At 55.9% G+C, this 57671-nt stretch carries 54 protein-coding genes, 1 tRNA gene and 1 riboswitch (2 of these 56 running past the window's edge); of the genes, 32 read left to right on the top strand and 23 right to left on the bottom strand.

Annotated elements, in window-relative coordinates; genetic code table 11:
- The 17 genes from AC0V61_RS09690 to AC0V61_RS09770 all read left to right on the top strand — a co-directional run.
- Positions 1–1037: the 3' portion of a homocysteine S-methyltransferase family protein gene (locus AC0V61_RS09690; protein ID WP_486157042.1), read on the top strand. It extends 10 nt beyond the left edge of the window; the window shows 1037 of its 1047 coding nt (coding positions 11–1047); its start codon lies beyond the left edge, outside the window; its stop codon occupies positions 1035–1037.
- Complete coding sequence (locus AC0V61_RS09695; protein ID WP_486157043.1) at positions 1034–1573, top strand: GNAT family N-acetyltransferase; 540 nt, start codon at positions 1034–1036, stop codon at positions 1571–1573. Before AC0V61_RS09690 ends, AC0V61_RS09695 begins: the two co-directional genes overlap by 4 nt.
- On the top strand, positions 1570–4212 hold the full coding sequence (metH, locus tag AC0V61_RS09700) for a methionine synthase (protein WP_486157044.1): 2643 nt from the start codon (positions 1570–1572) through the stop codon (positions 4210–4212). The genes AC0V61_RS09695 and metH overlap by 4 nt, the downstream gene beginning before the upstream one ends.
- 247 nt (positions 4213–4459) lie before the next feature.
- Positions 4460–4894 (top strand): curli assembly protein CsgF, encoded by a 435-nt coding sequence (locus tag AC0V61_RS09705; RefSeq protein WP_486157045.1) that lies wholly within the window; start codon positions 4460–4462, stop codon positions 4892–4894.
- Entirely contained in the window at positions 4894–5862 is a 969-nt protein-coding gene (locus AC0V61_RS09710) for a CsgG/HfaB family protein (protein WP_486157046.1), read from the top strand. The genes AC0V61_RS09705 and AC0V61_RS09710 overlap by 1 nt, the downstream gene beginning before the upstream one ends.
- Before the next feature lie 371 nt (positions 5863–6233).
- Positions 6234–7886, top strand: coding sequence for a beta strand repeat-containing protein (locus tag AC0V61_RS09715; protein WP_486157047.1), 1653 nt, complete (start codon positions 6234–6236; stop codon positions 7884–7886).
- Positions 7887–7993: 107 nt separating this feature from the next.
- Entirely contained in the window at positions 7994–9721 is a 1728-nt protein-coding gene (locus AC0V61_RS09720; RefSeq protein WP_486157048.1) for a beta strand repeat-containing protein, read from the top strand.
- A gap of 111 nt (positions 9722–9832) precedes the next feature.
- Positions 9833–10849: a hypothetical protein gene (locus AC0V61_RS09725; protein WP_486157049.1), complete on the top strand. Its 1017-nt coding sequence runs from the start codon at positions 9833–9835 to the stop codon at positions 10847–10849.
- A 116-nt stretch (positions 10850–10965) separates the two neighbouring features.
- A complete protein-coding gene (locus tag AC0V61_RS09730; RefSeq protein WP_486157050.1) occupies positions 10966–13458 on the top strand; it encodes a beta strand repeat-containing protein in 2493 nt (830 codons plus the stop codon).
- 128 nt (positions 13459–13586) lie between these two features.
- Positions 13587–14195 carry a hypothetical protein gene (locus tag AC0V61_RS09735; protein WP_486157051.1) on the top strand — a complete coding sequence of 203 codons (609 nt, stop codon included), beginning with the start codon at positions 13587–13589 and terminating at the stop codon, positions 14193–14195.
- A gap of 10 nt (positions 14196–14205) precedes the next feature.
- Entirely contained in the window at positions 14206–14970 is a 765-nt protein-coding gene (locus AC0V61_RS09740) for a hypothetical protein (RefSeq protein ID WP_486157052.1), read from the top strand.
- Between the two features lie 12 nt (positions 14971–14982).
- On the top strand, positions 14983–15348 hold the full coding sequence (locus AC0V61_RS09745; RefSeq protein WP_486157053.1) for a hypothetical protein: 366 nt from the start codon (positions 14983–14985) through the stop codon (positions 15346–15348).
- A 138-nt stretch (positions 15349–15486) separates the two neighbouring features.
- A riboswitch (glycine riboswitch) is annotated at positions 15487–15584 on the top strand.
- Positions 15585–15753: 169 nt separating this feature from the next.
- Positions 15754–16905 (top strand): glycine cleavage system aminomethyltransferase GcvT, encoded by a 1152-nt coding sequence (gene gcvT / locus AC0V61_RS09750; protein ID WP_486157054.1) that lies wholly within the window; start codon positions 15754–15756, stop codon positions 16903–16905.
- Positions 16906–16908: 3 nt separating this feature from the next.
- Positions 16909–17280, top strand: coding sequence for a glycine cleavage system protein GcvH (gene gcvH / locus AC0V61_RS09755; protein ID WP_486157055.1), 372 nt, complete (start codon positions 16909–16911; stop codon positions 17278–17280).
- 33 nt (positions 17281–17313) lie between these two features.
- Positions 17314–18690, top strand: coding sequence for an aminomethyl-transferring glycine dehydrogenase subunit GcvPA (gene gcvPA, locus AC0V61_RS09760; RefSeq protein WP_486157056.1), 1377 nt, complete (start codon positions 17314–17316; stop codon positions 18688–18690).
- Positions 18687–20270: an aminomethyl-transferring glycine dehydrogenase subunit GcvPB gene (gene gcvPB / locus AC0V61_RS09765; protein ID WP_486157057.1), complete on the top strand. Its 1584-nt coding sequence runs from the start codon at positions 18687–18689 to the stop codon at positions 20268–20270. The genes gcvPA and gcvPB overlap by 4 nt, the downstream gene beginning before the upstream one ends.
- Complete coding sequence (locus tag AC0V61_RS09770; protein WP_486157058.1) at positions 20267–21415, top strand: DUF6624 domain-containing protein; 1149 nt, start codon at positions 20267–20269, stop codon at positions 21413–21415. Before gcvPB ends, AC0V61_RS09770 begins: the two co-directional genes overlap by 4 nt.
- Here the strand turns inward: AC0V61_RS09770 and AC0V61_RS09775 are convergent.
- A complete protein-coding gene (locus tag AC0V61_RS09775; protein WP_486157059.1) occupies positions 21412–22695 on the bottom strand; it encodes a lipopolysaccharide biosynthesis protein in 1284 nt (427 codons plus the stop codon). The genes AC0V61_RS09770 and AC0V61_RS09775 overlap by 4 nt on opposite strands.
- Positions 22696–22835: 140 nt before the next feature.
- Between AC0V61_RS09775 and AC0V61_RS09780 the strand changes: the two genes are divergently transcribed.
- Positions 22836–23561: an Nmad3 family putative nucleotide modification protein gene (locus AC0V61_RS09780; RefSeq protein ID WP_486157060.1), complete on the top strand. Its 726-nt coding sequence runs from the start codon at positions 22836–22838 to the stop codon at positions 23559–23561.
- Here AC0V61_RS09780 and mmsB read toward each other — a convergent pair.
- From mmsB to AC0V61_RS09810, 6 genes are all read right to left on the bottom strand, one after another.
- Positions 23558–24430 (bottom strand): 3-hydroxyisobutyrate dehydrogenase, encoded by an 873-nt coding sequence (gene mmsB / locus AC0V61_RS09785; RefSeq protein ID WP_486157061.1) that lies wholly within the window; start codon positions 24428–24430, stop codon positions 23558–23560. The genes AC0V61_RS09780 and mmsB overlap by 4 nt on opposite strands.
- A gap of 207 nt (positions 24431–24637) precedes the next feature.
- Positions 24638–25432: an enoyl-CoA hydratase-related protein gene (locus tag AC0V61_RS09790; RefSeq protein WP_486157062.1), complete on the bottom strand. Its 795-nt coding sequence runs from the start codon at positions 25430–25432 to the stop codon at positions 24638–24640.
- Positions 25429–26490 (bottom strand): enoyl-CoA hydratase/isomerase family protein, encoded by a 1062-nt coding sequence (locus tag AC0V61_RS09795; protein WP_486157063.1) that lies wholly within the window; start codon positions 26488–26490, stop codon positions 25429–25431. The genes AC0V61_RS09790 and AC0V61_RS09795 overlap by 4 nt, the downstream gene beginning before the upstream one ends.
- Positions 26491–26495: 5 nt before the next feature.
- The gene (locus AC0V61_RS09800; RefSeq protein WP_486157064.1) at positions 26496–26903 is read right to left on the bottom strand and encodes a VOC family protein; all 408 of its coding nucleotides are present in this window, start codon (positions 26901–26903) and stop codon (positions 26496–26498) included.
- Positions 26900–27310 carry a hypothetical protein gene (locus AC0V61_RS09805; RefSeq protein WP_486157065.1) on the bottom strand — a complete coding sequence of 137 codons (411 nt, stop codon included), beginning with the start codon at positions 27308–27310 and terminating at the stop codon, positions 26900–26902. Before AC0V61_RS09805 ends, AC0V61_RS09800 begins: the two co-directional genes overlap by 4 nt.
- Positions 27307–28452, bottom strand: a complete 1146-nt coding sequence (locus AC0V61_RS09810; RefSeq protein ID WP_486157066.1) for an acyl-CoA dehydrogenase family protein — start codon at positions 28450–28452, stop codon at positions 27307–27309. Before AC0V61_RS09810 ends, AC0V61_RS09805 begins: the two co-directional genes overlap by 4 nt.
- 131 nt (positions 28453–28583) lie before the next feature.
- Between AC0V61_RS09810 and AC0V61_RS09815 the strand changes: the two genes are divergently transcribed.
- Positions 28584–29012, top strand: coding sequence for a hypothetical protein (locus AC0V61_RS09815; RefSeq protein WP_486157067.1), 429 nt, complete (start codon positions 28584–28586; stop codon positions 29010–29012).
- Positions 29013–29058: 46 nt separating this feature from the next.
- Positions 29059–30039: a Kelch repeat-containing protein gene (locus AC0V61_RS09820; protein ID WP_486157068.1), complete on the top strand. Its 981-nt coding sequence runs from the start codon at positions 29059–29061 to the stop codon at positions 30037–30039.
- On the opposite strand, the gene AC0V61_RS09825 is transcribed toward AC0V61_RS09820, so the two are convergent.
- The 5 genes from AC0V61_RS09825 to AC0V61_RS09845 all read right to left on the bottom strand — a co-directional run bounded on the left by AC0V61_RS09825 (position 30029) and on the right by AC0V61_RS09845 (position 35219).
- On the bottom strand, positions 30029–30415 hold the full coding sequence (locus AC0V61_RS09825; RefSeq protein WP_486157069.1) for a RidA family protein: 387 nt from the start codon (positions 30413–30415) through the stop codon (positions 30029–30031). The two genes, AC0V61_RS09820 and AC0V61_RS09825, sit on opposite strands and share 11 nt — an antisense overlap.
- 3 nt (positions 30416–30418) lie before the next feature.
- Entirely contained in the window at positions 30419–31387 is a 969-nt protein-coding gene (locus tag AC0V61_RS09830) for a polysaccharide deacetylase family protein (RefSeq protein ID WP_486157070.1), read from the bottom strand.
- 34 nt (positions 31388–31421) lie between these two features.
- Positions 31422–32915: a CoA-acylating methylmalonate-semialdehyde dehydrogenase gene (locus AC0V61_RS09835; RefSeq protein ID WP_486157072.1), complete on the bottom strand. Its 1494-nt coding sequence runs from the start codon at positions 32913–32915 to the stop codon at positions 31422–31424.
- 77 nt (positions 32916–32992) lie between these two features.
- Positions 32993–34441 (bottom strand): methyl-accepting chemotaxis protein, encoded by a 1449-nt coding sequence (locus AC0V61_RS09840; RefSeq protein ID WP_486157074.1) that lies wholly within the window; start codon positions 34439–34441, stop codon positions 32993–32995.
- 160 nt (positions 34442–34601) lie between these two features.
- Entirely contained in the window at positions 34602–35219 is a 618-nt protein-coding gene (locus AC0V61_RS09845) for a TetR/AcrR family transcriptional regulator (protein ID WP_486157076.1), read from the bottom strand.
- A 72-nt stretch (positions 35220–35291) separates the two neighbouring features.
- Between AC0V61_RS09845 and AC0V61_RS09850 the strand changes: the two genes are divergently transcribed.
- Together AC0V61_RS09850 and AC0V61_RS09855 are read left to right on the top strand one after the other, a co-directional pair.
- Complete coding sequence (locus AC0V61_RS09850) at positions 35292–36452, top strand: aromatic ring-hydroxylating oxygenase subunit alpha (RefSeq protein WP_486157078.1); 1161 nt, start codon at positions 35292–35294, stop codon at positions 36450–36452.
- Positions 36453–37736: a DsbA family protein gene (locus AC0V61_RS09855; protein WP_486157080.1), complete on the top strand. Its 1284-nt coding sequence runs from the start codon at positions 36453–36455 to the stop codon at positions 37734–37736.
- A gap of 168 nt (positions 37737–37904) precedes the next feature.
- Here AC0V61_RS09855 and AC0V61_RS09860 read toward each other — a convergent pair whose 3' ends face one another.
- Both AC0V61_RS09860 and AC0V61_RS09865 read right to left on the bottom strand, forming a co-directional pair.
- Entirely contained in the window at positions 37905–39059 is a 1155-nt protein-coding gene (locus AC0V61_RS09860) for a YeeE/YedE family protein (protein WP_486157082.1), read from the bottom strand.
- A 13-nt stretch (positions 39060–39072) separates the two neighbouring features.
- The gene (locus AC0V61_RS09865; protein WP_486157084.1) at positions 39073–39504 is read right to left on the bottom strand and encodes a rhodanese-like domain-containing protein; all 432 of its coding nucleotides are present in this window, start codon (positions 39502–39504) and stop codon (positions 39073–39075) included.
- A gap of 215 nt (positions 39505–39719) precedes the next feature.
- On the opposite strand from AC0V61_RS09865, the gene AC0V61_RS09870 reads away from it, so the two are divergent.
- Together AC0V61_RS09870 and AC0V61_RS09875 are read left to right on the top strand one after the other, a co-directional pair.
- Positions 39720–39806, top strand: a tRNA-Leu gene (locus tag AC0V61_RS09870).
- 166 nt (positions 39807–39972) lie between these two features.
- Positions 39973–41172, top strand: coding sequence for a tyrosine-type recombinase/integrase (locus tag AC0V61_RS09875; RefSeq protein WP_486157085.1), 1200 nt, complete (start codon positions 39973–39975; stop codon positions 41170–41172).
- Positions 41173–41201: 29 nt separating this feature from the next.
- Here the strand turns inward: AC0V61_RS09875 and AC0V61_RS09880 are convergent, their stop codons facing one another.
- On the bottom strand, positions 41202–41792 hold the full coding sequence (locus AC0V61_RS09880; protein ID WP_486157087.1) for a lytic transglycosylase domain-containing protein: 591 nt from the start codon (positions 41790–41792) through the stop codon (positions 41202–41204).
- Positions 41793–41932: 140 nt separating this feature from the next.
- On the opposite strand from AC0V61_RS09880, the gene AC0V61_RS09885 reads away from it, so the two are divergent.
- Together AC0V61_RS09885 and AC0V61_RS09890 are read left to right on the top strand one after the other, a co-directional pair.
- The gene (locus AC0V61_RS09885; RefSeq protein ID WP_486157089.1) at positions 41933–42847 is read left to right on the top strand and encodes a DUF7146 domain-containing protein; all 915 of its coding nucleotides are present in this window, start codon (positions 41933–41935) and stop codon (positions 42845–42847) included.
- A gap of 69 nt (positions 42848–42916) precedes the next feature.
- A complete protein-coding gene (locus AC0V61_RS09890) occupies positions 42917–44863 on the top strand; it encodes a ParB/RepB/Spo0J family partition protein (protein WP_486157091.1) in 1947 nt (648 codons plus the stop codon).
- A gap of 142 nt (positions 44864–45005) precedes the next feature.
- Here the strand turns inward: AC0V61_RS09890 and AC0V61_RS09895 are convergent, their stop codons facing one another.
- Genes AC0V61_RS09895 through AC0V61_RS09930 form a run of 8 tightly spaced genes read right to left on the bottom strand, consistent with a single transcriptional unit; the run spans position 45006 to position 51222 of the window.
- On the bottom strand, positions 45006–45611 hold the full coding sequence (locus AC0V61_RS09895) for a 3'-5' exonuclease (protein ID WP_486157093.1): 606 nt from the start codon (positions 45609–45611) through the stop codon (positions 45006–45008).
- Between the two features lie 27 nt (positions 45612–45638).
- Positions 45639–46001, bottom strand: a complete 363-nt coding sequence (locus AC0V61_RS09900) for a hypothetical protein (RefSeq protein WP_486157095.1) — start codon at positions 45999–46001, stop codon at positions 45639–45641.
- Between the two features lies 1 nt (position 46002).
- Positions 46003–46278: a hypothetical protein gene (locus AC0V61_RS09905; protein ID WP_486157097.1), complete on the bottom strand. Its 276-nt coding sequence runs from the start codon at positions 46276–46278 to the stop codon at positions 46003–46005.
- 26 nt (positions 46279–46304) lie between these two features.
- Positions 46305–47357: a hypothetical protein gene (locus AC0V61_RS09910; RefSeq protein WP_486157098.1), complete on the bottom strand. Its 1053-nt coding sequence runs from the start codon at positions 47355–47357 to the stop codon at positions 46305–46307.
- A 2-nt stretch (positions 47358–47359) separates the two neighbouring features.
- The gene (locus AC0V61_RS09915; RefSeq protein ID WP_486157100.1) at positions 47360–48607 is read right to left on the bottom strand and encodes a DJ-1/PfpI family protein; all 1248 of its coding nucleotides are present in this window, start codon (positions 48605–48607) and stop codon (positions 47360–47362) included.
- 58 nt (positions 48608–48665) lie between these two features.
- The gene (locus AC0V61_RS09920) at positions 48666–49034 is read right to left on the bottom strand and encodes a Dabb family protein (RefSeq protein WP_486157102.1); all 369 of its coding nucleotides are present in this window, start codon (positions 49032–49034) and stop codon (positions 48666–48668) included.
- Positions 49031–49873 (bottom strand): hypothetical protein, encoded by an 843-nt coding sequence (locus AC0V61_RS09925; protein WP_486157104.1) that lies wholly within the window; start codon positions 49871–49873, stop codon positions 49031–49033. Before AC0V61_RS09925 ends, AC0V61_RS09920 begins: the two co-directional genes overlap by 4 nt.
- 14 nt (positions 49874–49887) lie before the next feature.
- Positions 49888–51222: a (5-formylfuran-3-yl)methyl phosphate synthase gene (locus AC0V61_RS09930; RefSeq protein ID WP_486157106.1), complete on the bottom strand. Its 1335-nt coding sequence runs from the start codon at positions 51220–51222 to the stop codon at positions 49888–49890.
- Positions 51223–51383: 161 nt separating this feature from the next.
- Here AC0V61_RS09930 and AC0V61_RS09935 point away from each other — a divergent pair, with 161 nt between their 5' ends.
- From AC0V61_RS09935 to AC0V61_RS09960, 6 genes are all read left to right on the top strand, one after another.
- Positions 51384–53522: an NAD(P)-binding protein gene (locus tag AC0V61_RS09935; protein WP_486157108.1), complete on the top strand. Its 2139-nt coding sequence runs from the start codon at positions 51384–51386 to the stop codon at positions 53520–53522.
- Between the two features lie 27 nt (positions 53523–53549).
- On the top strand, positions 53550–55514 hold the full coding sequence (locus AC0V61_RS09940) for a hypothetical protein (RefSeq protein WP_486157110.1): 1965 nt from the start codon (positions 53550–53552) through the stop codon (positions 55512–55514).
- A gap of 108 nt (positions 55515–55622) precedes the next feature.
- Positions 55623–56552, top strand: coding sequence for an ArdC family protein (locus AC0V61_RS09945; protein ID WP_486157112.1), 930 nt, complete (start codon positions 55623–55625; stop codon positions 56550–56552).
- A gap of 11 nt (positions 56553–56563) precedes the next feature.
- Positions 56564–56992 (top strand): hypothetical protein, encoded by a 429-nt coding sequence (locus AC0V61_RS09950; protein WP_486157114.1) that lies wholly within the window; start codon positions 56564–56566, stop codon positions 56990–56992.
- A 40-nt stretch (positions 56993–57032) separates the two neighbouring features.
- Positions 57033–57410, top strand: coding sequence for an MbcA/ParS/Xre antitoxin family protein (locus AC0V61_RS09955; RefSeq protein ID WP_486157116.1), 378 nt, complete (start codon positions 57033–57035; stop codon positions 57408–57410).
- Between the two features lie 218 nt (positions 57411–57628).
- A protein-coding gene (locus tag AC0V61_RS09960) for an RES family NAD+ phosphorylase (RefSeq protein WP_486157118.1) crosses the window boundary here: on the top strand, positions 57629–57671 show its 5' portion. Its footprint extends 440 nt past the window's final position; 43 of the gene's 483 nt are visible here — the first part of the coding sequence; the start codon lies at positions 57629–57631; its stop codon lies beyond the right edge, outside the window.

The raw sequence follows: 57671 nt of genomic DNA on the forward strand, positions 1-57671 counted from the left end.
GCACGAAACTCGAAGCCGCTGCCGCTGAACGGGTCCTGATCTTTGACGGCGCTTTCGGCACGCAAATTCAGAACCGTAAGCTTACCGAAGAGGACTATGCGGGCGAGCTTGGCCTTGGCGCGGATCAAAAGGGCAATAACGATATCCTTGCACTGACCCGGCCCGATGTAATCGCCGATATTACGCGCGCTTATCTCGATGCGGGCTCTGATGTTGTCTCGACCAACACGTTTAGCGCCAACCGCATTTCGCAGGCCGATTACGCCGCCGAAGATCAAGTGGCGGCGATCAACATCGCGTCTGGCAAAATCGCGCGCGCTTTGGCCGATGAGTATGAGGCGAAGGATGGTAAGCCCCGTTTTGTGGCTGGCGCAATTGGGCCGACCAATAAGACGCTGTCTCTTTCGCCCGATGTGGAAGACCCCGGCTACCGCGAAATCGACTTTGATGAGCTGACGGCGGTTTATAAGGAACAGGCCGCCGCGCTGATCGAAGGGGGATGTGATTTCATCCTGATTGAGACGGTGTTCGACACGCTGAACGCCAAGGCCGGGATTATGGCTGTGAAGCAGTTGGAGGCGGATTTGGGCCGCGAAGTGCCGGTGATGATCTCGATGACGCTCACCGATCTGTCGGGCCGCAATCTGTCGGGCCATACGGTGGAGGCGTTTTGGTACGCTGTGCGCCATGCAAAGCCGATCACCATTGGTCTCAATTGCAGCTTTGGCGCGGATCAATTGCGCCCGCATGTGCAATCGCTCTCCGGCCTCGCGGACACTCTGATCATGGCCTATCCCAATGCAGGCCTCCCCAATGAGCTGGGCGAATATGACGAGATGCCTGATACCACCGCTGGCCTTGTGAAGCAGTGGGCTGAGGGCGGTCAGGTCAATATTCTGGGCGGATGCTGTGGCTCTTCGCCAGCGCACATCAAGGCGATTGCGGATGCGGTGAAAGACTTGCCGCCGCGCACACTTCCAACGCCCGAAACAGCGATGCGCCTGTCTGGTCTTCAAGCTTTCACCTTTGCGGCATGAGCGACAACCACGCGACAAGAATTACCGTGCGCGAAGCGGGCGTTGAGGATGCCGAGCGCCTGTCGCTCGTCTCCGACGCGACGTTTTTGGAGACGTTTGCGCATGAAATTCCGGGTGAGGCGATGCTCGCCCATTGCCGGGAAAAACACGCGCCCGCGTTCCTGGCGAGCGTCATCGAAAGCGGCGCGCGCGCTTGGCTGGCTGAGATTGATGGGTCACCCATCGGTTATGCGATGCTGATCCCTTCGCCTGAACTTGATGCGGCGATCGAGGGGGATGTGGAGCTTAAGAAGATATACGTCCTCTCACGCTTTCAAGGCACCGGAACTGCGCAGCGCCTATTCGCTGAAGTGCTTTCTGCCGCGCAGGGCAACAAACGGCTCCTTCTCGGCGTCAAAGACGACAACCACCGCGCCATTTCATTCTACAAACGCCAAGGCTTTGAAATCATCGGCAACCGCCGCTTCAACGTTGGCGGGCAGCTCTACGACGACTTTGTATTCGCCCGCACCCTCTCTCTGGAAACCACCACATGACCGGCCCATCTGCCACGAATTTCATCAATATCGGTGAGCGCACCAATGTGACCGGCTCTGCTCGGTTTAAAAAGCTCATCATGGCGGATGATTACGCCGCTGCGGTTGAAGTCGCTCGCCAGCAGGTGGAGAACGGCGCGCAGGTGATCGACGTCAATATGGACGAAGGCCTGCTCGACGCGAAGCACGCGATGACGACCTTCCTCAAATTGATCGCAGCCGAGCCCGATATTGCGCGCGTGCCGGTCATGATTGACAGCTCCAAATGGGACGTGATCGAAGCTGGGCTCAAATGCGTCAGCGGCAAGCCAATCGTCAATTCGATCAGCATGAAAGAGGGCGAGGAGCAATTTCTCGAACAAGCGCGCAAATGCATGGATTACGGCGCTGCCGTCGTGGTCATGGCGTTCGATGAAGAAGGACAGGCCGACACCAAGGACCGCAAGGTCGAGATTTGCAAGCGCGCCTATGACCTGCTGGTTGGCATCGGATTTCCGCCCGAAGACATCATCTTTGACCCCAACGTCTTCGCGGTTGCGACGGGGATTGAAGACCATGACCGCTACGGCCTCGACTTCATTGAGGCGGTGAAGGAAATCAAAGAGCTTTGCCCCCATGTGAAGACCAGCGGCGGGCTTTCCAACCTCTCCTTCTCCTTTCGCGGGAATGAGACCGTGCGCCGCGCGATGCACTCGGTTTTCCTCTACCACGCCATCCCGGTTGGCTTTGACATGGCCATCGTCAACGCGGGTCAGCTTGATGTTTACGACACCATTGACCCCGTGTTGCGCGATGCCTGCGAAGACGTGATCCTGATGCGTCCCGTCGAGGGAGAGGAAACCGCGACCGAGCGGCTGATCAACTTGGCCGAAAGCTTCAAGGGCAAAAGCAAGGAAGACGACAAGCAGGCGGCAGAATGGCGCGGCTGGGAAGTTTCCAAACGCCTTGAACATGCGCTGGTTAAAGGCATCGACGCCCACATCGTCGATGATACCGAAATCATGCGCCAAGAGATTTTCGACGCCGGTGGCCGCCCTATTGAGGTGATCGAAGGGCCGTTGATGGACGGCATGAATGTCGTTGGCGACCTGTTTGGTTCGGGCAAAATGTTCCTGCCCCAAGTGGTCAAATCCGCGCGCGTTATGAAGAAAGCGGTCGCCCACCTCATTCCCTTCATCGAGAAGGAAAAAGAGCTGCTGCCAGAGGCCGAGCGTACGTCCAAAGGCACGATTATCATGGCCACGGTCAAAGGTGATGTGCACGATATCGGCAAGAATATCGTGGGCGTGGTGTTGCAGTGCAATGGCTATGAAGTGGTGGACCTTGGCGTCATGGTCCCGTGGCAAGATATCCTCAAAGCCGCGAATGAGCATAAGGCCGATATGATCGGTTTGTCGGGCCTCATCACGCCTTCGCTCGACGAGATGGTCACCGTTGCCGAAGAGATGCAGGCGGCTGAGATGACCATGCCGCTCCTCATCGGGGGTGCGACCACAAGCCGCGTGCACACTGCGCTTCGGATTGATCCGGCCTATGATGGTCCGGTGATCCATGTGCTGGACGCAAGCCGCGCGGTAGGCGTTGCCTCCAAACTGCTGTCCGACACATTGCGTGACGGCTTTGTTGAGGAAACCGCCGAGGAATATGAAAAGGTCCGCGTCGCGCGGGCTGGTAAAAGCGAAAAAGCGCTCCTGCCCATCAAAGAAGCGCGTGGCAATTTCTACGATGCATTCTTGAGCGATAAACCTGCGCCTCCACTGCAACCGGGTGACCACCTGTTTGAAGACTGGCCGCTCGAAGACCTGATCGAAACCTTCGACTGGACCCCCTTCTTTAGAGCTTGGGAGCTCCACGGTGTCTACCCGCGTATCCTCGAGGATGAAGTGGTGGGAGAAGCCGCGCGCAATCTCAAAGCTGATGCGGACGCGATGCTTGAGAAAATCGTTGCGGAGAAATGGCTTACGCCCAAGGCCGTCGTTGGCCTGTGGCCGTGCGCGCGGGCACATGATTGCCGCGATGATGTGATGATCCACCTTTCGGAGGACAATCACATCCGGATGCCGTTCCTGCGCCAACAGGTCATCAAAAGCCGCGACCGGGCGAATATGTGTTTGGCGGATTTCATCGATCCCGCAGGCGATTGGATGGGCGGCTTTGTCGTGGGCATTCACGGGATCGAACCCCACATCGTCCGCTTCCGCGAGGACAAGGACGACTATTCCGACATCCTTCTTAAGGCGCTGGCGGACCGGTTTGCCGAGGCCATGGCCGAACGCCTGCACCAATATGTGCGCACTGATCTTTGGGGCTATGCCCCCGGCGAGCAACTCGACAATCAGGCGCTCATTAAAGAGCAATATCGCGGCATTCGCCCGGCGCCAGGTTATCCAGCGGTGCCGGACCACTCATTGAAGCCGATTCTGTTCGATATGCTCGATGCGCAAGGCAAAATCGGCGTTTCGTTAACCGAAAGCTTTGCCATGTTGCCGACCGCTGCAGTCAGCGGGCTCTATTTCGGGCACCCTGAATCGCAATATTTTGGGGTGGCTAAGATCGGGCGGGACCAGCTTGAAGACTATGCCAAACGCCGCGAAGTTGATGTGGCAACGGCAGAGCGCTGGCTGCGTCCTAACCTCTAAGCATCTGGCACGGCGTCACAAAGTGTGGCCAATTGCACAGTCTTGCACTCTTGGACCTGTCTATAGGGGAGCGTTCACAGGGGGATGCGGGGCGTTGACCCAATACAATACAACTTGCTCAAACCCGGCTGCTCACCCGTTTGGGTGACACAAAATGCCTCGACACAATTGCTAAGATACGCAATAAACGAATGGTTAAAGTTGCGATGAGTTAGGACTATCCGATGGGTAGAGGGGAATTCTGTTTATGATCCGCAAGATTGCGATCGCGCTGGGGTTGGCGGGGGCTTTTGGGCTCACGATGACTGCGGCGCCCGTTATGGCTCAGGATCTGGTTCACACACCGATCAGCCCCACCTTTGGTGGTAACCCATTTAATTCAAACCATATTCTGGGCATTGCGAATGCGCAGAATGACACGACTGACCCTGATGCTGTGGATCGCAATGATCAGTCTAGCATCTTTGCCCGTCAGCTCGAATCACGGCTTTTGTCAGCGCTCTCCTCTCAGATCGTTGATGCGATCTTTGGTGAGAATCCACAGGAGCAGGGCACGATCACTTTTGGCGGTCAAACGATTGAGTTTTTCCGCAGTCTTGATGAAGTGACGTTAATTATCCGCGACGATAATTCAGGCGAAGAAACGCGCATCGTCATTCCTCTGTTCCTTGAGGTCAATTGATGAAAGCGTTGTTGAAATACGCAACTGCGGGCCTCGCCGCGCTTTCGCTGACCGGGTGCATGAGTATTGGTCAGGATGGCCGCGATTGGCTGCCTGAAACCACCAGCCTTGCCTATTTCCCCAAGAAAACTCAGACACAGAACCTGCTCAATCAGCTGCCAGCGCCACAGCGCCAGGTGGCAATTGCTGTTTATGGGTTCAGCGATCAAACCGGTCAGTTCCGTCCCACCAACAGCGGGCAAACGCTTAGCCGTGCGGTGACGCAAGGTGCGGGCTCTATTCTGGTGAAGGCTCTGCAGGATGCAGGCAATCGTCAGTGGTTTACTGTGGTGGAGCGCGAGCGTCTTGATAACCTCCTTAAAGAGCGTCAGATCATTGGCGAAATGCGCAAGCGTTATTTGGGTGAGCAACAGGTCGACCCGAACGCTTTGCCTGCGCTTTTGTTTGCAGGTGTTCTGCTTGAGGGTGGCATTGTCGGCTATGACACCAACACTGTCACAGGTGGTGCAGGTGCGGCGTTCCTCGGTATCGGAGCGCGCTCGGAATATCGCCAGGATACGGTGACCGTGTACTTACGCGCAGTTTCTGTGCGCACGGGCGAGGTTCTTGCCAATATTCAGACATCAAAAACCATCGCAAGTCAGGCGATCGGGGCAAGCGCGTATCGCTTTGTTGCTTTCCGCGAGTTGCTTGAAGCTGAGGCTGGCATCACGGCGAATGAGCCCGATCAGGTGGCTTTGCAGCAAGCGATTGAAAAGGCGGTTTACGGCCTTGTGCTTGAAGGTGTTGACTTGGGGCTTTGGCGTTTTGCCAATTCGGCAGAGGCCGAAGCTCTTATGAGTACATATCGCGCAGAACGTGACGGGGTTTATGATGCCTCTGATGTTCAGGCGGCGGTGAAGCGGGCTGGCTCGCTTACGGCGCTGACGGTCGTTGATCGCGGCGAAGAAGAGGAAGAAGGTTCTTAACTCGCAGACATTTGTTCAGCGGTTTGGGCGCGTCCCGCAAGGGCGCAAGTAGGGTGTAAATGACTGTTGTTGCCGGTGCCAAGGTGGAAGGTGCGGCAATGTTAAGCGGTCAAAGAAAAGGGCGGAAAAAAGAGAATGGGGGAATGCAAGGTGCCTGCAGAGAGTGGCTTCGCTGTTCAGGCGAGCGATACGGCCTGCACCTTTGGCAACCTCAGAACTTTTACGCTGTGCACCAGTTTGAGGGCAATCCGTAGGACCCCTTAGAAGTCGTTGACGCCGGGTGAGCGGGGGTGAGCCGCGGCGTTTTTGAATGAGTATCCCCGAAGGAAGATCGCATAAGGTTAGGGGCGGTCAACTTGAAAGGAAGTTTAATGAAAATAGCAATTTACGCAGGTGCTTCAGCAATTGCTTTGACCGCAGCGGCACCACTTTTGGCGCAGGCGACCGTGCCTGCTGACTGTGTGGGAGTGGCAGGCAGTTGCAGCATCGTTGACAGCCTTGGCACTGATAACAGCGCCACTGTTGATCAAGATGGTGCAGGCAATGCCTCTGAAATCCTTCAGGACGCGACCGGGGCGAGTGCATCGGTCACGCAGGATGGTGATGGCAACCTTTCAAACGTCGATCAGGTCGATGATGAAGTGACGCTTGGTGATCCCAGTGCAATTGTGACGCAAACGGGCGATCTCAACACTTCTGATGTGACGCAGGTTGCGCCTGGTGTTGGGGCCAATGGCCTTCTTGCAACGGTGGATCAAACCGATGGCGCGACCTCTATCGTCAACCAGTCCGCGCTTGGCGCGAATGCGACCGGGTTTACCGCGACGGTGACACAGGTCGGCACGGTATCGTCCGAGATCAATCAAACCGCTGCTTTCGATGACGCAAACACATTCACCGCGACAGTCGATCAAAATGGTGCGGGCCTTAGCTCTACCATCAACCAGCGCGATCTGAACAATGCGGGCGACTTTGGGCTTACCGCCACTGTCACGCAAACCGGGGCTGACAACACATCATTTGTTGATCAGGAAAACCGTCGCCACACAGCGACAGTTTTGCAAACCGGTACCAATGGGACCTCCGACGTAACGCAGGCGGGGGTTGGCAGTCAGCGAAACACCGCCGACGTAATCCAGGCCGGTGATGGCAACCTTGTTGAGATTGATCAATCCGAGGCGCGCGCCACTGCTTTTGTCGAGCAAACCGCTGCATCCTCTGATAACACCGCTGAGATTTTGCAGGATGGTGACCGCTTCAACGAAGGCACAATCGTTCAGTCTGGCACAAATAGTGGCGCAGGGATTGATCAGTCGGCAAACGCTCGGCGCGATGTCGGTTTTATCGTTCAAGGCGCTGGCGCTGTAGATAACGGCGCTGGCATCGTTCAAACTGGCGGTGCTGTCTCTGGTGTTGACAGCCTGAATGCGGCTTTGATCGATCAAGATGGCGGTACAGGAAACGCCTCGCTTATCGAGCAAAGCGGGACCAGCAATGAAGCTGAAAGCGTTCAGGAAGGCTCTTTTAACTTTTCTTCTATCGCCCAAACCGGTCTCAATGGTGATGTGTTCGTCGATCAAATTGACGAGGTGACGCCGGCCTCTGTCGATGGCAACTTTAGTGAGGTTGAGCAGGCGGGTGATGGCAACATTGTCAATGTTTCGATGGCCGCGAACAACGGTGCCTCTGGTGTGTTCCAATACGGCGGCACCAACAACACCACCGATCTTTCGCAAACCGGGGATGGCAACGAGAGCCAAGTGGAGCAAGCCTTTGCGGGCGGTGACGGCAATGCTGCAACGATCACGCAAAGCGGTCTGAGCAACACCAGCGTTATCGCGCAAGGGAACAACCTTTTGAGCGACAATAACACAGCGACGGTCGACCAGCAGGGCGATGACAACCTTAGCCTGCTGGCTCAGGATGGCACCGGCAACAGTGCGACCGTCAATCAACTCGGGAATGGCAGCGTCTCTGATCTCACTCAGAACGGTGTCGGCAACACAATAACGGTAAACCAGTAAGTTAAGCAGATTTGGTTTCGGGGGGATGAGTTTCCCCTTTGAACTGAGTTAATTTCAAAATCCCTGCGGCGCGACTTTCACAGGGTTAAATTTGAGGGAAGACGACAATGAAATCCATCATCTACGCAAGTGCATCGCTGCTCGCTATGACAGCAGCGGCTCCACTCCTTGCACAGGCCACCACGCCTGCGCCTTGTGTGGGCGCGACCGGTAACTGTTCGGTCATCGATTCAAACGGTTCGGGTAACTCTGTTGCCGTTGATCAGTCAGCAGGCACCGGCAATGTGTCGGACATCGTGCAAGATGGTGAGAACCTTGATGCGACCGTGACGCAGGGTGCAGATGGCAACATCTCTAACGTCGATCAGGAAACGCTTGGTGCAACGCCAATCGACACCACTGCGGTTGTGAACCAAGTGGGCGGCGGCGACTCGATCGTTAGCCAGTCTTCTTCTGGCGCAAACGCAAGCGGCATGATCGCTGATGTTGATCAGGACGGCGCAAGCACTTCTGATGTTGCGCAGGTTTCAAGCGGCGATGACAGCGTTTTGATCAGCACAGTCGTCACCCAAACCGGTGACAGCAACGCATCGATCGTCACGCAAAGCGACGCTGGCATCGACAGCGCAGTGCTTGAAGTGGAAGTTGAGCAAGACGGTGCAGGCAACCTTGCTGACGTGAACCAGTCGGGCACTGACAACCTCGCGACTGCTTTCCAAGAAGCGGATGACGGTGTTGCTGTTATCATTCAGTCCGGCGAACTCCAGGATGCCGATATTCAACAGACTGGCGACGGCAACGGTGCTGGCATCGAACAATCCAATATCGGAAACACTGCTGGCATCTTGCAAGGCGGCGATGATAGCATTGGTACGATCACTCAGTCCGGCGACACTGGTGTTGCAAACATCACGCAGACGGGCAGTGACAACGATACAGACATCGTTCAAGGCGCGGTGGAAAATACTGCGACTGTCGTCCAAACCGGTGATGGCAACACCGCCGTGGTTGATCAGGAAGACGCAGCGGTTGATGGTTTCAACATTGCTGGCATCCAACAAGATGGTGTCGATGGCAGTGCAACGATCAACCAAAATGATGACGCCCTTGGTGACTTTGCTCTGATCCTTCAGAGCGTTGACACGGACACCAACACCGCAACCATCACGCAAACCGGCGCAATCGCCAGCGCGTCAGACAACTCAGCTCTGATCGACCAGGTCTCTGGTGAAGGTAACGCTTCAACAATTGTACAAGGCGATACGACCGCAAATGGCGGCATCGTTGAGAATGCGGTGGATGCCGTCGCAGAATCGACCCAGGACGGCGACTTCCTCGGTTCGACCATCGCACAAGGCGGTGCTGGCCAAATGGCGTTCGTCGACCAAATCGGTTCTGACAATGTCAGCGAAGTGTTCCAAGGCACGTTTGGTGGCGACGGAAACACGGCCAATGTCACGCAAAGCGGCACCGGTCTTGGTGTGTCGACATCGCAAATCTTCCAAGATGGCAATGGCAATGAAGCTACCCTGACACAGGGCGGCGGTGAGCTTAACACAAGCGTCATCGATCAAGGCGCTGCTGGCGGCGACACCAACACAGCGACGGTCACGCAAACCGGTTCTGAAAACGAAAGCGATGTTCTGCAAAACAGCTTCGGCCCTGGCGCAGACAACATCGCCACCGTGCTTCAGGAAGGTATCGGCAACATCAGCCTGATCGAACAGGATGGCAGCACGAACACTGCTTCTGTCTCTCAGTTTGACGGCAGCTCTTCTGACGTCTTCCAAGACGGCACAGGTAACACTGCAACCGTCACGCAAGGCACGCCATAAGCGATTAAGCGATTTGGCCGGGCGAGCATACGCTTGTCCGGCCAAGTGCTTATTGCCGATTGAATTTTGAACGAGACGCACTTCCCAAGTGCGGTGTTAGGAACACTCCCAATGAAAAAGCTCACCTTCGCAGCAACCTCAATGGTCGCCCTGATGGCGGCGGCTCCAGCGTTTGCGCAGAACAACTCAACCATTGAACAAACGGGCAATGGCAACGGTGCAACCGTTACTCAAACAGCCTCTGGCAACACCTCCGACATTGATCAGCTTAGCGACAACAACGTTGCGACCGTCGATCAATCCGGTGCAACCAATGACAGCGTCATTCTTCAGTCATCTCTTGCTGGTCCAAACACGGCAAATGTCGATATGGATGGTGTCAACGGTTTTGCCGACATCCAACAGGTCACCGGCAGCGACACCAGCACTGCTGACGTCATTCAAACTGCGACTGCTGACCTTAATACAGGTGAGATCGTTCAGGACGATGCACGCTCAAGCGATGCTGATATCAACCAAGGTGGTGGCGCAAACAATGGCGCTGTTATCTCGCAAGGTGATGAGACGCTGTTTTTCGGCACCAACACCTTCGGCACTCAAACCGCTGACGCTGATATCACTCAGTCCGGCTCTGACAACTTTGCGCTTATCGCCCAAGTCGGCAATGCGCCGATCGCCGAGGTTATTCAGACCTCGGTCGGAAGCATTGCACAAATCGACCAAGGCATGTTCAGCGGCGGCTCTGCCGATGCGTTCGTCCAGCAAGTCGGCGTGAACGACGTGGCAACGATCTCACAGAACAGCGACAACAGCACCGCGCAGGCCTTCCAGAACGGCAGCGCGCTGGGCAACGAGACGACCATCACACAAGGTTTCGTGGCCACAAGCGACGGCAACTTTGCCGAAAGCGTTCAGGACGCCGATGACAACACCAGCACCATAACTCAAAACAGCGTTGTGGCTGGCGGCTTGAACAGCGCGGCTGTTCTTCAGCTTGGTGACGGCAATGCCAGCACGATCACGCAGGAAGGTACCAGCAACACTGCAACTGTTGACCAGTTTAGCGCTGGTAACGTCTCAGTGGTTACGCAAAACGGCACTGGCGGCACAGTAACCGTTACGCAGTAAAGTTGATTTCGATTGGCCCGGGCAAGGAGCATCTTGTCCGGGCTGATTGGACAAAACGAATACTAGCGCTGGAAACCATGTCGGCGGACGATGGGGCGCAATTTGGGGGGAATATCATGAAAAATCTGATCTATGCAGGCGTGTCTATGCTCGCGCTTGGCGCAGCAGCACCAGTCTTCGCGCAGGCCACAGTCCCACCAGCATGCGCAGGCGCGACCGGCAATTGCAGCATCGTCAGTTCAAGCGGCACTGGAAACTCCATTAGCGTCGATCAATCCGGCGGAACAGGCAACGTCTCTGACGTAGATCAGGATGGTGAGAACCTTGCTGCCACCGTGACGCAAGGGGCCGACACAAATATCTCCAACGTCAGTCAGGAAACAACTGCTGCGAACCCGCAAAACATTACTGCGACTATCACTCAGTCGGGCGGAGGTGACAGTGTGGTTGACCAGATCTCGTCTGGTGATGACGTCGACGGAATGACGGTAAACGTCACCCAAAACGGGGCTAGCACCTCTGACATTGTTCAGACGTCAATCAATAACAACGGCGCTTCGAATTTCAGCGCGGCGGTTTCGCAAACAGGCGATAGCAACGCATCGATCATCACGCAGGCGGATAACGCAGGCGGGAACAATGATGGCGATCTGGTTGCAAACATCACTCAGAACGGTTTCAACAACTCATCTGATGTGAGCCAGGTCAACCGTCAACAAACCGCGACCGTGCTTCAGAACGGCGATGACAACACTTCTGATATTGATCAGAACAGCGGGCGCCAATCGACCGCATTTGTGGATCAGTCTGGCCTCGGCAACTCTTCGGATGTGGACCAGGCAGGTCGGTTAAACGATGCCAGCGTGACGCAATCAGGCGATGATAATACTGCGGTCGTTGATCAAGCGACCAACGTCATCAATCAGAACGCGCGAAATGAAGCGACTATCACGCAGGCCGGCTCGCTTGGCACCGCGACAGTCAACCAAACTGATCTTGCCCGGAACGATGAGGCCACTATCGATCAGCAAATCGGCAGCAGCGGCGCTGTGGCGACGATCACACAGACCGGCGCCGCTCCAAGCGGAACCAATACGCTTAACACAGCGACGATTACGCAAGGAGCCGGTACAGGAAACACCGCCGTCACTTTGCAGGGCGATAGCACGGCTGTCGGTGGCACCGTCACAGGGGGGACCAACAACACCGCGACCACAACGCAGGTGGGTGACAGTCTCGTTGCACAAACCGGCCAAGCGGGCGACGGGCAAAACGCAACCGTTGACCAGACCGGTTCAAACAATTTCAGCCTTCTTGTGCAAGGTTTCACGAATGGTGATGGCAACACCGCCAGCGTCACGCAAAGCAATAGCGGCGTTGTAACGAGCCAATCCCAAGTTTTCCAGGATAGCAACGGCAATGACGCAACGCTCGTTCAAGGCGGCGGCGAAGGCAATAACAGCTTTATTGGCCAAGGCTTTGTTGGCGGAGCAGGAGGCGGTGACAATAACACCGCTAGCGTCACTCAGACCGGCGGCAGTAACTCCAGCCAAGTCGTGCAAAACGGGTTCGCTGCAGGTGGCAGTAACACGGGCACTGTCACTCAAGCAGGCGATGGCAATACCAATTTTGTCACCCAAGATGCCTCCAACAACAGTGCAGCTGTTGACCAATCGGACGACAACTTCTCAGCCATTACACAGTCATCGGACGGCAATTTGGCAACGGTTTCGCAAGTTGGCGCGGACAACAACTCGAACATCACGCAGTCTGCGACCAACCCTAACACCGCAGACGTGCTTCAGACCGGCTCTGGCAATGACGCAGCAATCGGTCAGTCGGGCACAGCGGGCGCGAACACTGCTGAGATATTCCAGGCTGGTGACGATAACATCGCCTCGATCACTCAAAGTACGACCGCAAATGGTGAAGCCGGGGTGATCGTTCAGACAGGTACGGCGATTGCGAACGAGGCAACCATCGATCAAACTGGAAACGGTTTCGAAACAGCCTTGATTTTCCAGGAAGGTGGCTCGAACAACATCTCGACCATTATTCAATCTGGCGACACCAATACCGCTGAGAATACTCAGAACGGTTCGGACAACACCTCGACCATCAACCAATCCGCTGATGACTTTGGTTTTGGCGATATCGCTGAAGTGTTTGTCGATCAGATCGGCGATGGAAACAGCTCAACCTTCAGTCAAGGGGGCGATGGTGTGAACACGGCCACTATCACCCAAACCGGCAATAACAATGTGAGCACTGGTTTGCAGGCCTTCGGGAGCTTGGGGCTGGCAATGGAGATCACCGTTACGCAAACGGGTGACGGCAACAACAGCAGCGTTAGCCAGGGCCAGATTAACTTAGCTGACCGCAGCGAGATTGATGTCGTTCAAGAAGGTGATGGTAATACCAGCACCATCACGCAGGATGGGACCGATAACCTGATTGACCTCGATCAGCTTGCCGATGGAGCGACCAGCACTGTTACCCAAGACGGTCAGGCGAACAACGCAACGGTGCAACAGTTCGATGCTAGCACTTCGGTTCTGTCGCAGCTTGGCAACGGTAACACCGCAACTGTGACACAAGGCACACCGTAAACAGTTTGATAAACCGGGCGGGTTTCGATGCTCGCCCGGCCTTATCAATCTGAGAGTAATGAATGCTCGGCTAAGGACTGCACACAAGGTTACTCGCCATTATCGGCGCAATCGGTTAGGGTAAGCTCATGAATCGGATCACACTTGGTATCGCCGCTTCGCTGGCCACTTTGGCCGCAGCGCCCACACTTGCTCAAACGCAGGTCAATGCCCCAAACACCGGGCCCTTTGATGGGGTATTTGTCGAACAGATCGGCAATGGCAACGCGGCGACTTTTAACCAGTCGAACAGCGAGCAAAATGCTGAGCTTGTGCAAGACGGCAATGATAACTCCGCCGATGTCACCCAGGACGGCGACGGCGATCACTTTGCTGGGATCGATCAAACCGGCAACGACAATATCACCGGCGTATCGCAATCTGGCGCGGCACAAGGCGTTGCTCTGATTACGCAGACGGGCAATGCGAACACCGCTTTATTGTCTCAAAACGCAACCGGTCTTGAGGCGTCTGGCGCTGCGATCACGCAGACCGGCAATGGTAACCTTGCAACCCTCATCCAAGATGGTTCAGACAATCAGGCGATCATGACGCAGACCGGTGACAGCAACACTATGACCGCTTCGCAAATTGGCGATGGTAACGCGCTGGAGTGGGCGCAAACGGGCACGGGTCTGACCGATATTGAGGTTGTGCAAACCGGCGGCGCGGTGGCTGTCATCACGCAAAGCAACTAGGGCCATTTGTATGAGTGATAGGCGCGCAATTGCGAAATGTTTGGCCCTCACCGGGGTCTTACTCGCATCAGCGCCGCTCGTTGCTCAAGAAAGCCCGCCCGAGGTCCCTCGCGATGAAAGCGCGTTTGTTAATCAAGCGCCAGAGGATCAAACCTCCCCAGAGGATCAAACCTCCAAAGTCTATTTCCCAGAAACAATCACACCGCAAAGTGTAGCGGCCGCTCGCGCAAGAGCAGCGCGTCAGCAACAGATTGAGGCTAGCCAAGCCACGACCCGCGATACGCCCTTGGCACAGGTTTCCGCCCAAGGTGGCGGCAATGATGTGCCGCAGCTTTCTGATGGTACATCGTCTGCGGCCCTTGCACAGTTGAGCGCTGCGGAGCGCCGGGTCCTGCTTGATGCCGTTGAAGGCACCGATATTTGTGAGCGCGGCAGCAATATCCCTGCACTTCAGGCGCTTTGCGAAGGGCGAATTGAAACACGTTCCGAAGAGTTTGCAGGCAATCGCTCCGGCTCTGCTGAGGACAGCCTTTTGGGCGGCGGACTTGATGCAGGCCGGGTTGCTTCCCTTGAGGCGGCGATCCGACGACTGGCAAGCGCGGATGCCAATCCCAGTAGCTTCGATAATCAGGTGGTGGCCTCTGTCGCTCTCAACAATCAAGCGTTGAGCGATGCTCAGGCGACCGCGGCGGAGGGCGACCCCACCGCTGACCTTTCGCCCGAGACGCAGGGGATTGTGAATGCGATCGTTCAACAGCTTGGTGGCGGCAATTAAAGGCTCATCATCATGGCTCACACTTTTGCAAAACTCGCTCTTTTCGCACCTATTCTCGTCGCAGCAGCAGGGTGCAGTTCTGTGAACGCCTCCAACGATAATCGTGCTTTGTCTCTCAACGTGACGGAAAATGCAGACAGCGTGGAGATCGAAGTGGTCGCGGACTCCACCGTGACGCAGCAAATTGAATTCACCGCGGAGCTGACGGGCGCATCCAATTCGCGCCACAAGAGCAGTTCAAGCGTTGCAGCAGGCGACCGACAAGTGCTCTCACGCCTCAAGATGTCCACCAATGAAAGCTGGTGCGCAAAGGTTGATGTGAGCGAGGCGAGCGGTGCCACATACACGCTCACCGCTGGTGATTGCGGACTTCTTTAATCACCCAACCCCGTCAAACATTGTGAATTGTGCGCGCACTGCAGGTTTCACACAATTAATTCATGTGAGCGCTACCCCTTCGATTGACGCGCCTCTTCGCATACGCAACATGGAGTGCGCCTGCTAGAAGTGATTCTGGCGTCTTTCGCGGGAGAGACTTGGTTTCTGAAAAGGAGCCCGGCGCCGAAGGAGCAACCGCCCCGGAAACTCTCAGGCAAATGGACCGCGAGCTTGGCATAGGCACTCTGGAAAGCGTGAGGCGCGGGCTATTGTTCGCGTGCCTTACCACCGAAGGGGAAGGCGGAGCTTTCTTGGCCCGCTAAGCTCTCAGGTTGACCCGACAGAGGGGGCAGGAACGACGCTGTGTTTGAGGCGTTTCTTGACCTGTCTTCGGGGACTAATATTTTGAGCGACGAACCAATTGAAGAAGAGATTGCCCCAGAGGCATTAGAAGCGCGCAAGCTTCCACTTGATGCTTGGCATCGTGAGCGTGGTGGCCGGATGGTAGCGTTTGCTGGCTATGAGATGCCGATCCAGTACGAGGGGATCGTGGCAGAGCATGAATGGACGCGTTCGTCTGCGAGCCTCTTTGATGTGTCTCACATGGGGCAACTCGCCTTCCGCTCGCCCGAAGATGATCCCCAGCTTGCCGCGCGTGAGCTTGAAAAACTGCTCCCTGGTCTGATCACCTCACTGAAGCCGAACAAAATGCGCTATTCTATGCTTCTGACCGAAGAGGGCGGGGTGATTGATGATCTGATGGTCACCAATGCCGGGCCGCATCTCACTATGGTGGTGAACGGCGCTTGCAAATGGGATGACATCGGCCACCTTCGCGAACATCTCGCAGATGAAGTGGCGATGAGCCATTATGACGATTTCGCGCTATTGGCCCTACAAGGGCCCAAAGCTGGCGACATTCTGGAAGAGTTGGTCCCGGGGACAGGCGCGCTGACCTTTATGACGGCGGACCTGTTCGACTATGACGGTGGCCACATCTGGGTGAGCCGTGCTGGATATACAGGCGAAGACGGGTTTGAGATTTCGGTTCACGAAGGCTCGGTCGCGAAACTTGCCGACGCGCTTGTCGCCGATGACCGGGTTAAGCCTGCTGGCCTTGGCGCGCGTGACAGTTTGCGGCTCGAAGCAGGGCTCCCACTTTATGGACATGACCTCACACTGGAAACCGATCCAGTAAGCGCTGACCTCACATTCGCGCTTTCTAAGAAGCGCCGCGAGGGCGGAGGCTATCTTGGTCATGGTCCGGTGATGGAGGCTTTCAACAACGGTCCCGCCACCAAGCGTGTAGGTCTCAAACTCGAGGGCCGTATGCCTGCACGCGAAGGCGCCGAAGTCTTTGCTGGCGAAACCAAAGTCGGCGTGGTCACAAGCGGTGGTTTCTCGCCCACCTTGGGCCAGCCCATCGCGATGGCTTATGTCGATATCGCCCACGCCAAAGAGGGCACACAGCTCACCTGCAAGGTTCGCAGCCGCGAGCTTCCTGCAATCGTATCTCCCATGCCCTTTGTGGCCCACAAATACTTCAGAGGAAACTGACTGATGCCGCGTTATTTTACCGATGAACACGAATGGATCGACGTCGAAGGCGAAAGCGCCACAGTCGGCATTACGGATTACGCGCAAGAGCAATTGGGCGACATCGTTTTTGTGGAATTGCCCGACGTGGGCACGATGCTCGACAAGGGCGGCGATGCGGCGGTTGTTGAGAGTGTGAAAGCGGCAAGCGACGTCTACGCGCCCATCAGCGGCGAAGTCACCGAGGGCAATAACACGCTTGAGGATGAACCGGCTCTGGTGAACACTTCGCCAGAGGAAGACGGCTGGTTCTTCCGCATGACCATCGGCGACAAAAGCGAGTTTGAAGGCTTGATGGACGACAAAGCATATAAGGCCTTTGTCGACGCCCTCTAATTTTCCAACACCTCTCCCTGTCAGGAAAACCCCATGCGTTACCTCCCCCTAACTGATACCGACCGCGGCGATATGCTCGCCAAGATTGGCGCGGATAACATCGACGATCTGTTCGTCGATGTGCCCGAAGTTGCGCGGCTCGATGGCCCCATTCGCGATCTGCCTATGCATGCAAGCGAGATGGCGGTTGAGCGTCATATGAAACGCCTTGCAGGCAAGAACACGGTTGCAGGCGATGTGCCGTTTTTCTTGGGCGCGGGGGCCTACCGTCACCATGTGCCGGCATCCGTCGATACGGTGATCCAGCGCGGCGAGTTTCTGACCGCCTATACGCCCTATCAGCCTGAGATTGCCCAAGGCACGCTGCAAATGCTGTTTGAATTTCAAACGCAAGTGGCAAACCTTTACGGCTGCGCGGTGGCCAATGCCTCGCTTTACGATGGCTCGACCGCGTGCTGGGAAGCGGTGGCGATGGCGACGCGCGTGACCAAGAAAAACCGCGCGGTGCTCTCCGGCGCGCTTCATCCGCATTATTCGCAAGTTGTGAAAACCATGGCGCAATTCACCGGTGACGTCATCGCCGACAGTGCGCCTGCCATTCAGGCTGAGCCGGATCTTGAGGGCCTTACTTCGCGTATAGACGAACAAACCGCCTGTGTGGTTGTGCAATATCCCGATATCCTAGGCCGGATCAGCGACCTCACCCCGCTTGCAGAGGCAGCGCACGAAAAAGGCGCTTTGTTGGTTGTGGTGAACACCGAGCCTGTGGCCCTGGGCGCGATCAAATCGCCGGGTGAAATGGGCGCGGACATTGTTGTGGGTGAGGGCCAATCCATTGGCGTTGGCTTGCAATTTGGCGGGCCTTACCTAGGCCTTTTCGCTGTCCGCGATCCTAAGCACGTTCGCCAGATGCCGGGCCGTTTGTGCGGTGAGACTGTGGATGCGGAAGGAAAGCGCGGCTTCGTCCTGACGCTCTCCACGCGCGAGCAACATATCCGGCGCGAGAAAGCGACCTCGAACATCTGCACCAATTCTGGCCTGTGTGCACTGGCGTTCAGCGTTCACATGACGCTGCTGGGTGAAAAAGGCCTGCGCGAGCTCGCGGCGGAAAATCACCGCCTTGCCTGCATTGCTGCGGACCGTTTGGCCAAAGTGCCGGGCGTGACTTTGCTCAACAACGCGTTCTTTAACGAGTTCACCATCATGCTGGACGGGAAGCCAGCGCGCGAAGTCGTGCGCGAACTTGCCAACCGCGATGTACTGGGCGGAGTGTCGCTCGGGCGGCTTTATCCGGGTGTTGAACGGCTGAAACAAGCGCTGCTTGTGGCGGTGACTGAAACGACGACGGAAGACGATATCGAGACCCTTGCAACCGAGCTTGAAGCCATCATCAAGGAGGCTGGACAATGAACGCTCCCAACAAATCCGGATGGAAGCCCCAAATGGAAGTTGCCGACGCGACAGGCGAAAGCGTCACCACAACGGGCAACCGCGCATTGATGCTCGAAGAGCCTTTGTTGTTTGAAATCGGCAAGGCAGAGACCACTGGCGTTGACCTGCCGCCCGTTGATCCCACCGCGAGCACCCGCCTTGGCAGTCTCACCCGCGAGGAACCCATCGGCCTCGTTGGTCTGACCGAGCCAGAGACGGTGCGTCACTACACGCGCCTTAGCCGTCAAAACTACGGCATTGATTTGGGCTTCTTCCCGCTGGGTTCCTGCACGATGAAGCACAACCCGCGTTTGAATGAGAAAATGGCGCGGCTCCCGGGATTTGCCGATGTGCACCCTCTGCAACCGGTGTCCACCATCCAAGGCGCGCTCGAAGTTGTGAACGAGCTTGCCCACTGGCTCATCGACCTCACCGGCATGCACTCGGTCGCGATGAGCCCCAAAGCGGGCGCGCATGGCGAGCTTTGCGGTATCTTGTGCATTCGCGCCGCTCTTGAGGCACGCGGCGATGCGCGCGAAGTCGTGCTGGTTCCTGAGAGTGCGCATGGCACGAACCCTGCCACGGCTGCTTTCGCGAACTACCGCGTCGAAAACATCCCTGCGACCCCAGCGGGCCGGGTGGATTTGGAGGCGCTTAAAGCGCGCCTTGGCCCCGATGTCGCCGCAGTGATGATCACCAACCCAAACACTTGCGGCCTTTTCGAACCGGACCTTCGCGAAATCAGCGACGCGGTCCATGCAGCGGGCGGCTTTGTCTATTGCGACGGGGCAAACTTCAACGCCATCGTTGGCAAAGTGCGTCCCGGTGACCTCGGCGTTGATGCGATGCATATCAATTTGCACAAAACCTTCTCCACCCCGCATGGCGGCGGCGGTCCAGGCTCTGGCCCAGTGGTGCTTTCCGAAGCGCTCGCGCCATTCATGCCGCTGCCGTACACAGCGCGCACGGCGGACGGAGTGGTGCACCTTATCGAAGAAGAGCAGGCCGATGAGTTCGCGCGCGAACACTTTGGCGGGGAGCTTTCCAATTTTGGCCGGATGACCGCATTCCATGGGCAAATGGGGATGTTCACCAGAGCACTTACCTATATGCTGAGCCACGGCGCGGACGGCCTTAAACAAGTCGCCGAAGACGCGGTGCTCAACGCAAACTACATCCTGCGCAGCCTTGAGGACGTACTCCACGCACCCTTCGCAGACAGCGGCCCTTGCATGCACGAGGCGCTGTTTGGCGATAAGGATTTTGGGAATGGTCTTTCAACGCTCGACCTAGCCAAAGGCATGATCGACGAGGGCTTCCACCCGATGACGGTGTACTTCCCTCTGGTGGTTCATGGCGCTATGCTGGTGGAGCCGACAGAAACCGAGAGCAAGGCATCAATCGACCAATTCATCACATCTTTCCGCTCGCTAGCAGAGCGCGCGATTGCGGGGGATGAGAGCTTGAAGCAAGCGCCATACTATGCGCCGCGCCGCCGCCTTGATGAGACAGCCGCAGCGCGTAAGCCAAAGCTGAAGTGGCAGCCCGCGCAAAAATGAGCAGTCGCTTACTCGCAGTCGTTTTTATCGCTCTTTCGAGCCCGATCCTGACCGCTGCGAGCGAGCCGCCGCCTATCGCCCCAGAGCCAGCACCCGCTCCAGAGCTCTATCTTGTTGATCGTGGCGATGAGCCGCCGCTGCCCCCGCCTGATTACCCAAAACCGCCTGCGCATATTGCGGATCGCATCAAGCGGGACGGGTCCATTTATGATGGGTTTGACACAGGCGAACTCGAATACCTCAAAGGCTTCTTTCCCGATGCCACCGCGCAGGAACGCGCTCAATATGATGCACTTAAAGCTTGGTATAGGCAATGCGCCGATGAGGGCGATGCGCGCCTTCGCGCTGAGCTCGCAGAATTTGGCGTTACCTTGATTGAGGGTAAGTTCAACGGCGCTGCGTCCGTGTGTCAGCAGGTTGCCTTTGGCAATGATGGCCTTCTTGAAAGGTTTGCGACCTACGATGAGTTTGCGGCGACCGCCCGCACCGCGCGGCTCGTTTTTGATGGCCTTATCCAGGGGCTCGATATTCATACCACCAGCAATGCCGCGCAGTTCAACCGAGATATTTTGGATGAGATCGACTATCTTGAATGGCCATATTTTGCGCTGCTTCAAGCACAGTTTTGGGGGCGGACTGAGGGCCATGGTGGAAGGATTACGCTTGATCCCAACCGCCCCCCTAAGATGACTGCGAATGAACGCTTTGTCTTTGGCGCCTTTGTCGAGAGCGAATATGTGCGTCTGCAATTCGCTCGCACGAAATGGCTCGAAGAGACCGTTGCAAGACGCGGTTGGCCGACGCCAGCAAACTCTACACGGGCAGGGGCCGGCAACGCTCTGCTGATGGTTTTGCAAGGTCATCATGACCCTGCATTCCAACTGCGAATGCTGCGTGTGATGGAGGCTCAGGTGCCCAAGGGTGTGATAGAGGGCTGGGAATTTGCGGAGGCCTATGACGGGGTCATGCTCAAGCTCACCGGCAAGCAGCGTTATGGGACGCATGTCTTTTGTGGTGATGATGGAAGCGCGCTTGAGAAACTAGAGGACCCGAAAAAGCTTGCTAATTGGCGAGAAGAAATGGGGCTGGAGCCGGTTGAGGACTATTCAGGCTATATCCGTGCGCAATGCGGGAACCCGGACTAAGGCTTACTGTTTTCCGGCTCCACCTCGATGCGGATTTCGGCAAGGTTCAAGATCGCCACATAGAACCCAATGACGGCAAGCGCGCTTGCGCCCAGCACGGTGAAAGCCGCGCCCAATGCACCGTTCCAGCCAATCGCCAGGTTCAAGAGCCCAAATCCCAGAAGGGTCGGCACGGCGCGCACTAAGAATGCAGTGCCTGCGCGCCCCGCCGATACCAGAAGCGATTCAAGGCTAGCCCCCACCAACTCAACCGCACCCGCGATAGAGAGTATGACCAGAGCCCAATAAAACCCGCGTCCTCTAAACTCCGCGCCCGCGATCAAATCGAGGCCCAGCCGTCCAAATATAACCGCCACTAAAACCGCTAGAACGCCGCCGATCAGCGCCACGTTCGCCATCCGCCGTGCAATGACAAGCGCGTCCTCTTTGGCATGAACAAGCTCAGGGAGGATCGCTTTTGAGATCGCCTGGGCAAGCGCAACCAGTGCCTGACCCAGCTGGCTCGCGACCCGGAAACCGCCGAGCAGTGCCGCTCCGCCAAAGGCCCCGACAAGCAGCAGCGTGATCTGCTTGCCTGCGATGTTGAGGCTCCCGGACATATTGGTCGACCACACAAAGCGCCATGCGTCCTTGTGGCGTGCAGGGATGCGAGTGAGGCTGATCGCGCTCAGATCGATGCGTTCATTGCGAGCTGCGGCAAACCATAAGGCGACTGCCACCGCAAATTCAGAGACCGCGTAGGCGAGTATGAAACCGGTGACGGTCGGCATGTAAACCCATGCCACGACCGCTCCTAAAGTCCTAACGACCGGCTGAACCGCTTCGGCTAGGGTCGCTGTTGCGTACTTAAACCGCAGTCTAAGCAGACCCAAAGGTGTCGTGCGGATCGAGAGCAGCGAGATCACACAATAGGCGAAAGTCAGCGGCAAAAGCTCCTCTGGCAAAGGCAGCCATAAAGGAGCGCTCCACACCAATCCGGCTGCAAAAATCAGGCCCATCGCAACCGATAGGAGGTCAAGCGCGATGGCAAAGCCGGTTGCCTCGCTCGCGGCGGTCCCATCGCCGTTTGTGCCATTTGCACCCCATCGGATGATAAACTGCCACGTTTGGAAATTGGCGATGCCAGTGACGACAAGCCCAATCGCGACAATCGCGGCGAAATGTCCGAACATCTCTAGCCCCAGCGTGCGCGTCGCAAGCGCGAGATATGCAAGGCTGAGCACGGCATTGATCCCGCGCCCACCAAGCAGCCAGCCAATATTGGTAAAAAGACGCTGCATGAGCGTGAGTAGCTTTTGCTTCCTTCCCTAGGGACGCAAGACTGCGCCCCGCCATTTGTGCCAGCGCATAGCAAGTAATGCGCAAGATGGGAGAACAAATTGTCGCTAAGACGCGGCTTGACGGTTAAGTCGTGTGACCCATGCGCATCATTTTTTCTCGCAAAGGTTTCGATTCCAGCGCCGGGGGCGGGCCTTCCCCGATTGTAAACGGCGCTCCGGTGACGCTGCCTATTCCGGCGGGCGCGGCGAGCAAGACGACTTATGGTGATCTGGGGCTGGGAGAGTACGCGGCCAAGGCGAGCCGCGGCAAGCTGGGCGCGGATGATCTGTGCCACCACGATCCGATGTTCTTGGCCGACGGAACCTGCGCCTTTGGCCAATGCGGAGCGGCGCAGACGCATCTGGAACGGCAGGGTGTGGGGATTGGCGATGTGTTTTTGTTCTTTGGGCTGTTTGCTGAAGAAGAAACGGGGGAGCCGCACCACCGCATCTTTGCCTATCTGCGCGCCGAAGAGATGGTGGCGCTTTCTGGCGGCCCGCCAGAGGAGCTTGTGAAGCTTGCCCACCCCCATGCACTTGCCATGCATCATTCCAACGATGTGGTCTGGTGCGGGGAAGGGCGCGTGGCGCGGCGTGCTAGCAAGGCATTGAGGCTGACAGTGCCAGAAGGGCCGCCCAGCCTTTGGGAACGTCCCGATTGGCTTAAACGCGGCGGGTTATCTTACCACGATAAGGCAGAGCGTTGGCTGCGCGGTGGTAGACTTAAGAGCGTTGCGCGGGGGCAGGAATTTGTCGCGAATGTGGGCAGGCGCGTGGCCCCCCGGGCCTGGCTTGAGGGCGTGATCGCCGAGATCAATGCGCCTTAGTCATACGTCTTGATAATCGCCGAGAAATCGAGCGCTTCGTTCCCGGCCCCCAAGAAATCCTCATAGAGCGCTGCTGCGCGTGAGCCGAGGGGCACTGCAGCATCCGACGTCTCAGCCGCTTCCATGGCGAGACGCAGGTCTTTGACCATCAAAGGCGTTGCAAAACCGCCTGCATAGGCATTGTCAGCCGGGCTCTCGACACCCACACCGGGAAGCGGCGTGTAGGCATTTAATGACCAATTGTAGCCGGAGCTTTGCGAGCTGATCTCGTAGAACTTTTGCGGATCAAGACCGAGCTTTTCCGCCATCTTCATGGCTTCTGCGGTGCCGATCATGGTGATGGCGAGGAGCATATTGTTGCAGATCTTGGCCGTCTGGCCTGCGCCTGCATCGCCTGCGTGGATCACCGCTTTGCCCATGGCATCGAGGATCGGCTGCGCACGGTCAAAGGCGCCTTGAGCACCGCCCACCATAAAGGTGAGCGTCCCGCCATTGGCCGCCGCAATCCCGCCAGAGACAGGCGCATCGACCATATCATAACCTTGCGAAGTGGCGGTCTCGATCACCGATTTGGCGGTCGCAACATCTATGGTGGAGCAATCGAGGAAGACTGCGCCCTCGGGCGCGTGGCCGAAGACTTCGTTTTCATAGAGGCCTTTGACGATCGCGCCATTGGGGAGCATTGAGACGACTGCCTCGACGCCTTCGCAGGCCTCTTTCGCGCTATCAAAAGTGGAGCACCCGGCGTCGCGCGCGGCTTCCAAAGCAGGCTGCGCCAAGTCAAAAGCGCGCACTTCGTGGCCAGCTTTCACAAGATTAGCGGCCATCCCGCCGCCCATATTGCCAAGTCCGACAAAGGCGATTTTCATGTTTCTCTCCCGATCAATTGAGCAGACCGTTAATCCCAAAATATATAAGCGCCAAACCTAACGATATCCCACAGACGATAAGGCCTAGGCCTACTGCTTTCTCGCCATCAGCATTCGTCAGATCCGTCGTCTTCAGAAAGTCTAGCGACATTCTAAAGACGTCGAACAAGATCCATGCTCCGCCTACCAAAATAATCAGGGAGTTGATCAGCGGCCCGTCCACTTGCCCTCACGCTTCTCGATAAATGCGGCCATGCCTTCTGCCTTGTCCTCACTCGCGGTGAGGATTTGGAAGATGCGGCGTTCTATGATGAGGCCTTGGTCGAGCGTCATTTCAAACGCGGCGTTGACCATTTCCTTATTCGCAATCGCGGCCATCGGCGGCTTGGATGCAATGGTCGCAGCGCTCTTGAGCGCATCGGCCAGCAAATCCGCTTGAGGGACAACGCGCACGACAAGGTTTGCGCGTTCCGCTTCCTCTGCGCCCATCATGCGGCCCGTCAGGCACATTTCCATGGCCTTGGATTTGCCAATCGCGCGGGTGAGGCGCTGTGATCCGCCCATGCCGGGGGCCACGCCCAGATTGATTTCAGGCTGGCCGAATTTCGCATTGTCACTGGCGATGATAAAGTCCGCCATCATCGCAAGCTCGCACCCGCCGCCAAGGGCAAAGCCATTAACCGCTGCGATCCATGGTTTGCGCGTAGTCTTCACCAGATGCGACGTCCATTTGGAGAAGAAATCGTCGAGGTAGAAATCAGCCGCTGGCTTATCCGACATCTCTTTGATGTCCGCGCCTGCTGCAAACGCCTTTTCGCCCGCACCCGTCAGCACCGCGCACTTCTGCGTCTCATCGGCTTGAAACGCGGCGAAAGCTGCAATTAGTTCTTCGAGCACAACCGACGACAGCGCATTCAATGCCTTTGGGCGGTTCAGCGTGATCAGCGTAACGCCAGCATTGCCTTGGGCGTTGGTTTCGTGGGTGATGGTTTCAAAGCTCATGAGAGGGGTTTCCATTCTTCATCGGCGGGAAGGGGGGCAAAGATGCTATCGAGCAATTCTTCGCTCACGCCTTCGGGTGTCAGGGGATCCCATTTGGGATCATGGGTCTTGTCAACGATCACTGCGCGCACGCCTTCGGCAAAATCGGGCCGGGTCAGCACGCGGGCTCCAATGCAGTATTCCATGCGCATATTGTCGGCAAAATCGGTGAGCGCGGCGCTGGTCGCAAGCTGGCGAAGCGCCACTTTCAGCGTCTGCGGGCTTTTCGTGCCCAGCGTGTCGCGTTCCTTTTGCGCCCACTCATCACCATCAGCCGCCGCTGCCTCGAGGCTTGCGAGAATGTCTTCGAGCGTGTCGGAGGCAAAGTGTTTGGCGATTTTGAGGGCATTGTCCTCCAGCCGCGCAGGAGGAGGCGTGCCCACGGGCTCTGCGAGAATACCCGCAATCCGGTCAGGCTTTTCAGCGATGCGCGCCTTGAGGTCCTCGATCATCTCGCTTGGCACGTAATGCGTGGCGAGCCCTGCCCATAGGCACTCTTCGCCTTTGAGCCGCGCCCCGGTGAGGGCCAAGAACTGACCCAAACGCCCGCCAAGGCGCGACAAGAACCAGCCTCCGCCCACATCGGGGAAGAGCCCAATGCCGGTTTCGGGCATGGCAAAGCGGGTGTTCTCTGTCGCAACACGGAATTTGGCAGGCTGAGAAATGCCAACGCCGCCGCCCATGGTGATGCCGTCCATGAAGGCCACAATCGGCTTTTCATAAGTGAACATTTGATGGTTTAGCTGATACTCATCATGGAAGAATTTGCGCCCTGAAACCCCGCCATCGTTGAGCGCCGAGTTGCGCAGGAAAGCAATATCGCCGCCTGCGCAAAAGCCGCGTGAGCCCTCGGCATGGTCGATGATTATGGCGCGAACTGCGTCATCGCTCGCCCATTCGGTCAGCGCCGCGCTCATCGCGTGGCACATCTCAAGAGTGAGCGCATGCAGCGCCTTGGGGCGGTTGAGCGTAATGTGGCCGATGGGCCCATTCACGCTGGTCAGAACTTGGTCGGTCATCTCTCTCAAACTTCTTTTGGTTCTATCAGGTCCCATTTGTTGCCGAAGGGATCGGCAAACACGGCGACTGTTGCATAAGGCTCGTGCCGAGGTTCTTCCAAGAATTCCACCCCTGCCGCAACAAATCGTGCGTGGGTATCGGTAAAATTGGTAGTGTTGAGAAAAAAGGACACCCGCCCGCCGGTTTGGTTGCCGATTGCCGCGGTTTGAGCGTCGTTTGCGGCCCGCGCGAGGAGAATGCGGCCTCCTCCAGAATTTTTGGCACCGGGCGCTTCAACAACGACCCAGCGCTTGTCTCCGCTAAGGTCGGTGTCTTCGATCAGGGTGAAGCCGAGTGTGTGGGTGTAGAAGTCGATGCCAGCGTCGTAGTCTGGGACCACAAGGGTGGCCATGGCGAAGGTTTCTGTGGTCATTTCGCCGTCTCCGTAACATCGGTCCGCATAGACGGAGGAAAAAACCGCCACGAGAAAAGCCAGTAGATTGCCCCCGATAGCGCTCCGGCAGTTCCTGCAACCAAAAGTGTATAGCTCAACGAAGCGCCGTGAAGACCAAGGAAATAGATCGTTGAGCATGCGACAAAGAGTGCTGCCGCAATATAGAATACTGGCGCTCTAATCCGCTTGATTTCGGAAGTAATTATGATTGGCAAACTGAGCGGGGCGGCAAACAATGCAACAAAAAATGAGCCTGCAAAAATAACCCTGACCGCATTTTCTGAGATTGGGTCGGCGGGGTTCGCCAAGAGAATACCGGCAACCAAAATTGAAGTTCCGGCGACTGCACCCGCAAGATATGCCGCAAGGATCGTTACAATCCTCACTGCCGCAGCAAATCCCGGCCTACGACCATGCGCATAATCTGGTTGGTGCCCTCAAGGATCGAATGCACGCGCAGGTCGCGCCAGAAGCGTTCAATTGGATAGTCCTGCAAATAGCCATAGCCGCCATGAAGTTGCAGCGCGCGGTCTACGATGGAGCTGCCGTTGTCGGTGGCCAAGCGCTTGGCCATGGCAGAAAAACGCGATTTGTCTGGCGCATTCTCGGTCACTTTGCACGCGGCGAGGTAGAGGAGTGCGCGCGCGGCCTCGAGATCTGTCGCCATGTCCGCGAGGGTGAACTGTGTGTTCTGGAACTCGCTAACCGCCTTGCCAAATTGCGTGCGTTCGCTGGTGTAGTTGATCGCTTCGTCGAGGCATCGCTGTGCCCCGCCCAATGAGCACGCGCCAATGTTCAAACGCCCGCCATCCAAACCCATCATCGCAATGCGAAAACCTTCGCCTTCGCCGCCAACCACGTTCTCGACCGGGACGCGCACATCCTCGAGGATCAATTGTGCCGTAGGCTGTGAGTGCCAGCCCAGCTTCTTCTCATTCGCGCCGAACGATACGCCGGGCATGTCCTTTTCGATCACCATGCAGGTGATGCCTTTGGGCCCATCTTCGCCGGTGCGCACCATGGCGACATAGACCTCGTTCGAGCCTGCGCCTGAGATGAATTGCTTGGTGCCGTTCAGCACATAGTGATCACCGTCTTTGCGGGCGGTGGTCTTGAGCGCTGCTGCGTCTGAGCCCGAAGACGGCTCGGTCAGGCAGTAGCTCGCGATTTTGTTCATGCCGATAAGGTCGGGCAGATACTTGTCTTTGACCGTTTGCGAACCGAAGCGGTCGATCATCCAAGCGGCCATATTGTGGATTGAGATGAAGGCGCTGGTCGAAGGGCAGCCATAAGCCATCGCCTCCATAATCAGCGCTGCTTCAAGCCGTCCAAGCCCGATGCCACCCGATTCCTCCGACACATAAATCGCGCCAAAGCCAAGCTCAGCGCTCTGTTTGATCGTATCAATGGGGAAGATATGCTTCTCATCCCATTCGCCAGCATGAGGCGTGATGTTGTCTGCGGTGAAACGCTGCGCCATTTCCTGGATCGCGAGCTGGTCGTCGGTGAGTGAAAATTGTCCTTGCATAAGTAAGCGGGTTAGCTGGTCTTAGGCGGCTAGAAAAGACCTCAAGATGTCGGCGCCACGACGTGAACAATCCGCAAGGCAACCACGAAATTTTCTGTAACCCAAACGGGGCTCCATGCGTAATAAAGGATATGCCAACTGCAAACCCATCTGATCAAACGCGGCTCATCTGCGTTTACAACGCCGACACAGGGCTTATCGAGGCGTTGATGCACGCGGTGCATAAGGCTGTGAAGCCAGAGACTTATCCTTGTCCGCTTTGTGCGCTCACCTATGGGGCGGTGTCGATGCGCGGGGATTGGAAGACCTTTTGGCAAGACCTCGATGCTGAAGTGCTTTTCTATCACCGTGATGACTTCACGCAGGATTTCCCCGATTTTGGAACAGCTGGCAGGCATGAAGTGGCGCTACCGGTTATTATGATCGATGAAGCAGACGCGGATCTTCGCATTCTCATCTCAAGCCGCGAACTCGACGCGATGGCTGATGTGGATGAGCTGATGGCCAAGGTCGAAAGCGAATTGCGCCTTGCCCCGACGAAAATGCAGGCGGCGAGCTGATTGCGCAAAACTTGACGATGTGGCCTAGGTGGCTTTGAATGCGGTCATGCGTATTCTTCGATATGTCGCCGGGTTGCTTGCCCTTCTCATAGTTGTTCCAGCGGGCGCTTACCTTGTTGGTCCATCGCTGATGACGGGCGCGGGCGATATGTCTGAGCCGCGTTCGGAGGTGCATGCCGCCGAGCTTGACGGCGTGATTTACGTGGCGGGCGGTATTGGTTTTCAGCGCACGCTTTCAAGCTGTGTCGCTTTCAAGGTCGCCACCCAGGGCTTCTCCGAGTGCCCAGAACTGCCGCGCACTTTGCACCATGTTGGTATGGCAGCAGGCGAGGGCGAAGTGTTTGCCAGTGGCGGCTATTCCAGCCTTCCGTTCAACCAGGATCCCGATGGCGCTCTGTTCGCTTTCAACCCTTCTGATGCGGAGCCCAAATGGCGCGAACTTTCCCGCCTGCCAGAACCGCTTGGCCAGCACGCGATGTTCTATCGTGAGGGGAAGCTTTGGTTGATCGGCGGGCAGTCGGGGGATCGCACGCTTGGCACTATCCGTACCTATGATCTGGCGAGCGGCGAATGGGATGAAGCCTCGCCGATGCCAACGCCGCGCCATTCTCATGCCTATGCGCTGAGCGAAGACAAACTCTATGTCACCGGCGGGCGCAGCGACAAGCTTGGGCCTCATGCAACCGTGATCGAGGTCTATGACTTTGCCTCCGACAGTTGGGAAAGCCTCCCCGATGCGCCTTTCCCCCTCGCAGGCCATGGCGCTGCGGTCTTCGAAGGGCGTTTGCACGTCTTTGGAGGCGAAGATGTAACGACTTCTGAAGTGTTTGCCCGGCACGTTTCGATGGACTTAGCCGACCCCGAAAGCGGCTGGCGCGAGGAGGTCCCGATGAGCGCAGGGCGTCACGGCTTTGCGACTTGGCGCATGGGCGACACGGCGTGGATTTTGGGTGGCGGTGAACTCGCGGGCTGGAAGACGCTGACCTCTGTGACGGGCACCGCGTTTCCTTTGAAGCTCAGTCGCTAATTACCGCCTCTGCCTCGATCTCCACCTTCCATTCGCGGCGACACAGCCATGCGACACCGGCCATAGTCGCGGCTGGGCGAGCCTCGCCGAAATAGCGCGCATGCGCATCGCCCACCGCCTCTTGGTCGTCGAAATCAGTCAGAAGCATACGGGTGCGAACGACGTCTTTGGCGCTGCCTCCCAGTTCTTGGATTGCTGTGACGATGATTGCACAGCACCGGTTTGCCTGCTCCGCCGCGCCGCCGGGCGTGGTTGAGCCATCGGGCTCCACCGGGCCTGTGCCAGCAACGATGATCCGGTTGCCCTCTCGAACAGCACGACAAAAGCCAAATTGACTTTCGAACGGCGAGCCGGAGGAGGTATGCTTTCGGGTCATTCTTCAGTGCCCTTCCATTTTCTCACCCAGCACGCGGGTCCTGAACCATTTGTCCGCTGACTTCGTATTGTTGCCCTCATACCAACGCGGTGCGGGCACGCCCCTCTGCCAAGCGACTTGTTCGGTTAAGGTGCCTCCAGCCGATGGCGTGTCATAGGTAGCGGCAAACCGGGCGAAAGGGTCTTCATAGGCTTCATCATTGGTGATGATCGTCCAGCCTTTCGCCTCCAGCGCCGCCACCAGATCGGCGATATAAAGCGCGGCAAGATCGGTTTCATGAAGCAGCATGACATGCGCAGGCGATCGGCCAATGGCCTTGCGGGCAATCGCGTCATAGGCCTCGGCTGCCTCCACATGCACATCGAGATAGAGCGCGCGCATAGCCTCCTCGTCCACTTGCATGCCAGCCTTCACTGCCATCCCAAGTTCATGTTCATAAAACCAATCGGAGGCATCGACCGTGGCATAGGCATTGATGAGACCCCGCTCGGCCAAAGCTGCGCGCAGGTCATCGCGTTTTGCAGCATCACGGCGGCCTTCATCGAGGAAAGGAAAACGAAACCACGGGCGCAGACCCTCGCGTCCTTCAAGCCACTTGGCGGCGGCATCAAGGTCGGCGAGATAGTCCTCGACCAAGGTATCAGAAAGGCGTGGGTGGGTGTTCGTGTGGTTGGCGATCACATGGCCCGCGGCAACATAGGCGGCGATGCGCTCTTCAGCGCCGGGTCGCTGCGCGATGCGGCCGGGATTGAGGAAAAAAGCGGCCTGTTCAACGCCTGCCTCTTTTAGGCCTGCAATGATCAACCGGGTACGCTCATCCGAGGTGAAATAAGCCCCTTCGCCCCGAGGGACATCGTCAAAGCTCAACGCAATGCGCTTTGTTGGTTGTGCGTTTTCAGCGGTCGCGGCTGCGGTAAGCCCTAGCGTTCCAGCAAGGAGCGCCAAAAAGAACGGCAGGATGCGTCTAATCATCCTGCCTTCCTATCATCGGTTTGTGCCAAGCACATCACCCCATAGTCGGGATAACAAAGGCGTTCGACCCGTCACCACCACCGTCTGGCCAGCGCTGGGTAATCTTCTTCTTTTTGGTCCAGAAAGCGAGGCCCTCGGTGCCATATTGGTCAATGTCACCAAAGCCTGATCGCTTCCAACCGCCAAACGAGTGATAAGCGACCGGAACGGGGATAGGCACGTTCACTCCGACCATGCCGACTTGAACGCGGTTTGCGAACTCACGCGCGGCGTGGCCGTTGCGGGTGAAGATGGCGACGCCGTTGCCGTATTGGTGCTCGCTTGGCAGGCGCAAGGCGTCCTCGAAGTCTTTGGCACGCACGATCTGGAGCACGGGGCCGAAGATTTCCTCTTGGTAGGAGGTCATGTCGGGCGTCACGTGATCGATGAGGGTGGGGCCTACGAAGAAACCTTTCTCATGGCCTTGGAGTTCAAAGCCGCGCCCGTCGATGACGATCTCGCCGCCTTCTTCTTCAGCTGTCGTGATCCACTGTTCGATGCGAGCCTTATGCTCGGGCGTCACCACCGGGCCATAATGCGCATCGGGATCGTTTGATGTGCCAATGCGCAGCGCATGGATCGCTGGGATCAGCTTTTCTTTGAGGCGCTCTGCCGTGTCATCGCCCACAGGCACTACCACCGGCAACGCCATGCAGCGCTCGCCAGCTGACCCGAAGGCCGCGCCAGCTAGATCGTTGACCACCTGATCGAGGTCCGCATCGGGCATGACAACGCCGTGGTTCTTCGCGCCGCCAAAGGCTTGGACGCGCTTCGCGTGTTCAGCGCCGCGGTGATAGATATAATGCGCGATGTCAGAGGAACCCACGAAGCTGATTGCTGGAATATCGGGGTGCTCGATGATCGCATCGACCATTTCCTTGTCGCCGTGCACGACTTGAAGCAGACCTTCGGGCGCTCCCGCTTCAACAAACAGTTCCGCCAAACGCACCGGCACGGAAGGATCGCGCTCAGAGGGTTTGAGGATAAAGGCGTTGCCCGCCGCGCACGCCATGCCGAACATCCACATCGGGATCATCGCAGGGAAATTGAACGGAGTGATGCCAGCGCCAATGCCGAGCGGCTGGCGCATGTCATAAACATCAATGCCCGGGCCTGCGCCTTGCGTGTATTCGCCTTTGAGAACTTGCGGGATACCGCAAGCGTATTCGATCACCTCAAGCCCGCGCTGCACATCGCCCATCGCGTCAGGAACGGTTTTGCCGTGTTCGCTCGACAAAAGCTCGGCCAGCGGCTTCATATTAGCCTCAACCAGCTCTTTATATTTGAACATCACCCGCGCGCGTTTTTGCGGATTGGTGGCAGCCCATGCGGGCTGGACGCGCTTCGCAGTCTCAACCGCTGTGTCCAGCAGGTCGCGGCCCGCAAGCCCAACTTCGGCTTGGACCTCGCCGGTCGAAGGGTTCCAGATTTGGTGTTTGCGCAAGGGCGCGGGGCTCTCGCCAACTATGAAATGGTCAACCTGACGCATGAGGTTCCTCTCCTGTCCTTTGCGAGGTGCAATGAAGAGGACTGGAGAATTGCGCAAGCGGCTTTTTGGGCAAAGCTTTATGCGGCCATATTTTGGACACGGCCAGCGTTTTGGAGGCCTCTCACGCCGTTTGCTGCGGTTGTGAAATATCCCACCGTATTGCCCAGCACGTCAGACTCGCGTGCAAGGCTCGTGGCAGCGGCGTTGCATTGTTCTGCCATGGCGGCATTTTGCTGGGTTGAGCGGTCGAGATCGGAGACCACGCCATTGATCTGGGTCAAGCTGTCGGCTTGCAGATTGGTGGAATCCGAAATGCTTTTGATCGCGACTTGAAGTTCATTAACGTCGCGTACGATGGTCGAGAAGGCATCTCCGCTGCGCTTCACCAGGTCAACGCCGGAGGTGACATGCTGACTGCTCGCCGAGATAAGGCGTTTGACCTCGTCTGCTGCTTCTGAACAGCGCTGTGCCAAGGCGCGCACCTCGCTGGCGACCACTGCAAAGCCTTTGCCGGTTTCGCCAGCGCGGGCTGCTTCGACGCCGGCATTGAGGGCTAAGAGGTTGGTCTGAAAAGCGATCGATTCGATGACCGAAATGATGGTGTTAATCTCAGAGGAGGATTTCTCGATCTGATCCATCGCAGTCACCGCTTGCGTAACGACGGTGGCGCCGTCTTGCGCGGTGGTGGCGGTGGTCGAGATAGTTTCCAGCGCGATGTTTGTGGTTTTGGCAGTTTCGCGCACACGCTCAGTGTTGTCAGCAACGGCGGCAGCGGTTTCTTCAAGGCTCGCCGCTTGTTCTTCGGTGCGCCGCGCCAGATCATTGGAAGCTGAGCGGATTTCCGAGGAGCCATTGGTCATTGTGTCTACGCCTGACACCACCGTGGACATCGTCTTGTTAAGCGCTCGGATGGTCTTGTTGAAGTCCGTTTCGATCTTTGAAAACTCAGGCGGAAGCCCTTCAAGCGAGATGTTGAGGTTGCCCTTTGCAAGTTGGTCAAGCGCTTCACCAAGCTGATCGCTTACCTGCTGGCGGGCTTTGTCGATATCGTTGAAGAAGGCCTCCAGAACCAAATCGATATCCAAAAGCGCCACCTTCATAAGCGCATTGACCGAGGCGGCTTTATGGCTGCTCAAGCCAAGCATTTTTTGAGCGCCTGTGGAAATGATCTGTGAGGTCAGATGTTCCAGCACAAGGGAGTACGCGCCGATATACCAACGCGGCGCTAAACCAATTCGGGAGTGAACCTCGCCAATATGCAGCGCGCGGTCGGCAAATTTCTGATCAACACCGTTGCCAAAGACGCTCTTCCAGTGGTCAGCTTGAAGCCTCTTTGCGCGGTCGATGCTTTGCGGGCTGTGGAAATAGTCGCTGAGTTCCTGATCGGCTGTGACCACTTCATAAAACGCGCAAAGTGCTTTTTCCAGCCGGCGATCAAGAGCCTTGCTAACGCCCTTATAAGCTTTCGCATTGATCCTCTCAAAGCCATAGAAATCGAGGCGCTCTTGCAAGGGGATATTCGGCATCTTTGACGGATTTCCTGACGAAAATTCATGGGACTTAGCGGTTTTTCGTGGCTCAGGCGCACAGCCCTTATCTCCTGGCCCCTTCCGTCTAAGGAGGCACGCCAAAATATCTAATTGCATGGCGTCCTAGGGCTAGTCCCTAAGCATGATCATTGCCCCATTAAGCGGGGCCAGCTGCAAGACTTGCCGAGATGATCCGTTTGAGTTCTTGTGGATAGCAATTGGCAGTCGCGGCCAATTGTTCAGCCCCAAAAATGCCTGCCAAAGTGGGCCCCGACAAAGCAAAATAATTGATCGCGCCGAGCCATGCATAAACGAGCGACAAAGCCTGCGCGGTCGTGGCTTTCTCCCAACCCGGCACCGCTTTGACCATGGCGATGAGGTTTTCCAGAAATCCTTTGAGATACCACGTGCCCACGTGATCAGCCCTGCGCCTGTTATCCATAAGTTCGCGCATCAAGAGCATGGTCTCTGCCTGATTGGTCATGGAGCGTTGGCTGAGCGCGGTGAAATACTGCGCTAAACGTACAGCCGGATCGGGGTCATCGCCCATGTGCAGCTCGCCAAACCCTTCAGAAATACAGCGCAAAACCTCGCCATAGAGTTTCTCCTTATTGGCAAAGTAATGGAGCAACCCCTGCTTCGAAATTCCAAGCTCGCTCACGATAGAGGCGATGCTGGTGCCATAAAATCCGCGCTCTGCGAAAAGGCTTGTTGCCCTGTCTAGGATTGCTTGGCGGGTGTCACGCCGATTGTCTGAGGAGGGCTTGGTTGCCACTGGTGATCCTTCAAAACTTGACTTACCTACCATTCGGTAAGTAGAGAAAACGGACCACTGGAGAGAAGCATCATGGACCGCGAAACAGAGCTGCAGCTTATCGATGAGCTTCTGGCGATCAAGGCCGAGGGCTCTTTTTATCTTGATGACTGTGTGACACGCAGCCCCGTCTCGCATTACACGAGCCAGAGGCGCTTTAATGCAGAGCGTGCAGCGATCTTCGGCAAGCTTCCCCGTGCCATACTCCATTCCAGCGAGCTGGCAGAGCCCGGCAGCTTTGTGCGTAAAGAAATCGCTGGTCTCCCGGTCCTCCTCACCCGCGACAAACAAGGCAATGCAAACGCCTTTCTCAACGTGTGCCGTCATCGCGGCACGCGGTTGGTGGATACGCCAAGCGGGTGCCAGCATCGCTTCACCTGTCCCTATCATGCGTGGACTTATGCCAGTGACGGCAAACTCCTTTCCGCCCCGCATTTCAAGCAAGGTTTCACCGGCACCAAAAAGGGCGATTTTGGCCTCACGCGCCTGCCGTGCAAAGAGCAATATGGACTTATCTGGGTGGTCGCCAAGCCGCAGGGCGAGGCGGATATCGCGGGTTTTCTCGATGATCTTGGATCCGAGCTCGAGGCGCTCGAAATGGATGAACTTTACGTCGCCCATGACGAGGTTTGCGAATATGACGCCAATTGGAAAATCATCGTTGAAGGAGGGATCGAGGCCTATCACTTCAAAGTCGCTCACCGCGACACAATCGGCCCCTTCTTTGAGGATAATCTTTCCTCTTACCGCAGCATCGGCCCGCATATGCGTTCTATCCTTATGCGCACCAGCATGGCGAAGCTTGATCCTGAAACGCGCGGCAAATGGCGCATCCGCGACAATGCGCAGGTGCTCTATCTTCTCTTCCCCGCAAGCTCGCTTTTGGTGCAGTCTGACCACATTTCATGGATCACGCCAGAGCCCCTTGGTACTGACAAAACCCGTATCCGTCTGGTGACGCTCGCCCCAAAGGATCAAAGCGAGCGCAAAGAGCATTGGGCGCGCAATCACGATATCACTTCGGCCACTTTGGCAGAGGACTTCGCCATAGCTGAAGCGATCCAGTCAGGGCTTACCTCTGGCGCCAATGATGAGCTGACCTTTGGCCGGTTCGAAGGCGCTTTGTATACCTTCAACCGCGTTGTCGATCGCTACCTCGAAGAGGCATTGCCCTTGGCGCAGGCGACGCAGTAAATGTCCAGTATGCACCCCTTGCAACCAGACGCAGGGCTGATCGTATATATCGACGTAAAAAGCCCTTATGGCTTTGTTGCGATAGAGCCAACTTTGGCATTGGAACGCGAGTTGGGCATCCCATTCGATTGGCGACCACTCACTCTTAACATCCCGAGCTATCTCGGTTCTGCCCGAAAAAGCCAGGGCGAAGTCGTGGCCTCAACGGGGCGCAGCGACCGCACATGGAGGGCGATCAAGTATTCTTATATGGATGCGCGCCGCTATGCCGAACGCCAGGGGCATATCCTTCGCGGAACCGAGAAGATCTGGAACTCTAAGCTCGCCAATATCGCGATTATGTGGGTGTGTGAGACAGCGCGCGAACGGTTGCCGGATTTCCTCATCCATGTCTTTGCGCGGTTCTGGAACCGTGATCTGGATATTGAGGATTTGTCTGTGGTTGAGGCGTGCCTTGAGGCGTGCGACGTTTCGAATGCGGGCTTTGTTGAATATGCGCAAGGGCGCGGGCTTGAGGCGCACAATGCGCTGCAACCTCAGCTGCACGAACACGGCATCTATGGCGTGCCCACCTATGTGCTTGATGGCGAGCCATTGCATGGGCGTGAGCATCTCCCGCTGATCCGGTGGGCGCTGTCAGGGCGTGAGGGACCTGCACCCGATATCGCCTATGACATTTCACCGATTGCGCACGGTGCCCGTCAGCCTGCTCACAAACTTGACGTCTATATCGATTTCAAATCCGCCGGTTCATACCTCGCGCTTGAGCCTACGTTGGATATGGCTCGGCGCACGGGGATTGAGATCACATGGCATCCGTTTTCTACAACGCCGCGCGATTTACCGGCTCAGGGTGCGGATGCGAGAGTGGTCGAAAGTCACAGAGCCGTGCGCGAAACTTCCATGCGCGTGATCAACGCGAAATACGCCGGTCAGCAAGGGGTGGCGCTGGAATACCCGCCGCAAGAGACCTGCGCCGACTTGGCACTGGGCGCGCTCGTGGAAATCGAGGGCGGCGCACTCCCTTACGTACGCGCTTGCTTTGCCGCTTACTGGGAGAGGCAATGCAATCTGAACGATCCGGTGGTGGTTGGGCAATTGTTGGCGCAAAGCGGGGCAGGGCACACAGGCGATTTTGCCCGTACCCGTGCAAGGTTTGAAAAGGCGCAAAAGGTAGCGCATGAGGCAGGCTTGGTTGAAGCGCCGGGTTTTGTCATTGCAGGCCAACTGTTTATTGGCCGCCAACATCTGCCCTGGGTCGAGGAATTGGCTCAGCAGGGCTGATTTTCCTACTTGAAGCGCGCCCGTTAAACCGGCGCAATGCCGTGCCTAGTTCTGCCCGCCGATAATCGCTTTAATCGATCATAAGGTGGGCCTGTGATCGATTGGAATTGTACCCCTGAACAGTGTGCCAAGTGTGCCAAACTTCCAACATGCCGGTTGGAAAGGGGGTTATCTGCCCGCCACCAGAAACCCGCGCCCCGTGCGGATTTTGAGCGCAAGAGCGCTCCCAGCCAAAGCCGCCAGCATCCACACCAAGCCATGAAGACTGCCCGAAATCATGCCGCCCAAATAGCCGCCGATATTGCAGCCATAGGCAATCCTTGCGCCATACCCCATGAGCAATCCGCCAATCAGAGCGGTGCCAATATCGCCCCAAGAAAGCTGCAGCTTGGGCGCAAACCGGCCTGCAAGATTGGCCGCCAGCATAGCTCCACCGATAATTCCAAAGTTCATGACCGAGGTGGCATCACTCAAAACGGGCCGCGAAAGCCAGCCATGACGGGTCTGCCAATAGGGCCAGCTGGCAATATCAAGCCCCGCGAGCGTTCCGATCTTTGCACCCCACAAGGTGAATGCGGACGTTATCCCCCAAGGCCTCCCCAGAAGCGTCAAAGTGGCAATGCTGACCACAGCCAAGGCGATAGCTCCTGCCAAAAGCGACCACGGCCCGGTCAAAATGCCGCCCGACTCCCGGGGACTTGCAAGGTCACCGTGCAAGGCTCTCTCACGCCGCACGGAAAGGAAGGCAATCGCCGCCAAAAGCACAAACAGAACGGCAAGCCCGCCCAAAGCCCCTGCTTCCTTAATAAGCCCGATGCGTGGACCAGACGGAAGGGCGCGCCACCAGGGCACATGCAGCGTTGCCAATATGGAGCCTGCGATAAAGGCGCTAAGCGTGACCAACATCCGAGTGCTTCCTCCGCCAACGGTGAACAATGTGCCCGACCCGCAACCGCCTGCAAACATCATCCCGAAGCCAAAGGTGAAAGCTCCCACAAGAACGCCGGCGTTAACCGGTGCGATCGATCCGCGCACGCTCAGCCCGACGGCCCCACCATAGGCGATCAAAGGAAAGCTGATGATACTGACAAGCCCGATAAGGACCAGCTGCATACGAAGCCCGCCGCCGCGTCCTTCCGCAAGGAACTGGCGCCAATGGGCGGTGAACCCATAGGCTGCATGGTAAAGCGCAAAGCCTGCAAAGAGCCCGATGGTGCTCGCCAGAGTAAGCGTTAAACCCGAAGCGTTCCAAACGGCGACAAGCAAAGTCGCAAGCCCGATGAGCACAAGTGTAAGCGAAAAGGGCTTTGGCAACGATGGCATGTTGAAAGTGGCTCTACTCGGGCTCTTGAGCTGCCTTCCAACCATCATAACCAGATGTGAGATGGGCAACGCTGGTAAAGCCTTGTTCCTTCATAACCTCTAACGCCTTGGTGCTGCGCGATCCCGACTTGCAGTGGAGAATATAGGTCGTGTCGCGGTCCAAGTCGGCAAGCACTTGGGCAAAGTCATCGCTCAGAAAATCGACGCTGACTGCGCCATCGATATGGCCTGCCTCAAACTCTTTTGGCGTCCGCACATCAAGCACAACTGCCCCTTCCTCACTTCCCAAAAGGCCTGCGACTTCCTCAGCATTGATATCACGAATATTCGTTTGGGCGATGGCGCTGCTTTGCGGCGCATCTTCGATAGCGGGTGCGTCCTGTGCGCATGCGACAAGTGCGAGCGCACTCATAAGGGGCAGTACAAGGACAGATACACGCTTCATGGGTTTCTCCTAATGGGTGGGGGCGGCGGTCGATACCATAGGGTACCAGGACCTAAGCACAACAACGATCAGGTGGTGAGATGAAGGAGCGCACTGCATGAAGGTTTGATGTCAATAGGGGCGACGCGCCCCAGCTTTCACAATGCCGGGTTTTGGACAGTGAAGCGCTTGACAGGGCCTGCGCCTTGACCCTAATGGCGCGCATCCTACTCCGTGCCCAGATGGCGGAATTGGTAGACGCGCCGTCTTCAGGTGGCGGTGGGGGCAACCCCGTGGAGGTTCGAGTCCTCTTCTGGGCACCATTTGTTCTTCTCACGTTCTCCCAAATAATCTATAAAAACCGCAGAAATCCAAGGGATTCCGCCCTTGGATCGTCTCGGAATGTTCCGCCCAATCTCGGCCGTTCCAGACACTTTTGTGGGCCTTTTGGGGGCTTTTCACAAAAGCCCACATTTGAAAGGCCCCCACATGTCCTTGACCATTACGCGACTCAAATCTCTGAAGCCCAAAGCCAAGCCATATAAGGTCACCGATGGGCGCGGATTGTACATCGAGATCACGCCATCAGGCGGCAAGCTTTGGCGATTTCGTTACCGCCTAGGGAACAGCCAAAAGAAGATTTGCATTGGTAGCTTTCCAGAGATCAGCCTCGCGGAAGCCCGTGACATTGCCTTCGAAGCTAAGCGGAAGGTCGCGCGCGGTGACGATCCAGCTCTTGAGAAACGCAAGCAGAAGATCCGGAATGAGTACCTCGCCGCAAACACTTTCGAGACTGTAGCGCGCGAATACATCGAAGAGATGATGGTGAAAGGCGGCCTCGCCCAGGCCACGATCGTCAAGGCCAATTACTTCCTTGAGCAACTCGCTCCAGCCATCGGAAAACGACCGCTGGCTGAAATCGAGCCGTTCGAGGTGTTGGCACCGCTCAAACGCCTCGAAGGGCTAGGCAAGCATGAAACTGCAAAGAAAACCCGCTCCTTTGCTGGGCGCGTGTTTCGCTATGGTGTGGCTACCACACGCTGCACTACTGATCCGACCTCGCTTCTAAAAGGCGCGCTGCGAGCGCCACGACCCACGCACTATGCAGCGATTGTTGATCCCAAGAAGCTAGGTGGCTTACTGCGCGCCATTGATGACTTTGATGGTTACATCCTCACGAAGTACGCGCTGCAGATAGCACCGCATGTCTTTGTACGCCCCGGTGAGCTTCGCCACGCTGATTGGGAGGAGTTTGATCTTGATGATGGCATCTGGCGTATTCCAGCAGGCAAAATGAAATCGCGGCGCGCGCACGCTGTGCCGCTATCTCGCCAAGTCATTGCCCTCATGAAAGACCTTGGAGCTCAAATGGGCATGGAGGGCTATGTCTTTCCCTCAGTTCGATCCGGCCTGCGCCCGATGAGCGAGAACGCGCTCAACGCCGCCTTCCGGCGCATGGGATACAGCAAAGAAGAGATCACCGCCCACGGATTACGATCAACAGCTTCTTCACTGCTCAATGAAAGCGGCAAGTGGAGCCTTGATGCGATCGAACGCGCGCTTGCTCATGGTGACAGCGATGCAGTGCGAGGCATTTATCACCGCGGTCGCCACTGGGATGAGCGGGTCAAGATGGCTCAGTGGTGGAGCGACTATCTCGACGAGTTGAAGGCTGAGAAGAAGCGGTAGTCTATTGGGTAGACCTAATAATCTGCTTGTCACATCCGGCTGTAAGCTCTCCACCTTGCCAGGACGCGCTTCACATAGCTTGGTGTCTCTCCGTTCGGAGGTATACCGCCAGCCTTCCTGACGGCGCCGGGGCCAGCGTTGTAGGCCGCAAGCGCAAGATGGATCGCGCCGAAATTGTCGAGCATTTGCCGCAGATAACGTGCGCCACCATCGATATTTTGAGCGGGATCATGTCTATTGGTAACTCCGAGCTCCCGCGCCGTTGCCGGCATAAGTTGCGCTAACCCAGCCGCCCCCGCCGGGCTAACAGCCATCGGATTGAAGCGGGATTCTTGCCAGACCAAAGCTTGGAGAAGCATCGGCGGCAACCGGTAGTGTGCTTCTGCTCGTCGGATAAGAGGTTCGTACAGCGTCTCTTTGAAGCTTCGGTCGATACGCAATCTTTGTCCTCTAGGACCGGATCCAATCTCCGCTCGCACATCGAAGCGCGCCGGACGGTTTGACGCGATCTCGACCGACCCCATAGCGTGGTCGAAGACTTGGAATTCTTGCGCATGTGCGTTCTCTGGAGCTGCCATCGCCAGCGCGCCTATGGCGATCAACCAAACCGAAGCTCTCACAGCGCACCCTTTCAACATTGATCATTCATGCGGGAGAACATAGAATGAACAAAAGGGTGTAGGAAACTACATGTCCGATCACGCCGATTAGAGGAGAGGGAAGCACAAGAAGGGGGCGATGAAGCAGCCAAGGAGCTTGCATGACCTTTTCGAATTCCCATCAGGCCCGGGCCTCACTTGAGGATACCGCCCGCCACATCTGCGAAAGCCGTGGGGGCAAGTGGTCTGGCACAAAAGGCATGGCATGCTGCCCGGTGCACGATGATCGCACTCCTTCACTTGGTGTCACCCTTGGACGTAAAGCTATTCTCTTCCACTGCTTCGCCGGATGTGATCGAAGCGACATACTTGCTGCTTTCGCCCGCGAAGGGATCGGAGCCCCTTCACTCTTCTCCGGCTCTTCCGACGTCGAGCCAGTCAAGGATATGTCAGCCGCCGCGCCTTCAAGGGCCGCTTTGCGCATTTGGCGTGATGCTCGCCCGCTCAAAGGCAGTCCTGCGAAACTCTACCTTGAGAAACGCGGTATTCTGGCTGCATCATCCGCGCTGAGGTTTCACCCACGCACACCTTTAGGTCCAAAGGGCCATGCGAAATTCCTGCCAGCATTGATCGCGGCCGTGAGCCTCGATGAAGGCCCGATCGCAATCCATCGAACTTTCCTTTCACAGACCGGAGAAGCCAAAGCGGACTTTGCCGACCCCAAGCGTGCACTGGGTGCTTTGGGCCAAGCGGCAGTGCGCCTTTTTGCTCCAGCTGATGGCAAGCTCGGTCTTGCAGAAGGTGTTGAAAGCGCCATGTCGGCCTATGCACTCACCGGTATTCCGACTTGGGCGACGCTCGGCAACGAGCGCTTTGGCTTGGTGAGAATCCCTGAAAGTGTTGCCGAGCTGCATCTTTTTGTGGACCATGATGCAGGCGGTGAGCTCGCAGCTGCTCAAGCACTTCAAGCCTACGCTGCGCCCAGTCGCAAGCTCCTGATCCGCAAAGCCAGTGCGCAAGGCGCAGACTGGAACGATGAACTCCAAGCATGGCTGCTCAGAAAGAGCATAGCTTAGAGGGGAGAGAGCTCCTGTGTCTTTGGCCACACGGTCGTCGTGGGGCGTAACAAAGACAGGAGAATCCTCATGATCCAATCCATTCCCCTAAAGAAATTGATCCCAAGCCCACGCAACGTGCGCAAAGCAAGCGACGTTCTTGCCGACTTGCAATTGAGAGCTGACATTGCCGCACGCGGCCTCTTGCAAAACCTTGTTGTTCGCAAAGCCACGCGCGGCAAATTCGAAGTCGAAGCTGGCGGCCGACGCCTTGCTGCATTGCAGGCCTTGGTCGAGGAAGGAACGCTTCCCAAGAACCACGAAGTGACTTGCTTGGTTATCGAAGTCGAGGAAAGCGAGGCCCGCGAAGCCAGCCTCGCAGAAAACTTTCAGCGTCTCGCGATGAACCCGGCCGACGAAGCGCAAGCCTTTGCCGCCATCATCAAGTCTGGGGCAACGACAGAAGATGTCGCGCGTCGCTTCGGGCTGACGGTTCGCTTTGTTGAAGGCAGGCTGCGTTTAGCCGCACTCGCGCCGTGCGTCTTTGAAGCCCTCGCTGAAGGGGCGATCACGCTCGATATGGCAAAAGCCTATGGTGCGGTTTCGGACACGGATCGGCAGGAGCATGTCTATGCTGAGCTTCAAAATGCTTGGTATCAGATCACTCCTGATACGATCCGGCGCATGGTTCTTGATAGCACCGCGCGCGGCTCAGACCCACGAGCCATTCTCGTTGGACGCGAAGCCTATCTTGAAGCGGGCGGCACGATTGATCGTGAACTCTTTGACGATGAGGCCTTGCTTGAAGACCTTGCGCAAAGAGCGATGGACGCTGTTGCTAAGAAAACCGCGCACGACCTTGGGCTAGCTTGGATACGTCCAACCCTTGGAACCTATGTCAGTCATGATCTCATTGAAGGTCTTTCTCGCCTTCCCTGCGAACCCACTCCCTTGAGCGAAGGCGACGCTCAAGAGCTGAGTAGGCTTGAGGGCGACTACGACCGTGTTGCGGCCATCCTTGAGGACGAGGAAAGCGACGAAGACGAGATCGCAAAAGCCGAAACTGAGTTGGTCGTCATCGACCGCGCCATGCGCGAACTCAACGACCGTCCACCTTTCCTTGCAGACGAGCTAAAGCCAGAGGCAGGTGCTTTCTTAGTATTGTCTCGCACGGGAGAACCCAGCCTAATCCCACAATTCTACACCGAGACCCAAGTTCTCGAGGCAGATGACGATGTTGTGGAACCTATGGAAACGGGCCAACGCGATATGCCTAGGCGAGCAGCGCTGTCGAAGCGCCTGCTGGATGAACTCGCCATGCAGCGTCGCGACATCTTGGCCATCCATCTTGCCAATGACCCAGCGCTCGCGCTTGATTTTATGGTCTTCACGTTCGCAGACGCCGATGGTCATGACTGGCGCGCGAAGAAGGCTTCGATGCTTGTGGGGCCAATCGCATCGGGACCAGTCTCAGACTTCGAGGCGAAAGACGCATCTGCAAGCGCAGTGCTCGCAGAGTTTGCTGGATCGCTTGATGAAACATGGCGTGCCGGAGAGACCGATGTCGAACGCTTCGAGCTCTTCCGGTCTCTTACAGAAGAAGCTCGCTCAGCCTGGCTCGGCCATGTTGTGTCGCGGACGCTTGTCGCCAGCCTTGCCTGTGAAGGCGACCGCTCGGTACCGCTCCACGAAGCGCTAGGTGCTCTTCTCGACATTGAGACCGCGAACTGGTGGCGTCCGACCGGTGCAAACTATTTTGACCGCGTACCCAAAGCCCGCACTCTTGAAGCGCTGGATGCTGTGGGAGGACCCGACTTGGTGAGCCGACATTCGGGCTCCAAGAAGGCAGAATTGGCGAGCGCTGCTGAGCGTATCTTCAGTGGTAATTTCATTGGTGAGGCAGAGGTGAAAGCGAAGGCTGAAGCTTGGGTGCCTGATATCATGCGCGTTGGTTCTCTTGATTTGCCGGTCGAGGATGAATCTGCGAGCACGGCTGAGGGCGATGCCATTGACGAAATTGCTGAGCAAGCTGCCTGACCTCTCGTAACGGGCCTAGGTTAATCGGCGGGCGGCTCATCTCATTATGATGGGCCGCCACCTCTTATATCAAGCCTTTTGAGGCTTGTGACGATTGCAAACTCAGTCAGCAAAACTTCAAATGGGGATTAATAATTTCTGATTATCCAACGAGACTCAAATATTGCTCGAAAGTATTGACGCCATTCCCCGAAAGCTCGTCAATCTGAGCGCGAAGAAGGCGTGCGGTCAGTTGCGTATCGTAAAGGGCATCATGCAACTTGCTCGGGTCATATTCTATTCGATAGAAATCAGCGCAACTACGAAGGTTGAAGCGCGAGATTTCCGGGTGCAGTTTGCGCATCAGAACTATAGTATCGACATAATAGTCAAGCTGAAGGTCAATACTCTGGGTTCGTTCAGCCTTTCGCAAGAATTTGATGTCGAATGCGCGGATATTGTGGCCTGCGATGACCCTGGTGCCGACGCGTTGGTCAAATTCCTCTATAACCGTGCGGAGAGGTGGCGCTGTGCTAACTTGTTCGGTCTTGATGCCAGTAAGGTCTTCTATCAGTGTGCGCAATGGCAAGTGGCTCTCTCCGGGATGGACAAGTTGCGACCAACCTTCATTTTCAAGAGTGTTGTTTGCGAAGGGCACGACTGCGACCTGAATGATGCGGTCTCTTGATGCGTAGAGGCCTGTAGTCTCTAGGTCGAAAACTGCGATCTCAAGCTGGTCCAAACGAGCTTCAAAAAGGGGATGTGTCATTCTTATTCTCCTCACAAATCTAGCTTGTTAAGCAGGCTTGGTTTCGGGTTTGGCTGCGCTCGAAACGAGAAAGGAGAATCCCCCGTTCTGCACAGTTCGGTCAGCACAGGTCTCCCAGAGGTGAACAACGAAACCCTGCGGCGTTACATCGCCATAATTTGCTGCCAATGACGGCGTCGATTGAGATCGTTTTGCCGTGACCAGCACAGCATATGGTTCCTCGATCGGCTCCTTAAATGTAATGCTGATCTGGCCAAGCGGAGGGTTTATTCCTTTAGGTGGATTGAGCGGCTCGAATCCGTAGATGGGTTCGACAGTCCACTCACCGGAATGTGGAGAGGAATAGGTTCCTGCTTCGAATTCAACGCGTCCGGCGTGTATGATGTGCATTTCACACCTCCTTTCTGAAGAAGATTTCGCCTGGAAAATGGCGATGCGGAGGCGGGACGAAGAAGTAAGCCCCCTCTAGTGGCTCGGCGATTCCGTTCTCAACGTCGAGAATTGGATCCACCTGCAATCGGAACATCGGGTTCAGAAGCCAGATATTGTTGATGAACTCGAAGCCAGTCTGCTGAATGTTGTTCTGAAAGCAGAAAAAATGCAGTCCTTGGCTGGTCTTTCCCGATTCCTGATCTGTCTCAATCCAGTTCCCACCACGACGACGCACGCGAATGTCCTGAATGTTGAAGACGTTTATGTCGTCGGCATCCTTGAGGGGGTAAATGGCCCCCGGAAAGGCGCCGGGCCGTTGCCCCGTGCCATGGCAATGTGGGAATCCGCCAGAGCCATTGAGACCTCTGAGGCCCCATTTTCGTGTTCGAGAAGCGCGCCGCTGAAGGGACAAAGAACTTTCCCTGTCTCGCGATCTCTTCCGATCGCATATTGCCGCGCATCCTCACCTTTAAAAGACTGTGCACCGATGGTGCTGTTGAACTCAAACGTGTCGCTATTCCAACGCTCAAGATCGAGCTCATATTTGCGGTGCACTAGGTAGGTCCCGCCATTGTACATAAGTGGATCTCGATTCTTCAGATCCTCGCCTGGGTACATTGGTGCCGGGTGAGGCAGAAAAACCTTACTGCGATATGATGCGGGATCTTGCTCGATCATGTCGTCAAGGTTGCTCTTTGGGTCATGCCATCCGGTCAGATCCCTGCCGTCCTCACGACCTGTCGACAATTGCACGGGGCCGCAGAGTTCAAATTCATGGGCATCACAAAGGCATGCCCTGATTTGCTCCCATGTCTCCAAATTCAAGAAACGCAGATTGCTCTCGACGTAGATGAGAATGTCGCATTCTGCCTTTGCGAGCCACTCTTGGTAAAGCGCTGTGGCCTCTTCGGGAGATGCATCGGGGTGGTTCTTTTTGATCCAGTCCTCATCCCCAGTTGCTGCCATTGTTCGCAAGTACAGAGGTGTTGAAACATCAAGAGAAAATCGGGTGGCTGGGCGCCTTTCAAAATGACCACCCGGTGGAAAGTTGGCGACCGGCCCATCTTGCCGGTCAGCCAATGGTCCAAGAAAGAAGGGTAGGCCAAAGGCAACGAGAACGTTATGCGCCCAATGCGCGACCACTTTCTCGCCATTGTGCTCACGATTTGGATCAAGCGCTTGGTCTATGGTTTTCCCAAGGTCTTCCAACGCTAGGCGCAATTTGGCTCCATCATTATGCGGAACATTGAGTTTAGCGATTAGGAAGTTTGATGGTGGAGGCGTATCGATGCCGGGCCGTAGATTGGTGGCCATGATCAAGCTCCCTCTTCCAGAAGTTGGTTTTCTCCAGGCCAGTAGATTTGAGCCAGTAGAAAGCCGTTATCGCCGATGCGTCCCCCAGGCTTGTGCTGAGAGCCATTCCCCATGGACCACTGCGCTCCGGGTAGAAACTCAACCTCCAATGAACCGTTAGCATTTTGCGAAGTCGCGATTGTGTTCGGATACGCCTTGTGAAACGCTGTGAGATCCATGCCGTTGTCGAAAACAAGGTCTTGAGGATCTGATACATGCTCCAAATAGGTGCCTTCGAGGCAGATCGTTTTCTCACCCATTGAGTGCGAATGACGCGGAAACTCGACAAATTGTTCAGGCTGTCCTTCCGCTTTGAGCAGCGCGACAGCCTCAGCTAGCGTATCTTCGTCGCCCGTTTCGCCTGGCTCCAGGATTATCATCTCGTTGTGAGCGCCGATTTCGATATCGCGTAAATCAGGGTTGTGCTTGAGGTACGAATGATAAACTGAGCGGCGCGCCTTGGCTTCGGCCAGGGTTATCGGTGCGTGAACACGGATCTGGTTAAGCCCGATGCGCGGCAACAATACATCCTGAATGCCGTCTTGCAGCTCATTCTCGTCGTTGGAGTAGATAAAGAATGGTGGACCTTGCCGCGAAGTGAGTGCCGCATCGCCGACTTTGCCGCGTGTGTCCCACATCAAAGCGACCTGCCGACCGACATCGTCACCCCAATACTCGTATATCATTGCTACAGTGCTATCGTGAACAGCGCTTCCGCCTGCAGCGGTCCATAGGCGATCTTCAGGGACGCCAAGCCAAGACACACGTGGCGAGACTACATTTGTGCCTTCTTCTCGTAGCCTGCGTGCTACTGTCGCAGCGCTAGTCACTGGAGTTACTCCAAGAATCTCAGCACGGTGTAGAATGGAAATTCCGGAACAATTCGTGGCGACTATTTTGCGTGCCTTATGATGCCGCCGGACCAGATCAAGTATGCGTTCGTCCTGCGATGCTGTACCGCTTCCCAGTCCGCCCGGCACATAGAAGAAGTCGAACAGTTTCTCGCCTGCGGGACCATCATGGGGCACTCTCAGCCCCATCTGCATGGTGACTGATTCATCGTCGCCAAGCGTTGCATGGACAAGTTTGATATCGACCTGCGGATCGATGCCGGCGACGACGAGCGAACGAAAGATCTCCCAAACGGTGAGCGTGTCCTGCTCCCCGCAGCCCTCGTATACCAAGATTCCAATAGTGCTAATTTTTGCCAAGATGGCCTCCTGAATTCTGCGATGTGAAGTTGATTTTCGGTGGCGAATTGCCGCTGGGTTACGGGCAGCCTTCGTAAGGCATGTCGTACCACTCACAGGGCATCGGAATGGGTTCGCTGCCTCGCTTGTGATCGAATACAGCGACTTGGTTGGCGAAACCGTCTTGCGTTGCTGCTGTGATTTTATCGTGATGCGGATGAGCCAGGAAGGTCTCGAGCGCGCTCTCATTTTCGAGTTCGATCAAAACTGAGTAGGTCCAGTTCGAGGCAAAGCCGCTCTCGCTGAAATTGCGACTCACGCTGGCAAAGGTCACACCAGGGATCTTCCCATGACACTCGTAGAAAAGCCGCGTCACCTCTGAGAGCTTCTCATCGGTCAAAGCATCATCGAGCTCATACAGAACGATATGAATTAGAGATCCGCTCATAATGCGTATCCCGGTTCAATGCGTTGAATGGCTGCTCCGGGGTCGATTTGCTGGCCATCGAAGTAACCTGCGATCAACTGCCCAACATCGGGTTTTTCTCCCTCGAGGCGTGCTTTATTGAGCTGCGCAAAGATGTTCCATTCATCGTGACATCCCTTGCTGAAGTTGGCGCTCGCGCGCAGCGTGTAAAAGCGGCAATAGTCATCGCGTTTTTCTGACCAAGAGCCTGGTTGCGTGTCGAAATGGGCCTTGAAATCAGGGTCAGTCGCGTATTTGCGGGCAAAGTGTCCTTCAATAGCTGCGCTATCGTTGCCTAGGCCGTTTTCGGCGAAGAACTGTCGGGCATCGCTTGGACCAATAAAGTAATACGCATCAAAGAGATCGCCTTTATTGTCGAGCCCGTCCTCAACCAGAACTTTGGTCCACATGCGCATGTAGTCGCCGCCTGTAAGACGATGCTCTTTCATTAATTCGGCAATGTCGAGATCGAGACCTAGATCACGCGCGTGGCGTTCGAATAAGCCCGTGCCAGCTTTGGATTCGAGCTGGTACTGTGCTGGATTGAGGATCCAAACTCGCTCGCCCCATTCATTCATCAGTCTGCGCTGAGTGAAACGTGCGATGTCAATATTCGTCTCTTCGTACCCCCCTCCGCGATTGCTGATCGGGCAACTAAGATAGATTATCGATCTGTCTTCGCCATCGCGACGGCGAGCGACTTCATTCTTCAACAGTTCGATCTGTTTGTCGAACAGCTCGACCCAGACTGATTGCCAGGTGAAAGTCATATCGAAGCTCTCGACAGGCTTTCCGGTGATATCTTTGTTCTTGCTTGTCATCGTGAATGTCCCCCTCAAATTGCGTCTTGATTGCCGTATTGGTCGACCCAAAAGCCCTCGAGGCCGTATTCTTGGGTCAGTTCGCGAGCCATCGCCTTGGCTTGACCGCTCATGCTGACTGGAAGATTGAGGCACCCGCCATCTTCTGGCGCGACGAGACCTCTTACGAGTGATCGCTTGGTCACTCGCGCTACGCGTGTGTCTGCACCATCATCTTCGCCGTCGGTAAGAGTTCGGCGGACGCCAGAGGAACCTCCTCGGGTCGAAATCTGGTCGGCCTCAGGCACAAGATACCAAATTTGCTGAGCATGATAGCTCTGAAGTGATCCAGCCAGATTGGCTTCGATCCCGCGGCTATGACAGTAGTCGACGAAGAACCTGACTTCACCGAGCGACAGGATACCCTTCCTTGGAAGCTTGCTGCCACCGCCATCATCATACTGCGAGAAATCGAAGAGGTCTTCTTCGTCCGGATTCCGCTCCTTGCTCAAATCGAGCAGGCTTATCCGGCTTGCTTTGGTCTGAATACGCGTATCTAGCATAATCGCGTGAGCACCCGCGTCAGCGGTGGCATCGACCATCGCCTTGATCACGGATTTGTTCGTTCGACGTCCACCCTCTGGATCAAGACCGAAATCCGAATGCGCGAAAAGTGTATTAAGAACGACTTTGCTGTTTGTCGCATCTGCTGGAAGCAAGCCGTGCTTCTTTAGATCAGCCAAATTCTCGACTTCGAGTTTCTCTTTCTCGCGGAAGTATTCCTTGAAATCGAGTAGATCGACATCGCCATCATCTTGGGCGTGGTACTCCCGGATTGCGAGTAGCGTTTCGATCGTTCGTGGATCTTTCCGGCGCTCTTCCCAAAGGTCCATGTCTTGAACGAAGAGCACAGACATAACGCGAGTGTTGTTGAACTCGACCGTGTTTTTCATGGTGAGAACAACTTCTTCGAGAACATCCTTGAACAACGACAGCTCCATGCCGTCGAGGCCGACCTTTACGAAGCTGGTTTCGTGCACTTTGGTCCCCATCGCGCATGAGACACCAATCGCTGCCTGGGCGGCCTTACCAGCCATCTCGTAAGGTGATTTTGGGATGGCCCGCCCATCTTCTGAACGGTCAAAGAGCAGTTGGTCTTCACCGATATTGGTGCTGAGCATCACGTCAAATCCGCGCTTGTAATCAAGTGCGGCATCACTGATTGCCATGATCTGTCGCGGCTTAATGTTACCTAAAGCGCTGGACGGATCTTCGCTGTCGATGATTCTGCCACCACCGATTATCGCTTCGCGTGTCTCTTGAGCGTCAAAAACGCTGACAAGTAACTTACGGTTTGGTTGAGCTGGCACACTTATTCTCCTCATCTGCAGTCTCGTGACAAGGAGCGGTATGAGCTGCGCAAGTATCACTGCGCGTCACTCTCAGCGTTATACTGTGCGTTAATTTGAAAATATTGCTGTGTTTCGCCCCCATAATGCTTAAGCTGCGGCCATGAACACAGGGGAGCGTAATGGTGGAACGGGTCGCAATAATCGGTGGTGGCATGGGTGGGCTGAGCGCAGCCTACGGATTGATAAAGAACGGCAATCTTCCAGGATCAAGCATTACGGTCTTCCAAATGGGTTGGCGGCTCGGAGGTAAATGCGCGACCGGGCGTGGAACGTTTGAGAGGATAGAGGAGCATGGCATCCATGGCTTCCTTGGGTGCTATTATAATACGCTCTTAATGATGAGGAGCGTCTACAATGGCATCAGCAAAGATCTCGAAGGTGGTCCGATAGACAGTTTCGAGAAGGCCTTTGTACAAGTCGATACAGGCCTGCATTGGGAGCGTCATGGTGCTGCGCTGAAGCGCTGGCCTAAATGGACCCCCAAGAGCCCGTTCACTCTCGACTTCTTCGAGGGAAAAGCACCGCAGTTATTGTTTGTCTGGCTGGAAATGTACGCTGCTGCCCTTCAGAAGAAACTAAAGGGCTTTGCTGGTGACGATAAGTCGTTGTGGGTGGATCAGGATACCAGGTGGAGTGACGTCATTGCTTCGCTGGATGAGATACGGAGTGTGCTGTCAGCTAGAGTGGTGCAAGCTTCCTGGAGTGATTTTCCGATTGATGACAAATCGGACGGCGATTTTTGGCAGCGGTTCAGTCCTTTCATTGATTTCTCCGTTCGACATTCGACCAACAATGCAGATGCGGTTCGACGTGACTTGCTTGAGATCGAAATGTTCCAAGTCATCTTGCGCGGGATTCGTGATGACAACATTTTATTCAAGGGTTTCGTGTCGATTGACCACATCGATTTCCAAGATTGGCTCAGAAGCCATGGAGCAACTAGCAATCTGCTGGAATCGCCACTTGTTTCATACATAGCTAACTTGACCTTTCAATTCCCTAGAGGAGACATTTCAGCCAAACCGAGTATGAGTGCTGCGAGTTACGTTCAGTGGGCACTCCGAAGTGCAGGATATGTTGGTAAATCACTTTGGCTGTTTGAGGCTGGAACAGGTGAGACAATTATTACGCCTCTCTATCTCTACCTTCTCAAGCAGGGGGTTACCTTCAAATTCTTTCACGAGTTGACGGATGTTACAATGTCCGCTGATGGACAGTCGGTCTCTGGATTGAGTTTTCAAGAGCAGGCCGAGTTACGGACGACCAATGGGTATAACCCATTGCGCGAGGTCAAAGGTCTTCGATGCTGGTCAAACCGACCAGACTACGACCAACTTGTCGCTGCTGATGGGATTGAGGATTCTGACTTCGAAAAGCCTCGCGATGCATCTTTTGGTGAGCAAGTTCATTTTGCTGTTGGCGCAGGTGAATCAGCTGACTTTGCTAAAGTCATATTGGCGATCCCGCCCATGGCGCTCCCTATTAGTGCTCCGAGCCTAATCAAAAACAACGCACATTGGCGTGAGCGCATTACGGCCATGCCAACGACTGCCACGCAGGCAATGCAGATTTGGTTCAAGCAGCCGATTGAGACGCTAGCGGATATGCCGAAGCTGATAGAAGAAGGTGAGACTAAATCTTTCTACTACGGCAGTGCGAACTTCCCTGGTGAAATGCACGGGGAATTGGATTTTTCGAAATATTTGGAATTCGAAGACTGGGGTAATGATGGTCCACAAGGGCTGCTCTATGGCTGCGGCGTAATGGTTGATCCACCTAAGCTGCCGGGATTGACGCAGCGCCAAGTTGCCGATTTGCGCGCCTACGAGACGACCCGAACAATGTTGACAGTATTAGGCGCAGACCTGCTCCCATTAAGCGTAGAGCAGACTGATGAGACGGTGAACGCCCATACACTGGACTTCGATGACGTCTACGTTCACGCAAGTTCTCAAAATGCAAGTGCTAGTGGGCAAGACAGGATTCTGGACCACTACTTCCGCGGAAATGTCTATCCGTCGGACCGTTACACTCAGTCGCCGCCAAAGACCCGTTCGATGAGGATCAATCCGTTGCATCCGGGGTGTGAAAATCTAACTGGTGCTGGCGATTGGGTTGATACCGTATTGAACGTTGGATCAGTCGAATGCTCCGTGATGGGAGGATTGTTAGCTGCTGCGTTCATTTCAAGCTCAGATCCCGCTGACGCGATCGTCGGAGCTTGGGTGACGCCTGCTGATAGTTTGATGGCACACTGATCTTTTTTGGTCCATGGATCGGGTGACATGGTTGATACGTCGACGAATTTGAGGCTGCGGCTCTTTGGTGTTTTCACCTACGGGGAGAATGGGTCGGAAGCCGATGTTCTAAAGTCACGCAAGGCTGAAGCGTTGTTGCTTTGTTTGGCCTTGAGCGGTGGCTACGGCTTCGAGCGTGAGCATCTGTCGCGTATGCTGTGGCCTGACTCAACCGACGAGAAAGCCAAAGCGGGCTTGCGGCAGGCGCTTGCTCGCATTCGGCGAGCGTTTGGTGAGGTGTTTAGCGCACCCAGAAAGGGCTGGATCAGTCTTTCGCGCATGGCAGTTCAATGTGATTTGTGGGACGTCGAAGATGTTTGTGCCAATCCAGAGCGTGGTTCTTGCGATTGGCCAACAGAGCCGTTCCTAGCCAACTATCCCGTCATCAATGATATCTTCGGTGAGTGGGTAGAGCGAACCTCAACGGCTCAAAAGCAAAACTTAAAAGACAAACTCCTTACGGCTTTGCAGAACTCTGAAAATGAAATGAAATTGCGTCTTGGATGCGCTCAGTCATTGATGCTGATTGATTCAGTTGACGAGGATTCTGTCAAAGGCGTGTTGGACTTTTTGAAGGCGTCGAAGCGTGTGGCTCAATACGCAACGGTGCTACGTTCATACAAATCGCGCTTAAAGTCCTACTATGACCTGGAGCCCAGCGCCGATTTTTTGCTTGCTTATGACCAATTGCCAGTTCGGGCTCCTGAGAGCGAGCACAGCCCTCCCAAGGCGTTGCCAGCAGAGCTGAGCATGCGTTATGGCAAGCCAGTCCTGTCGGTTGAACCTCTTGAAGTATTGAGCGAAGCCGACGAACTCAGCTTTCTTGGTGTCGGGATCGCTGAAGAAATCGTGACACAGATCTCCCGCCAAGATTGGTTCTCAGTCAGCACACCGGATGCTAGCCCTCTCTACCGACATAGAAAGGTCGGGCACCATAAACCGCATCTCATTTTTAACAGTTACACGATGTCTGGCAAAATTTCGAAACAGGCAGGCACCGTCTACGTGTTTATAACGCTGCTAGACGATAGCAACGGCGCAGTGATTTGGTCACGGCAAGTCCATTCATCGGATAACGATATCAATAGCCTTCGTAGCAGTCTGGCTTCAACACTGGCTGAGCTGCTGGCTTCGCAAGTCGTGGCAAAGGAAGCAAATGAGGCTTTTGCGATCAACACAGGCGACCCAGGAGACCATTGGGCCAAAACCATGCGGGCACGCTATTTGTTTTGGAGGATGAGCCGTAAGAATAACAAGGAGGCGCGAAAACTCGTTGATGAGGTTTGCGAGGATAGCGACTCTCCGTCTGCTCCTACTTTCGTTGTCGGCGTATTCACCAGACTGCTGGATGTTTGGAGCCTCTGGTCTAAGCATCCGGAGCACGATCTAGATTATGCGGTGAAATTGGCAGAGCGGTCTGTACGGATCCATCCCACAGAGCCGTGGGTACACTTTGCGCTTGGCACCGCTTTAGGGGTTGCACAACAACTGGATGAGTCAATTCTGACACTTGATCGAGCCCTTTCACTGCATCCAAACTTTGCTGCGGCATTGGGCACAAAGGGGAAATATCAGCTTTTCGCAGGTGATGTGACGGCAGCTAAGCAAAATCTTACGGCTGCCATGCAGCTCAACGATATGGATACCCACTTTGGTTTGTGGCAGAATGCGATGGGGATTGCACACTACCTCGAAGGTGAATTTGAGACAGGATTGAAATGGTCCGAAAAGGCGATTTCCACAAATCGCTATTGGGCACATAACTATTTTCTGTCTGCAGCCTGTTTATCACACTTAGGCCGCATCGATAAGGCAAAGAGAAATTTTAGGATTGGCTTGGAAAGTCTAAACTGCCCGACAAAGGCTGACTTGATTTACTCATTTCCTTTCAGGGATGAAGCGAAAGCAGATGCATGGTTCGACCCATTATCCCAGCTCGGTCTCCGAAGCTAAGGCGCTAATTTCTGGCGACCCTCAGGAGATGCATCAGTTAATTGGAGGAGAGGGATCTTTCTCTGATTGAACCGGGACGGTGTCGTCTCGGTCATCAGGAGACCTCCCATGACCAAAGCACGCATGGCGACATCTGTGTCGCCCGCTCAGCGCATCACCGCTGCAATCATCGAAAAACTTGAAGAAGCCACCAAGCCTTGGGTTCAACCCTGGCGCGGCTTGCCCGTTTCGCGCCCTTTGCGTTTCTGTGGCACGCCATACCGGGGCATGAACACATTCTGGCTTTGGATGGTGGCAGACAGCGCTGGCTTCGCATCGCCCTATTGGATGACCTATCGCCAATGTCAGAAGCTTGGCGGTCAGGTGCGCAAAGGCGAGAAATCGACCATCGCCATCTTCTACAAGAGCTACACCAAAGAGGTTGAAACCGTCGATGGCGAAGAAACCTCCGAGAACAGGCGGGTGCTCAAGTCCTATTCGATCTTCAATGCCGATCAATGCGACGGACTTCCGGAACTCTATCACCCGCAACCACCTGTGGTAGCAGTGGAACCGGAAGGGAGAGACGAGCGCCTTGATCGTTTCTTCGCCGGTGTAGGCGCCAATCTCAGGCATCAGGGTGCACAGGCTTACTATGAGCCATCGCTTGATCGCGTGACCATGCCGCCGACCGAGCTCTTTGATGCCTATCATCACTACTACGCGACGCTTGCGCATGAGCTTTCACATTGGACTGGGCATTCCTCGAGGCTCGATCGCGATCTCAAGAACCGGTTTGGCACCCATGCCTATGCCGCTGAAGAACTGATTGCGGAATTGTCCTCTGCCATTTTAGGCGCTGAGCTTGGGTTACCGGTGACCCACCTTGACCATCACGCAAGCTACATCGCATCCTGGCTCAGAATCCTCAAAGAGGATGAGCGCGCCATGCTGACAGCAGCAGCCAAAGCCGAAGAAGCAGCCAGTCTCCTGCTCTCCTTGGGCGGCTATGTGGCGGTTGCTGAAGCACCCGATGTCGATCTCGCCGACGCGGCTTGAAGGAGGCCAGTATGGGACGCTCTGTAAGCCATCCAGCTGGCGCTGTGGTCGCTTTTCGCTTGCTCAATGATGATGGTGAGGATGACCTGCAATGGGCCTATGAGTGTTTGGTTGAGGATATTCTTCATTCTGCACAACATGCCTTTCCCTCACTGGAGCCGCATGACGGATGGCGTGGACGAGAAGATCGCATCCTACTGCGCAATGCCTTCGCCGATTGCGGTATCTCGACCTATTGCGGCCTTGCAGCCATCTGGCTGGCCAGGAGGGATGACGGCCGGTTCTGGGAGGCAGACTGCTACCAGCCGCAAGTCTCGCTGGCTGAACGGTGGATCACAAAGGTCGGACCAAGGTTCGAAAACCTGTTTAGCGAGCTCAAATTGGTAGGGCATTTCTCGAATGGAGAAGCGATCTACGAACGCACCTCATCTTGCATTTGACAGATGTTCGTGTATATCTTGCAATTGAAAGGATGAGCTGATGGCGACCAAGCCTCTCCAACTGCAAGCTGACGACGGCAAGGTGCTGACCTCTGCCGTTGCGCGGATTGCAGAGTTTTGGGGTCTTACCAATCCTAAGCTTGGTGCAATCCTTGGTGTCTCGGAATCCACCGCGTCCCGCCTTCGCTCTGGCAAGGCCCAGCTTGATCCTGCGAGCAAGTCTTTTGAAGCTGCTCAGTTCCTTTTGCGCCTGTTCCGCTCGCTCGATGCTCTGCTGGGAAGCGATGACATGTCTGCGCGCGCTTGGCTAACCACAGCCAATCTTGATCTTGATGCGCGCCCGATCGATATGGTCGACAGCTTCAAAGGTCTCATGACGGTTTGCGACTATGTGGACGCCCACAGAGCTCGCGTCTGAGTTTCGGCGCTATCGTCGCACCGTATGGCGGGTCGTCGAAGCGCAGCATCGCATTTCCACCAATCGCCTGACCTCTGATATCGCCGAGCAGCAGCGGCTCGAAGAGTTGGCCGATGATGCAAAGCCTGACTTGCCCAAGTCAGCACATAGCCTTCACTATCTGCTCGCATCGCCCTTTCGGTATGGGCACAAAGTCGCCAGTCGGTTCCGCCGCGCCAATGAGTGGCACTGGAATCTTCTATGCGAGCGAAGCGGAAGGCA

The sequence above is a fragment of the Erythrobacter sp. JB1-4 genome, from assembly GCF_057365025.1.

Bases quoted from the DNA above. Each gene is read 5' to 3' on its own strand.
- AC0V61_RS09695 (WP_486157043.1), top strand. From the start codon at position 1,034: ATGAGCGACAACCACGCGACAAGAATTACCGTGCGCGAAGCGGGCGTT.
- metH (WP_486157044.1), top strand. From the start codon at position 1,570: ATGACCGGCCCATCTGCCACGAATTTCATCAATATCGGTGAGCGCACC.
- AC0V61_RS09705 (WP_486157045.1), top strand. From the start codon at position 4,460: ATGATCCGCAAGATTGCGATCGCGCTGGGGTTGGCGGGGGCTTTTGGG.
- AC0V61_RS09710 (WP_486157046.1), top strand. From the start codon at position 4,894: ATGAAAGCGTTGTTGAAATACGCAACTGCGGGCCTCGCCGCGCTTTCG.
- AC0V61_RS09715 (WP_486157047.1), top strand. From the start codon at position 6,234: ATGAAAATAGCAATTTACGCAGGTGCTTCAGCAATTGCTTTGACCGCA.
- AC0V61_RS09720 (WP_486157048.1), top strand. From the start codon at position 7,994: ATGAAATCCATCATCTACGCAAGTGCATCGCTGCTCGCTATGACAGCA.
- AC0V61_RS09725 (WP_486157049.1), top strand. From the start codon at position 9,833: ATGAAAAAGCTCACCTTCGCAGCAACCTCAATGGTCGCCCTGATGGCG.
- AC0V61_RS09730 (WP_486157050.1), top strand. From the start codon at position 10,966: ATGAAAAATCTGATCTATGCAGGCGTGTCTATGCTCGCGCTTGGCGCA.
- AC0V61_RS09735 (WP_486157051.1), top strand. From the start codon at position 13,587: ATGAATCGGATCACACTTGGTATCGCCGCTTCGCTGGCCACTTTGGCC.
- AC0V61_RS09740 (WP_486157052.1), top strand. From the start codon at position 14,206: ATGAGTGATAGGCGCGCAATTGCGAAATGTTTGGCCCTCACCGGGGTC.
- AC0V61_RS09745 (WP_486157053.1), top strand. From the start codon at position 14,983: ATGGCTCACACTTTTGCAAAACTCGCTCTTTTCGCACCTATTCTCGTC.
- gcvH (WP_486157055.1), top strand. From the start codon at position 16,909: ATGCCGCGTTATTTTACCGATGAACACGAATGGATCGACGTCGAAGGC.
- gcvPA (WP_486157056.1), top strand. From the start codon at position 17,314: ATGCGTTACCTCCCCCTAACTGATACCGACCGCGGCGATATGCTCGCC.
- gcvPB (WP_486157057.1), top strand. From the start codon at position 18,687: ATGAACGCTCCCAACAAATCCGGATGGAAGCCCCAAATGGAAGTTGCC.
- AC0V61_RS09770 (WP_486157058.1), top strand. From the start codon at position 20,267: ATGAGCAGTCGCTTACTCGCAGTCGTTTTTATCGCTCTTTCGAGCCCG.
- AC0V61_RS09775 (WP_486157059.1), bottom strand. From the start codon at position 22,695: ATGCAGCGTCTTTTTACCAATATTGGCTGGCTGCTTGGTGGGCGCGGG.
- AC0V61_RS09780 (WP_486157060.1), top strand. From the start codon at position 22,836: ATGCGCATCATTTTTTCTCGCAAAGGTTTCGATTCCAGCGCCGGGGGC.
- mmsB (WP_486157061.1), bottom strand. From the start codon at position 24,430: ATGAAAATCGCCTTTGTCGGACTTGGCAATATGGGCGGCGGGATGGCC.
- AC0V61_RS09790 (WP_486157062.1), bottom strand. From the start codon at position 25,432: ATGAGCTTTGAAACCATCACCCACGAAACCAACGCCCAAGGCAATGCT.
- AC0V61_RS09795 (WP_486157063.1), bottom strand. From the start codon at position 26,490: ATGACCGACCAAGTTCTGACCAGCGTGAATGGGCCCATCGGCCACATT.
- AC0V61_RS09800 (WP_486157064.1), bottom strand. From the start codon at position 26,903: ATGACCACAGAAACCTTCGCCATGGCCACCCTTGTGGTCCCAGACTAC.
- AC0V61_RS09810 (WP_486157066.1), bottom strand. From the start codon at position 28,452: ATGCAAGGACAATTTTCACTCACCGACGACCAGCTCGCGATCCAGGAA.
- AC0V61_RS09815 (WP_486157067.1), top strand. From the start codon at position 28,584: ATGCCAACTGCAAACCCATCTGATCAAACGCGGCTCATCTGCGTTTAC.
- AC0V61_RS09820 (WP_486157068.1), top strand. From the start codon at position 29,059: ATGCGTATTCTTCGATATGTCGCCGGGTTGCTTGCCCTTCTCATAGTT.
- AC0V61_RS09825 (WP_486157069.1), bottom strand. From the start codon at position 30,415: ATGACCCGAAAGCATACCTCCTCCGGCTCGCCGTTCGAAAGTCAATTT.
- AC0V61_RS09830 (WP_486157070.1), bottom strand. From the start codon at position 31,387: ATGATTAGACGCATCCTGCCGTTCTTTTTGGCGCTCCTTGCTGGAACG.
- AC0V61_RS09835 (WP_486157072.1), bottom strand. From the start codon at position 32,915: ATGCGTCAGGTTGACCATTTCATAGTTGGCGAGAGCCCCGCGCCCTTG.
- AC0V61_RS09840 (WP_486157074.1), bottom strand. From the start codon at position 34,441: ATGCCGAATATCCCCTTGCAAGAGCGCCTCGATTTCTATGGCTTTGAG.
- AC0V61_RS09850 (WP_486157078.1), top strand. From the start codon at position 35,292: ATGGACCGCGAAACAGAGCTGCAGCTTATCGATGAGCTTCTGGCGATC.
- AC0V61_RS09855 (WP_486157080.1), top strand. From the start codon at position 36,453: ATGTCCAGTATGCACCCCTTGCAACCAGACGCAGGGCTGATCGTATAT.
- AC0V61_RS09860 (WP_486157082.1), bottom strand. From the start codon at position 39,059: ATGCCATCGTTGCCAAAGCCCTTTTCGCTTACACTTGTGCTCATCGGG.
- AC0V61_RS09865 (WP_486157084.1), bottom strand. From the start codon at position 39,504: ATGAAGCGTGTATCTGTCCTTGTACTGCCCCTTATGAGTGCGCTCGCA.
- AC0V61_RS09875 (WP_486157085.1), top strand. From the start codon at position 39,973: ATGTCCTTGACCATTACGCGACTCAAATCTCTGAAGCCCAAAGCCAAG.
- AC0V61_RS09885 (WP_486157089.1), top strand. From the start codon at position 41,933: ATGACCTTTTCGAATTCCCATCAGGCCCGGGCCTCACTTGAGGATACC.
- AC0V61_RS09890 (WP_486157091.1), top strand. From the start codon at position 42,917: ATGATCCAATCCATTCCCCTAAAGAAATTGATCCCAAGCCCACGCAAC.
- AC0V61_RS09895 (WP_486157093.1), bottom strand. From the start codon at position 45,611: ATGACACATCCCCTTTTTGAAGCTCGTTTGGACCAGCTTGAGATCGCA.
- AC0V61_RS09900 (WP_486157095.1), bottom strand. From the start codon at position 46,001: ATGCACATCATACACGCCGGACGCGTTGAATTCGAAGCAGGAACCTAT.
- AC0V61_RS09910 (WP_486157098.1), bottom strand. From the start codon at position 47,357: ATGGCCACCAATCTACGGCCCGGCATCGATACGCCTCCACCATCAAAC.
- AC0V61_RS09920 (WP_486157102.1), bottom strand. From the start codon at position 49,034: ATGAGCGGATCTCTAATTCATATCGTTCTGTATGAGCTCGATGATGCT.
- AC0V61_RS09925 (WP_486157104.1), bottom strand. From the start codon at position 49,873: ATGACAAGCAAGAACAAAGATATCACCGGAAAGCCTGTCGAGAGCTTC.
- AC0V61_RS09935 (WP_486157108.1), top strand. From the start codon at position 51,384: ATGGTGGAACGGGTCGCAATAATCGGTGGTGGCATGGGTGGGCTGAGC.
- AC0V61_RS09940 (WP_486157110.1), top strand. From the start codon at position 53,550: ATGGTTGATACGTCGACGAATTTGAGGCTGCGGCTCTTTGGTGTTTTC.
- AC0V61_RS09945 (WP_486157112.1), top strand. From the start codon at position 55,623: ATGACCAAAGCACGCATGGCGACATCTGTGTCGCCCGCTCAGCGCATC.
- AC0V61_RS09950 (WP_486157114.1), top strand. From the start codon at position 56,564: ATGGGACGCTCTGTAAGCCATCCAGCTGGCGCTGTGGTCGCTTTTCGC.
- AC0V61_RS09955 (WP_486157116.1), top strand. From the start codon at position 57,033: ATGGCGACCAAGCCTCTCCAACTGCAAGCTGACGACGGCAAGGTGCTG.